This window comes from Pseudaminobacter soli (ex Li et al. 2025) (assembly GCF_029892515.1).
Lineage (GTDB): Bacteria > Pseudomonadota > Alphaproteobacteria > Rhizobiales > Rhizobiaceae > Pseudaminobacter > Pseudaminobacter soli_A.
In genome coordinates this window covers 1,920,884-1,976,846 of the sequence record NZ_JARXVF010000001.1, presented here as the reverse complement: position 1 = coordinate 1,976,846, position 55,963 = coordinate 1,920,884, and the positions used below count along the sequence as shown (strand labels likewise).

The 55,963-nt window shown below is 64.0% G+C and carries 55 protein-coding genes (2 of these 55 cut by a window edge); 34 read left to right on the top strand and 21 right to left on the bottom strand.

The genetic code is table 11. The features are described from left to right. The 8 genes from accD to M2281_RS09385 form a co-directional block, all read right to left on the bottom strand. Positions 1 to 773: the 5' portion of an acetyl-CoA carboxylase, carboxyltransferase subunit beta gene (gene accD / locus M2281_RS09420; protein ID WP_280820794.1), read on the bottom strand. 145 nt of this gene lie to the left of the window's left edge; 773 of the gene's 918 nt are visible here — the first part of the coding sequence; it begins with the start codon at positions 771 to 773; its stop codon lies beyond the left edge, outside the window. A gap of 39 nt (positions 774 to 812) precedes the next feature. After that, positions 813 to 1,640 (bottom strand): tryptophan synthase subunit alpha, encoded by an 828-nt coding sequence (trpA, locus tag M2281_RS09415; RefSeq protein WP_280820793.1) that lies wholly within the window; start codon positions 1,638 to 1,640, stop codon positions 813 to 815. Positions 1,641 to 1,642: 2 nt separating this feature from the next. Next, positions 1,643 to 2,863, bottom strand: a complete 1,221-nt coding sequence (trpB, locus tag M2281_RS09410) for a tryptophan synthase subunit beta (RefSeq protein ID WP_280820792.1) — start codon at positions 2,861 to 2,863, stop codon at positions 1,643 to 1,645. Positions 2,864 to 2,937: 74 nt separating this feature from the next. Beyond that, positions 2,938 to 3,597, bottom strand: coding sequence for a phosphoribosylanthranilate isomerase (locus tag M2281_RS09405; protein ID WP_280820791.1), 660 nt, complete (start codon positions 3,595 to 3,597; stop codon positions 2,938 to 2,940). A 69-nt stretch (positions 3,598 to 3,666) separates the two neighbouring features. Continuing rightward, complete coding sequence (locus M2281_RS09400; protein WP_280820790.1) at positions 3,667 to 4,428, bottom strand: M48 family metallopeptidase; 762 nt, start codon at positions 4,426 to 4,428, stop codon at positions 3,667 to 3,669. Between the two features lie 304 nt (positions 4,429 to 4,732). Next, on the bottom strand, positions 4,733 to 5,173 hold the full coding sequence (locus tag M2281_RS09395; protein WP_280820789.1) for a DUF2852 domain-containing protein: 441 nt from the start codon (positions 5,171 to 5,173) through the stop codon (positions 4,733 to 4,735). Positions 5,174 to 5,285: 112 nt separating this feature from the next. After that, positions 5,286 to 6,443, bottom strand: coding sequence for a benzoate/H(+) symporter BenE family transporter (locus M2281_RS09390; RefSeq protein WP_280820788.1), 1,158 nt, complete (start codon positions 6,441 to 6,443; stop codon positions 5,286 to 5,288). Between the two features lie 3 nt (positions 6,444 to 6,446). Then, positions 6,447 to 7,220, bottom strand: coding sequence for an alpha/beta hydrolase (locus M2281_RS09385; protein WP_280820787.1), 774 nt, complete (start codon positions 7,218 to 7,220; stop codon positions 6,447 to 6,449). Between the two features lie 200 nt (positions 7,221 to 7,420). Here M2281_RS09385 and infC point away from each other — a divergent pair, with 200 nt between their 5' ends. The 8 genes from infC to M2281_RS09345 all read left to right on the top strand — a co-directional run bounded on the left by infC (position 7,421) and on the right by M2281_RS09345 (position 14,952). After that, positions 7,421 to 7,957, top strand: coding sequence for a translation initiation factor IF-3 (infC, locus tag M2281_RS09380; protein WP_280821166.1), 537 nt, complete (start codon positions 7,421 to 7,423; stop codon positions 7,955 to 7,957). 116 nt (positions 7,958 to 8,073) lie between these two features. After that, on the top strand, positions 8,074 to 8,694 hold the full coding sequence (locus M2281_RS09375) for a methyltransferase family protein (RefSeq protein WP_280820786.1): 621 nt from the start codon (positions 8,074 to 8,076) through the stop codon (positions 8,692 to 8,694). A gap of 169 nt (positions 8,695 to 8,863) precedes the next feature. Further along, positions 8,864 to 9,067: a 50S ribosomal protein L35 gene (gene rpmI, locus M2281_RS09370; protein ID WP_091915627.1), complete on the top strand. Its 204-nt coding sequence runs from the start codon at positions 8,864 to 8,866 to the stop codon at positions 9,065 to 9,067. Between the two features lie 31 nt (positions 9,068 to 9,098). Further along, positions 9,099 to 9,500: a 50S ribosomal protein L20 gene (rplT, locus tag M2281_RS09365; RefSeq protein ID WP_280820785.1), complete on the top strand. Its 402-nt coding sequence runs from the start codon at positions 9,099 to 9,101 to the stop codon at positions 9,498 to 9,500. Between the two features lie 153 nt (positions 9,501 to 9,653). Continuing rightward, positions 9,654 to 10,739: a phenylalanine--tRNA ligase subunit alpha gene (pheS, locus tag M2281_RS09360; protein ID WP_280820784.1), complete on the top strand. Its 1,086-nt coding sequence runs from the start codon at positions 9,654 to 9,656 to the stop codon at positions 10,737 to 10,739. Positions 10,740 to 10,761: 22 nt separating this feature from the next. Continuing rightward, the gene (gene pheT / locus M2281_RS09355) at positions 10,762 to 13,167 is read left to right on the top strand and encodes a phenylalanine--tRNA ligase subunit beta (RefSeq protein WP_280820783.1); all 2,406 of its coding nucleotides are present in this window, start codon (positions 10,762 to 10,764) and stop codon (positions 13,165 to 13,167) included. A gap of 130 nt (positions 13,168 to 13,297) precedes the next feature. Beyond that, entirely contained in the window at positions 13,298 to 13,900 is a 603-nt protein-coding gene (locus M2281_RS09350) for a nucleotidyltransferase family protein (RefSeq protein WP_280820782.1), read from the top strand. A gap of 65 nt (positions 13,901 to 13,965) precedes the next feature. Beyond that, positions 13,966 to 14,952 (top strand): Gfo/Idh/MocA family protein, encoded by a 987-nt coding sequence (locus tag M2281_RS09345; protein WP_280820781.1) that lies wholly within the window; start codon positions 13,966 to 13,968, stop codon positions 14,950 to 14,952. Between the two features lie 58 nt (positions 14,953 to 15,010). On the opposite strand, the gene M2281_RS09340 is transcribed toward M2281_RS09345, so the two are convergent. Then, on the bottom strand, positions 15,011 to 16,099 hold the full coding sequence (locus tag M2281_RS09340) for a zinc metalloprotease HtpX (RefSeq protein ID WP_280820780.1): 1,089 nt from the start codon (positions 16,097 to 16,099) through the stop codon (positions 15,011 to 15,013). Positions 16,100 to 16,331: 232 nt separating this feature from the next. Between M2281_RS09340 and dnaK the strand changes: the two genes are divergently transcribed. From dnaK to M2281_RS09300, 8 genes are all read left to right on the top strand, one after another. Then, entirely contained in the window at positions 16,332 to 18,251 is a 1,920-nt protein-coding gene (dnaK, locus tag M2281_RS09335) for a molecular chaperone DnaK (protein ID WP_280820779.1), read from the top strand. 198 nt (positions 18,252 to 18,449) lie between these two features. Then, positions 18,450 to 19,586, top strand: coding sequence for a molecular chaperone DnaJ (gene dnaJ, locus M2281_RS09330; protein WP_280820778.1), 1,137 nt, complete (start codon positions 18,450 to 18,452; stop codon positions 19,584 to 19,586). A 115-nt stretch (positions 19,587 to 19,701) separates the two neighbouring features. Next, a complete protein-coding gene (pmtA, locus tag M2281_RS09325) occupies positions 19,702 to 20,310 on the top strand; it encodes a phospholipid N-methyltransferase PmtA (RefSeq protein WP_280820777.1) in 609 nt (202 codons plus the stop codon). Between the two features lie 69 nt (positions 20,311 to 20,379). After that, positions 20,380 to 20,976 carry an NADPH-dependent FMN reductase gene (locus M2281_RS09320; protein ID WP_280820776.1) on the top strand — a complete coding sequence of 199 codons (597 nt, stop codon included), beginning with the start codon at positions 20,380 to 20,382 and terminating at the stop codon, positions 20,974 to 20,976. Positions 20,977 to 20,978: 2 nt separating this feature from the next. Beyond that, complete coding sequence (gene pyrF / locus M2281_RS09315; protein ID WP_280820775.1) at positions 20,979 to 21,674, top strand: orotidine-5'-phosphate decarboxylase; 696 nt, start codon at positions 20,979 to 20,981, stop codon at positions 21,672 to 21,674. 148 nt (positions 21,675 to 21,822) lie between these two features. Continuing rightward, complete coding sequence (locus tag M2281_RS09310) at positions 21,823 to 22,110, top strand: DUF1330 domain-containing protein (protein WP_280820774.1); 288 nt, start codon at positions 21,823 to 21,825, stop codon at positions 22,108 to 22,110. A gap of 222 nt (positions 22,111 to 22,332) precedes the next feature. Next, positions 22,333 to 23,610 carry a polyhydroxyalkanoate depolymerase gene (locus tag M2281_RS09305; protein WP_280820773.1) on the top strand — a complete coding sequence of 426 codons (1,278 nt, stop codon included), beginning with the start codon at positions 22,333 to 22,335 and terminating at the stop codon, positions 23,608 to 23,610. 267 nt (positions 23,611 to 23,877) lie between these two features. Then, positions 23,878 to 24,504 carry a transglutaminase-like cysteine peptidase gene (locus M2281_RS09300; protein ID WP_280820772.1) on the top strand — a complete coding sequence of 209 codons (627 nt, stop codon included), beginning with the start codon at positions 23,878 to 23,880 and terminating at the stop codon, positions 24,502 to 24,504. A gap of 388 nt (positions 24,505 to 24,892) precedes the next feature. On the opposite strand, the gene M2281_RS09295 is transcribed toward M2281_RS09300, so the two are convergent. The 3 genes from M2281_RS09295 to M2281_RS09285 form a co-directional block, all read right to left on the bottom strand. Then, positions 24,893 to 26,419 carry a YifB family Mg chelatase-like AAA ATPase gene (locus M2281_RS09295; RefSeq protein ID WP_280820771.1) on the bottom strand — a complete coding sequence of 509 codons (1,527 nt, stop codon included), beginning with the start codon at positions 26,417 to 26,419 and terminating at the stop codon, positions 24,893 to 24,895. Positions 26,420 to 26,626: 207 nt separating this feature from the next. Next, the gene (gene gshB, locus M2281_RS09290) at positions 26,627 to 27,568 is read right to left on the bottom strand and encodes a glutathione synthase (protein ID WP_280820770.1); all 942 of its coding nucleotides are present in this window, start codon (positions 27,566 to 27,568) and stop codon (positions 26,627 to 26,629) included. 186 nt (positions 27,569 to 27,754) lie between these two features. Further along, positions 27,755 to 28,756, bottom strand: coding sequence for a glycosyltransferase (locus M2281_RS09285; protein ID WP_280820769.1), 1,002 nt, complete (start codon positions 28,754 to 28,756; stop codon positions 27,755 to 27,757). Positions 28,757 to 28,884: 128 nt separating this feature from the next. Here M2281_RS09285 and M2281_RS09280 point away from each other — a divergent pair, with 128 nt between their 5' ends. Then, positions 28,885 to 30,690, top strand: coding sequence for a GtrA family protein (locus M2281_RS09280; RefSeq protein ID WP_280820768.1), 1,806 nt, complete (start codon positions 28,885 to 28,887; stop codon positions 30,688 to 30,690). 126 nt (positions 30,691 to 30,816) lie between these two features. Continuing rightward, positions 30,817 to 32,166, top strand: a complete 1,350-nt coding sequence (locus M2281_RS09275) for a putative bifunctional diguanylate cyclase/phosphodiesterase (protein WP_280820767.1) — start codon at positions 30,817 to 30,819, stop codon at positions 32,164 to 32,166. A gap of 12 nt (positions 32,167 to 32,178) precedes the next feature. On the opposite strand, the gene M2281_RS09270 is transcribed toward M2281_RS09275, so the two are convergent. Further along, a complete protein-coding gene (locus M2281_RS09270) occupies positions 32,179 to 33,264 on the bottom strand; it encodes an ABC transporter ATP-binding protein (RefSeq protein WP_280820766.1) in 1,086 nt (361 codons plus the stop codon). A gap of 39 nt (positions 33,265 to 33,303) precedes the next feature. Continuing rightward, entirely contained in the window at positions 33,304 to 34,089 is a 786-nt protein-coding gene (locus M2281_RS09265) for an IclR family transcriptional regulator (protein WP_280820765.1), read from the bottom strand. 237 nt (positions 34,090 to 34,326) lie between these two features. Between M2281_RS09265 and M2281_RS09260 the strand changes: the two genes are divergently transcribed. The 10 genes from M2281_RS09260 to M2281_RS09215 all read left to right on the top strand — a co-directional run bounded on the left by M2281_RS09260 (position 34,327) and on the right by M2281_RS09215 (position 45,301). Then, a complete protein-coding gene (locus tag M2281_RS09260) occupies positions 34,327 to 35,517 on the top strand; it encodes an ABC transporter substrate-binding protein (RefSeq protein ID WP_280821165.1) in 1,191 nt (396 codons plus the stop codon). Positions 35,518 to 35,705: 188 nt separating this feature from the next. Next, positions 35,706 to 36,527, top strand: coding sequence for a carbohydrate ABC transporter permease (locus tag M2281_RS09255; protein ID WP_342394251.1), 822 nt, complete (start codon positions 35,706 to 35,708; stop codon positions 36,525 to 36,527). Between the two features lie 4 nt (positions 36,528 to 36,531). Next, positions 36,532 to 37,380, top strand: a complete 849-nt coding sequence (locus M2281_RS09250; RefSeq protein WP_280820763.1) for a carbohydrate ABC transporter permease — start codon at positions 36,532 to 36,534, stop codon at positions 37,378 to 37,380. A gap of 4 nt (positions 37,381 to 37,384) precedes the next feature. Continuing rightward, positions 37,385 to 38,761: an alpha-glucosidase/alpha-galactosidase gene (locus M2281_RS09245; protein WP_280820762.1), complete on the top strand. Its 1,377-nt coding sequence runs from the start codon at positions 37,385 to 37,387 to the stop codon at positions 38,759 to 38,761. Between the two features lie 81 nt (positions 38,762 to 38,842). Beyond that, a complete protein-coding gene (locus tag M2281_RS09240; RefSeq protein WP_280820761.1) occupies positions 38,843 to 39,610 on the top strand; it encodes an SDR family NAD(P)-dependent oxidoreductase in 768 nt (255 codons plus the stop codon). Then, positions 39,607 to 40,554, top strand: coding sequence for a 2-dehydro-3-deoxygalactonokinase (locus M2281_RS09235; RefSeq protein WP_280820760.1), 948 nt, complete (start codon positions 39,607 to 39,609; stop codon positions 40,552 to 40,554). Before M2281_RS09240 ends, M2281_RS09235 begins: the two co-directional genes overlap by 4 nt. After that, positions 40,551 to 41,183, top strand: coding sequence for a 2-dehydro-3-deoxy-6-phosphogalactonate aldolase (locus tag M2281_RS09230; protein ID WP_280820759.1), 633 nt, complete (start codon positions 40,551 to 40,553; stop codon positions 41,181 to 41,183). The genes M2281_RS09235 and M2281_RS09230 overlap by 4 nt, the downstream gene beginning before the upstream one ends. Next, positions 41,184 to 42,059, top strand: a complete 876-nt coding sequence (locus tag M2281_RS09225; RefSeq protein WP_280820758.1) for an SMP-30/gluconolactonase/LRE family protein — start codon at positions 41,184 to 41,186, stop codon at positions 42,057 to 42,059. Between the two features lie 11 nt (positions 42,060 to 42,070). Continuing rightward, entirely contained in the window at positions 42,071 to 44,044 is a 1,974-nt protein-coding gene (locus M2281_RS09220; protein ID WP_280820757.1) for a beta-galactosidase, read from the top strand. 168 nt (positions 44,045 to 44,212) lie between these two features. Continuing rightward, positions 44,213 to 45,301, top strand: a complete 1,089-nt coding sequence (locus M2281_RS09215; protein ID WP_280820756.1) for a D-alanine:D-lactate ligase-like protein — start codon at positions 44,213 to 44,215, stop codon at positions 45,299 to 45,301. Here M2281_RS09215 and M2281_RS09210 read toward each other — a convergent pair. Both M2281_RS09210 and M2281_RS09205 read right to left on the bottom strand, forming a co-directional pair. Next, positions 45,268 to 45,624, bottom strand: a complete 357-nt coding sequence (locus M2281_RS09210) for a septal ring lytic transglycosylase RlpA family protein (RefSeq protein ID WP_280821164.1) — start codon at positions 45,622 to 45,624, stop codon at positions 45,268 to 45,270. The two genes, M2281_RS09215 and M2281_RS09210, sit on opposite strands and share 34 nt — an antisense overlap. A gap of 465 nt (positions 45,625 to 46,089) precedes the next feature. After that, positions 46,090 to 47,334, bottom strand: coding sequence for a TCR/Tet family MFS transporter (locus M2281_RS09205; protein ID WP_280820755.1), 1,245 nt, complete (start codon positions 47,332 to 47,334; stop codon positions 46,090 to 46,092). 254 nt (positions 47,335 to 47,588) lie between these two features. On the opposite strand from M2281_RS09205, the gene M2281_RS09200 reads away from it, so the two are divergent. After that, positions 47,589 to 49,034 carry an aldehyde dehydrogenase family protein gene (locus tag M2281_RS09200; RefSeq protein ID WP_280820754.1) on the top strand — a complete coding sequence of 482 codons (1,446 nt, stop codon included), beginning with the start codon at positions 47,589 to 47,591 and terminating at the stop codon, positions 49,032 to 49,034. 58 nt (positions 49,035 to 49,092) lie between these two features. On the opposite strand, the gene M2281_RS09195 is transcribed toward M2281_RS09200, so the two are convergent. Continuing rightward, positions 49,093 to 49,803: an MBL fold metallo-hydrolase gene (locus M2281_RS09195; RefSeq protein WP_280820753.1), complete on the bottom strand. Its 711-nt coding sequence runs from the start codon at positions 49,801 to 49,803 to the stop codon at positions 49,093 to 49,095. A 23-nt stretch (positions 49,804 to 49,826) separates the two neighbouring features. Further along, positions 49,827 to 51,068: an NAD(P)/FAD-dependent oxidoreductase gene (locus M2281_RS09190; protein WP_280820752.1), complete on the bottom strand. Its 1,242-nt coding sequence runs from the start codon at positions 51,066 to 51,068 to the stop codon at positions 49,827 to 49,829. A 524-nt stretch (positions 51,069 to 51,592) separates the two neighbouring features. On the opposite strand from M2281_RS09190, the gene M2281_RS09185 reads away from it, so the two are divergent. Together M2281_RS09185 and bfr are read left to right on the top strand one after the other, a co-directional pair. Beyond that, positions 51,593 to 51,904 (top strand): (2Fe-2S)-binding protein, encoded by a 312-nt coding sequence (locus M2281_RS09185; protein ID WP_280820751.1) that lies wholly within the window; start codon positions 51,593 to 51,595, stop codon positions 51,902 to 51,904. Beyond that, positions 51,870 to 52,355: a bacterioferritin gene (bfr, locus tag M2281_RS09180; RefSeq protein WP_280820750.1), complete on the top strand. Its 486-nt coding sequence runs from the start codon at positions 51,870 to 51,872 to the stop codon at positions 52,353 to 52,355. The genes M2281_RS09185 and bfr overlap by 35 nt, the downstream gene beginning before the upstream one ends. Positions 52,356 to 52,467: 112 nt before the next feature. On the opposite strand, the gene M2281_RS09175 is transcribed toward bfr, so the two are convergent. After that, the gene (locus tag M2281_RS09175) at positions 52,468 to 53,103 is read right to left on the bottom strand and encodes a LysE family translocator (RefSeq protein ID WP_280820749.1); all 636 of its coding nucleotides are present in this window, start codon (positions 53,101 to 53,103) and stop codon (positions 52,468 to 52,470) included. Positions 53,104 to 53,283: 180 nt separating this feature from the next. On the opposite strand from M2281_RS09175, the gene M2281_RS09170 reads away from it, so the two are divergent. The 3 genes from M2281_RS09170 to M2281_RS09160 all read left to right on the top strand — a co-directional run bounded on the left by M2281_RS09170 (position 53,284) and on the right by M2281_RS09160 (position 54,762). Beyond that, complete coding sequence (locus M2281_RS09170; RefSeq protein ID WP_280820748.1) at positions 53,284 to 53,526, top strand: hypothetical protein; 243 nt, start codon at positions 53,284 to 53,286, stop codon at positions 53,524 to 53,526. Positions 53,527 to 53,622: 96 nt separating this feature from the next. After that, positions 53,623 to 54,273: a class I SAM-dependent methyltransferase gene (locus M2281_RS09165; protein ID WP_280821163.1), complete on the top strand. Its 651-nt coding sequence runs from the start codon at positions 53,623 to 53,625 to the stop codon at positions 54,271 to 54,273. 72 nt (positions 54,274 to 54,345) lie between these two features. Then, on the top strand, positions 54,346 to 54,762 hold the full coding sequence (locus M2281_RS09160; protein ID WP_280820747.1) for a GFA family protein: 417 nt from the start codon (positions 54,346 to 54,348) through the stop codon (positions 54,760 to 54,762). Here the strand turns inward: M2281_RS09160 and phnN are convergent. Beyond that, entirely contained in the window at positions 54,759 to 55,385 is a 627-nt protein-coding gene (phnN, locus tag M2281_RS09155; RefSeq protein WP_280820746.1) for a phosphonate metabolism protein/1,5-bisphosphokinase (PRPP-forming) PhnN, read from the bottom strand. The genes M2281_RS09160 and phnN overlap by 4 nt on opposite strands. Further along, positions 55,382 to 55,963, bottom strand: the 3' portion of a protein-coding gene (locus M2281_RS09150) for an alpha-D-ribose 1-methylphosphonate 5-triphosphate diphosphatase (protein ID WP_280820745.1). 558 nt of this gene lie beyond the right edge of the window; only the last 582 of its 1,140 coding nucleotides appear in the window; the start codon falls outside the window, past its right edge; it ends in the stop codon at positions 55,382 to 55,384. The genes phnN and M2281_RS09150 overlap by 4 nt, the downstream gene beginning before the upstream one ends.

Below are 55,963 nucleotides of genomic sequence, written 5' to 3'. Positions count from 1 at the left end.
ATGCCGTGATCCATCAGATATTCGGAGCGCTGGAAGCCATCAGGCAGCTTTTCACGGATGGTCTGCTCGATGACGCGCGGGCCGGCAAAACCGATCAGTGCGCCGGGCTCGGCAATGTGCACGTCGCCCAGCATCGCGTAGGAGGCGGTGACGCCGCCGGTCGTCGGGTTGGTCAGCACCACGATATAGGGCAGGCCGGCTTCCTTCAGCCGGTCGAGGGCCACGGTCGTGCGCGGCAGCTGCATCAGGGACAGGATGCCTTCCTGCATGCGCGCGCCGCCCGAAGCGGCGAACAGGATAAGCGGCCGGCGCTTGTCGACCGCAGTCTCGAAGGCCTTGATGATGGCGTCGCCTGCGGCCATGCCGAGCGAGCCGCCCATGAAGGCGAAGTCCTGAACGGTAACGACCACCGGCAGACCCTCGATCGTGCCGAGCGCATTGAGGATCGCGTCCTCCATGCTGGTCTTGGTCTTGGCGTCCTTCAGCCGGTCGACATAGCGCTTCTCGTCGCGGAACTTCAGCGGGTCGACCATGACCTTCGGGTTCTCGATGGTCTCGTACTCGCCGTCGTCGAAGAAGAATTTCAGCCGCTCGCGCGCCGAGATCTTCATGTGATGACCCGACGAGGGGATGACGTACTGGTTGTCTTCCAGATCCTTGTGGAAGACCATCTCGCCGCTCTCGGGATCCTTGATCCAGAGGTTGTCCGGCATTTCGCGCCGGCCGAGCATCGAGTTGATCTTCGGGCGAACGAAGTTGGTGATCCAGTTCATGGCATCCATTCCTGTGATGTCAAAGACATGGGAATATTATCAGGCAACAGCAAGGCGCGCCGAACGCACGCCGCCTGCCAGGTCTTCGACCAGCGCCGACACGGCCTGCACGGCAGACGCGCCGCCTGCCGCATTGGCGATTGCATTGACGACCGCTGTGCCGACGACAACCCCATCTGCGACCGCGCCGATGACGCGGGCCTGCTCGGCGGTCTTGACGCCGAAGCCGACGCAGACCGGCAGGTCGGTGTGGCCCTTGATGCGGGTGACGGCGGCGGCCACCTTGTCGGTGTCGGCCAGCGCCGCACCGGTGATGCCGGTCATAGAGACGTAGTAGACGAAGCCCGAGGTGTTCTGCAGAACCTTGGGCAGGCGGTGGTCGTCGGTGGTCGGCGTCGCAAGGCGGATGAAGTTGATGCCCGCCTTCAGCGCCGGCACGCAGAGTTCCTGATCCATTTCCGGCGGCAGATCGACCACGATCAGCCCGTCGATGCCGGCTTCGAGCGCGTCGGCGAGGAAGCGGTCGACGCCGTAGATGTAGATCGGGTTGTAGTAGCCCATCAGAACGATCGGCGTGTCGTTGTCGCCCGAAGCGCGGAAGTCGCGCGCCATCTGCAGCGTCTTCTTCAGCGTCTGGCCGCCCCTCAGCGCGCGCAGGCCAGCCGCCTGGATCGCCGGGCCATCGGCCATCGGGTCGGAGAAGGGCATGCCGAGCTCGATCACGTCGGCGCCCGCCTTGGGCAGCGACTTCATGATGGCCAGCGAGGTGTCGTAGTCCGGGTCGCCAGCCATGAAATAGGTGACGAGAGCCGGACGGCCCTCGGCCTTGAGCTTTTCGAAGCGGCGGTCGATGCGGGTGATGGTCATTCTCAGATCTCCATGCCCAGCATCTTGGCGACCGTGTGCACGTCCTTGTCGCCGCGACCCGAAAGGTTGACGATCATGATCTGATCCTTGCCCATGGTCGGCGCGATCTTCATCGCATGTGCGATGGCATGGGCCGATTCAAGCGCGGGGATGATGCCTTCGACGCGCGTCGTGACCTGGAAGGCGTCCAGCGCCTCGTCGTCGAGGATCGGCACATAGTCGACGCGGCCGCTGTCGCGCAGCCAGCTGTGCTCGGGGCCGACGCCCGGATAGTCGAGGCCGGCCGAGATCGAGTGGCCGTCGAGGATCTGCCCATCGTCGTTCTGGAGCAGGTAGGTGCGGTTGCCGTGCAGCACGCCGGGGCGGCCGGCGCTCATCGAGGCGCAGTGCTCGACGCCCTCGAGGCCGCGTCCGCCGGCTTCGACGCCGATGATCTTCACATTGCGGTCGTCGAGGAAGGGGTGGAACAGGCCGATGGCGTTCGAGCCGCCGCCGACGGCGGCGATGATGACGTCAGGCAGGCGGCCTTCCTGCTCCAGCATCTGCGCGCGTGCTTCGGTGCCGATCACCGACTGGAAGTCGCGCACCAGCTCGGGATAGGGGTGCGGCCCGGCGGCGGTGCCGATCAGGTAATAGGTGTCCTCGACATTGGTCACCCAGTCGCGCAGCGCCTCGTTCATGGCGTCCTTCAGCGTGCCGTGGCCGGATTCGACCGCGCGCACTTCGGCGCCGAGGAGCTTCATGCGGAAGACGTTGGGCTTCTGCCGCTCAACGTCGGTGGCGCCCATATAGACGATGCAGGGATAGCCGAAGCGCGCGGAAACCGTAGCGGAGGCTACGCCGTGCTGGCCGGCGCCGGTTTCGGCGATGATGCGCTTCTTGCCCATGCGCTTGGCGAGCAGGATCTGGCCGAGGCAGTTATTGATCTTGTGGCTGCCGGTGTGGTTCAGGTCCTCGCGCTTGAAATAGATCTTCGCGCCGCCGAGATGCTTCGTCAGGCCTTCGGCGTAGTACAGCTTCGAGGGCCGGCCGGCGTAGAAGGTGGAGAGCGCGGTCAGTTCCGCGCGGAAGGCGGGATCGTTCTTGGCCGCGTTCCAGTGCTGCTCCAGGTCGAGGATCAGCGGCATCAATGTTTCGGCGACGAAACGGCCGCCGAAAATGCCGAACATGCCCTGCTCGTCGGGACCGGTACGGAAGGAATTGGGCTCTGCCGGCTGGTTCACGGCCGCTCTCCTAAGACTGGTTCGAACACATCCGGCCGGAAACGCTTCCGCTTGCCAGACATGTCCTGCGTGGATCAGGCGGCGCGGTTGTCGGTTGCGGCCCGCACGGCCCGGAAGAAATTCTCGATCAGCGCCACGTCCTTGACGCCCGGCGCGCTTTCCACGCCCGACGAGATGTCGATGGCGGGCGGATTGGCAAGCTTGAGGGCGTCGCCGACATTTGCGGCGTTGAGCCCACCCGAAAGCATGTAATCGAGTCCAGCGTCAAGGCCCGCCAGCACGCGCCAGTCGAAGGACACACCATTGCCGCCCGGAAGCTCCGAGCCGGCCGGCGGCTTGGCGTCGAATAGGAAGCGGTCGGCATGCCCGCGATAGGGCGCGATCGCGGCCAGGTCGGCGGCCTCGCGAATGGCAAGAGCCTTTATCACCGGCAGGCCGTAGCGCTGCTTCACCGCCGTCAGGCGTTCGGCCGTTTCCTTGCCGTGCAGCTGCAGCATGTCGGGCGCCATTACGGCGACGATCTCGTCCAGCGTCGCGTCGTCGGCGTCGACGGTCACCGCCACTGCCTTGGCCCGGCCGTCTGCCGCCTGGCGCAGCCTTGCGGCTTCGCCAGGGGTGATGTGGCGCGGGCTCTTGGGAAAGAAGATGAAGCCGATATGGCTTGCGCCGCCCGAAAGCGCCGCCGCGACGGCCGCGTCGGTTTTCAGGCCGCAGATTTTGATGTCGAGTGCCATGTGTGGGGAGTGCCACGAAATGGTGGCGGAGTCGAGGAAAAGCGTCCGTAGCGGGGCGATATCCGCGGCTTACTCGAACACGATTGCCTGAAGGGCCGTGCCGTTGCGCTTCAGCCAGGCCTTGCAGCGCTCGGTGTCGGGGCAAAGCTCCTCGCAGAGCTGCCAGAAGCGGGGGCCGTGGTTCATCTCGCGCAGATGCGCCACCTCGTGTGCGACGAGGTAGTTTATGACCGGCGGCGGCGCCATCATGATGCGCCAGGAAAAGGACAGCGCCCCGTCCGAGGTGCAGGAGCCCCAGCGGCTCGACGTATCGCGAAAACGGATCGTCTTGGCACGTCGGCCGGCGGCCGTGCAGTGCTTTTCCACCAGCGCCTCGATGTCGCGCTTGGCCTCGCGCTTGAGGAAATCGGCCACGCGTCGCGGCAGATGCGCAAGCTCGCCATGTACGGTCAGCGTCGGGCCGTTGGCGTCGCGGCCGATCTTCGTCGTGCCGCGCTTGTCCGGTTCGTGCACGATCGTGTGCGGCACGCCGCGGATCGGCACCTTGATGCCGGGGCGCACCTGCGGGCGGTCCGGAATCTTTGCCAGTCGCTGTTCCAGCCAGCCTTGATGCCGGGTGAGGAAGCGGTCGACCTCGCCGCGCGCCAGTCCCGGCGGCACGGTGATGCGCAGGCCCCGCCCGCCAGCGTCGATGCGCAGCGTCAGCCGCGTGGCGCGGTCGTTCTCGACAATGCGCAAAGGCAGCGTGCGGCCCGCAACCTTGTGCTCGCGCTGCTGCACAGGCGACGGCGCTGGGCGGGACTGCAATGATCTCAGGAAACCGAACGGCATGGGGCGAGAATAAGTGATTCGGTTGCTATTGCGTCTAGGTTAGAAAGCCGAGAATCTATGAGATTGCGAGGCCTGGGGGGCGAATGATGAGAGATTGCGTTTGCGGGTGTGGTGAGCAAACTGCGGGTGGAGAGTTCCTGCCGGGTCATGATCAGAAATTGCGCGCGGAATTGGAACGACAAATAGGCGGCATTCACAAACTTCGCGAACTGGTAGAGCGAGAGCTTGGCCGAACCATCACTACTCGGAAGTAGAAACGGCGCCGCAGATAGCGGCGCCGTTGGAATGCTATGTCCGGCGTGGTTCAGCCTTCTTCGGGCATCGGGCCGGGCGACGACTTGCCGCGCCGGGTGGGCGCGGTCGAACGGTTGCGATTGGCCATGAAGCGGTCAAACTCTTCCTGGTCCTTGGCGCGCCGCAGTTCGCGCATGTAGTCGTCGAACTCGGTCAGCGTTTCGTCGAGCTTGCGGCGCTCTTCGGCGAGGCGTTCGAGTTCCTTCTCGCGCCAGTCGTCGAAGGCCACATTGCCGGTGCGCGAGCTCGCGCCAAAGCCGGATTTGCGACAGCCGGCGAACATGCCGTCCGTCGCCTTGTTGACATTGCGCTTGAAGCCGTCAAGCCGGTCGCCCCAGATGATATAGGCAAGCATGGCAAGGCCCAGTGGCCAGAACACCATGAAGCCGATCACCATCAACGCGATGGTTGCCGGCGTCCAGGCCGGGCGGATCAGTGCAGTCGTGTTCATGTTTTTCCGTTCCTTCGGTTCGGAGGCAGCCCATTCCGGCTGCTCCACAACGACATGGGAACGGAAAAACGGCGATTCAAGGCGGATTCGGCGGAATCCGGACAAGCGCCAGTCAGGCCGCGCGTTTTTTGAGGACCTTGGCGACGTCGAGCCCAAGCACCATCAGGCCGGCCATCAGTCCCCAGAAAGCGGCGCCGACGCCGAACATGGTCAGACCCGAAGCGGTGACGGCAAAGGCGGTGGTGGCGGCCATGCGCTCGTGCTCGTCCTTCAGCGCAATCGTCAGCGCATTCGCCAGCGGTGCCATCAGCGCCAGCCCCGCCACCAGCACGATCAGGCTCTGCGGCAGCACGGCGAACACCGCAACCAGCGAGGCACCGAACATCGCGAAGATCAGATAGGCGAGCGAATAGAAGGGACCGGTCTTCCAACGTTCGGCCGGATCTGGGTGGGCGTCGGGGCCGGTGCAGATCGCCGCGGAGATCGCCGCCAGATTGGTGGTGAGTGCACCGAATGGCGCCGATAGCAGCGAGAACAGGCCGGTCACCGAAATCAGCGGTCCCGGTTCCGGGTGGTAACCTGCGGCACGCAGCACGGCGAGGCCGGAAAGGTTCTGCGAGGCCATGGTGACGAGATAGAGCGGTATCGCCAGCCCTATGATCGTCGAAGCCGAGAAGGTCGGCGCAATCAGGGTCAGTGTCGAAAGCTCGGGCGCGGGCAGCCCGCCGACGCGTCCGGTGAGGAAGGCGAGCGCACCGCCGCCGACCAGCACGGCCAGCACCGACAGCGCCGGGTTGAACAGGCGGATGACGAAGAAGGCTGCGACCAGCGGCAGGATCAACACCGGATCGACGGGAATGGTCTTGGCCGCGTTGATGGCGAAGGTCACCACGATGCCGGCCAGCATGCCCGACGCGACAGAAGCGGGAATACGCGAGATCAGCCGGGTCAGCGGCTTGAACAGGCCGGTGATGATCAGAAGGAGTGCCGCCACGATGAAGGCGCCGACCGCATCGCTCATGGAAAAGCCGGAGCTTGCCGCCACAAGTGCGGCGCCGGGCGTCGACCAGGCGGTGATGACCGGCATTTTCGTGCGCCAGCTCAGCCAGGCGGTTTCGAGCGCCATGGCGAGGCAGATCGCGGTTACCCAGCTTGCGGTCTCGGCTCGGGTGGCGCCCACGGCGTCCGCGGCGGCGATGATGACCGCCAGCGTGCCGCCAAAGCCGACAATGGCCGCGACGAAGGCCGATACTGGAACCGAAAGCCGCATTGCCTACCCCCTTTGCGTGCTGATCGCCTCGACCGCGCGTATCAACATGTCGAGATCCTGTGGCCGCGACAAGCGGTGGTCGCCGTCGGGAATGAGCGAAAGCGTCACGTCGTCGGCGGGCAGCAGGCTCACCAGCCTCAGCGCATGGGCGTGCGGCACGTCCGGGTCGGCCAGTCCCTGCAGTACATGCACCGGGCAATGCGTGTCGATGGGGCCGCCCATCACGCGGTTCAGCCGGCCGTCCTCGATCAGGGCGCGGGTGTAGACATAGGCTTCCGACGAATATTCGGAAGGAACGTCGAAGAAGCCTTTCTTGGCGAGGTCGCGCTTGTGCGCGGCCGTCAGCTTCGGCTCGACCAGTTCGGAGGTGAAATCCGGTGCCGGCGCCAGGAGCACGATGCCGGCCACGCGTTCGCCTTCGCCGGCCTTGCGCAATTCCTGCACCATGCGCAGCGCGATCCAGGCGCCCATCGACGAGCCGACCAGAACCTGGGGGCCTTCAGTGAAGGTGCGGAACACGGCAAGGCTCTCGCCGAGCCATTTGGAGATCGTGCCTTCGACGAAATCGCCGCCGGACTCGCCGTGGCCGGAATAGTCGTGGCGCAGATAGGCGCGGCCGTTGCTCCCGGCCCAGCTACTCAGCGTCTCAGCCTTGGTGCCCAGCATGTCGGAGCGGAAACCGCCCAGCCAGACCACGCCGGGCTGGGTTCCGGCAAGCCGACGCAGGGCGATGGCCGTGCCGTTGACGTCGAGAAATTCGGGGGGCATGTCGGTCATGTCGTTTTCCTGTCGAGTGCAGCCCTTTTGACACAGCTCGAATCAGCCGCAAAGCCCGTAGCGTTGGCCCAGCAAACCGCGCGCTTTCTCATGGATTCAGGTGATTTATTGAATTTCATGTGCTATTGACTTGCGCCGCGCCTTACCGAAATAGGCGCAATACAGTCATTGAACGTCAACGGTTCGAGGAGATAACGACCATTCGCAGACCTTTCAAAGCAGCGGCGCCCACCAAGGACGGCCCGCGCTCAAATCGCGACATCCGGGTGCCCCGGGTCCAGCTCATCGATGTAGATGGCAGCAATCGCGGCGAAGTTTCGATCAATGAGGCTCTGTTGGCCGCCGAAGAGGCAGGCCTCGATCTCGTTGAGATATCCCCCAACGCCCAGCCGCCGGTCGTCAAGATTCTCGACCTCGGCAAACTGAAATACGCAAACCAGAAGAAGGCCGCCGAAGCACGCCGGCACCAGAAGACCATCGAGATCAAGGAGATCAAGATGCGTCCGAACATCGACACCCACGATTACGAGGTGAAGATGAAGGCTGTGCGCCGCTTCTTCGAGGAAGGCGACAAGGTCAAGCTGACGCTCCGTTTCCGCGGTCGCGAAATGGCGCATATGGAGCTTGGCATGCAGCTTCTGCACAAGGTTCGCGACGAAGTGGCGACGATCGCCAAGGTCGAGGCCGAGCCGAAGCTCGAAGGCCGCCAGATGATGATGGTGCTTGCGCCGCGCTGATGCGGCGTGAGTTGTGACTACGCCGTCGCTCCCGGGCGGCGCTCAAGACTGACTCCCGCAAAGGGCGGCGGCCTTCAAATTTTGAGAGCCGCCCCTTTTTTGTTCTCAAGGCAATCATGTCATCATCGTCCGATCTAAGCCGTTTCCAGCACCGTAGACGTCTGGCGCTGGCCGCACTCATCACCGTGGCCTTCGTGGCTCTCCTGTTCGTGCAGTCGGCGCTGCCGGCCGGCAGCAAGTCGCATGAGTATGTCGAAGTCGTCGGCTTCGTGCTCATCCTGGTTGCAATTCTCGGACGCACCTGGTGCACGCTCTATATCGGCGGACGCAAGAGCGCTGAGATCGTCGACAAAGGCCCTTATTCGGTGACGCGCAACCCGCTCTACGTCTTCAGCGCGATCGGCGCTGGCGGAGTGGGCGCCTTGATGGGCAGCGTGACCGTGGCGGTCATCTTTGCCGTTCTGACCTACCTGTCCTTCCTCTATGTCATCCTGGTCGAGGAAGACTATCTCAAGAGGACGTTCGGCGAGGTCTATCTTCGCTACCTGGACAGGGTGCCGCGGTTCTTCCCGAACTTCAGCCTCTTCAAGGATGCCGAGATGCTGTCGGTACGGCCGAAGACGCTTTACCGCACCTTCACCGATGGGCTCATCTTCCTGGTGGCATACCCCTTCTTCGAGTTCGTCGAATATCTGCAGGACAGCGGCGTCCTGCCGGTCCTGTTCCACCTGTACTAAGCGGTTAGCGGCCCGCGATTCAGCGGTTGCGCTTTGACTGCGCCGCCGCTATAAGGCCGCGTCCAGAACCGTCCGGCAGGGCATGCCGTGGCGGTTCCTGTTGCTTTTCGGGCTTTGGTCGGCCCGAAGCGAAAAAAGCGCAATTCAGCGCAGCAGAAAGGAAAGCAAAATGCCCAAGATGAAGACCAAATCGGCCGCCAAGAAGCGGTTCAAGATCACCGCGACCGGAAAGGTCCTGTCGGCTGCTGCCGGCAAGCGCCACGGCATGATCAAGCGCTCCAACAAGTTCATTCGCGATGCCCGCGGCACCATGGTTCTCGCCGAACCCGATGCCAAGAAGGTCATCAAGAATTTTCTGCCGAACGGCCTCTGAGCCCGGCTACGCGTTTTAAGGAGATCATGACATGGCACGTGTAAAGAGAGGCGTTACCTCCCACGCCAAGCACAAGAAGGTCCTGAAAGCCGCCAAGGGTTTCTACGGCCGTCGCAAGAACACCATCCGCATCGCCAAGCAGGCGGTCGAGAAGTCGCTGCAGTATGCCTATCGCGACCGCAAGGTTCGCAAGCGCAACTTCCGCGCCCTCTGGGTCCAGCGCATCAACGCCGCTGTGCGTGAGCATGGCCTGACCTATGGCCGCTTCATCGACGGTCTCAACAAGGCCGGCATCGAGATCGATCGCAAGGTGCTGTCCGACATGGCCATCCACGAGCCGCAGGCTTTCGCCGCGCTCGTTGCCAAGGCCAAGGTCGCGCTTGAGTACCTGAAGAACACGACCCCGAACGCTTTTGAAAGCGCAGTCGCTTAAAGACCAGCGCTTCCCAAGCTTCGACATCAACTGACTGGGAAACCCGCGCTGGCAGGGCTAGCGCGGGTTTTTCGCATGAAAAAGGCCGGAAACGGCAGCCGGGCGACCGGCGATATCTCGGATCACGGGCCGCAATCGGCCAAAGGGATGACGATGACAGAAATTGATCAACTCGAACGATCGATCACCGAGGCCATTGCAGCGGCCTCCGACGAGCAGGCGATCGAGGCCGTGCGCGTGGCCGCACTGGGCAAGAAGGGCACGATCTCCGAACGGCTGAAGACGCTCGGCGCCATGAGCCCGGAAGAGCGCCAGTCGATGGGCCCGGTCATCAATGGCCTGAAGAACCGCGTCACCGACGCGCTGGTCGCCCGCAAGGCCGAGCTGAAGGATGCGGCGATTGCCGTGCGCCTCGCCGCCGAGAAGGTCGACGTCACGCTGCCGGTTCGTGGGTTGCCGGCCGAACGCGGCCGCATCCATCCCATCAGCCAGGTCATCGACGAGATCGCGGCGATCTTCGGCGACCTCGGCTTTTCGATCGCCGAGGGTCCGGACGTCGAGACCGACTATTACAATTTCACCGCGCTGAACTTCCCCGAAGGCCATCCGGCGCGCGAGATGCACGACACCTTCTTCTTCAATCCGGATGAGAAGGGCGAGCGCAAGGTGCTGCGCACGCACACCTCGCCGGTGCAGATCCGCACCATGGAGACGCAGAAGCCGCCGATCCGTATCGTCATTCCGGGCAAGACTTACCGCCAGGACAGCGACGCCACCCACTCGCCGATGTTCCATCAGGTCGAGGGCCTGGTCATCGACAAGACGGCCAATGTCGCCAACATGAAGTGGGTGCTGGAAGAGTTCTGCAAGGCCTTCTTCGAAGTGCCGTCGGTCAAGATGCGCTTCCGCCCGAGCTTCTTCCCCTTCACGGAGCCGAGCTTGGAAGTCGACATCCAGTGCGACCGCTCGCGTCCGGGCGAAGTGCGCTTCGGCGAAGGCAGCGACTGGATGGAGATCCTCGGCTGCGGCATGGTGCACCCCAACGTGCTGCGCGCCGGCGGGCTCGACCCCGACGAGTACCAGGGCTTTGCCTGGGGCATGGGCATCGACCGCATCGCCATGCTGAAATACGGCATGCCGGACCTGCGGGCCTTCTTCGACGCCGATGTCCGCTGGCTGGCCCATTACGGATTCCGTCCGCTCGACATACCGACCTTGTTCGGCGGGCTGAGCAACTGATCGAGCGGCGAGGGATAGAAAAATGAAATTCACACTCTCCTGGCTGAAAGACCATCTCGAGACCGACGCGTCGCTCGAGGAAATCGTCGAGCGCCTGACCTCGATCGGCCTCGAAGTCGAAGCCGTCGACGACAAGGCCGCGCTGAAGCCGTTCGTCATCGCCAAGGTGCTGACGGCCGCGCGTCACCCCGACGCCGACAAGCTGCAGGTGCTCTCGGTCGACACCGGTGCGGGCGCGCCCATCCAGGTCGTCTGCGGCGCTCCCAATGCGCGCGCCGGACTGATCGGCGCCTTTGCCGCCCCTGGCACCTATGTTCCCGGCATCGATGTCACGCTGTCGATCGGCAAGATCCGCGGCGTCGAAAGCCACGGCATGATGTGCTCCGAGCGCGAGCTTGAGCTTTCGGACGAGCACAACGGCATCATCGAGCTGCCTGAGGATGCGCCGGTCGGCACGTCCTATGCGTCTTACGCCAAGCTCGACGACCCGGTCATCGAGATCAACCTGACGCCGAACCGCCCGGACGCCACGGGCGTCTACGGCATCGCGCGCGATCTCGCCGCTTCCGGCCTCGGCAAGCTCAAGACGGCGCCGGTCGAGCCGGTTGCCGGCAAGGGCGAAACGCCGGTCAAGCTCACCATCGAGGCGCCGGAGCTCTGCCCCGGTTTCGCGCTTCGCCTCGTGCGCGGCGTCAAGAACGGCCCGTCGCCGAAGTGGATGCAGCAACGGCTCATCGCCATTGGCCTGCGCCCCATCAACACGCTGGTCGACATCACCAACTACATGACCTTCGATCGCGGCCGGCCGCTACATGTGTTCGACGCCAAGAAGGTCGCCGGCAACCTCACCGTGCGCCGCGCCAAGGACGGCGAGAAGGTGCTGGCGCTCGACGGGCGCGAATATGAGCTGACGTCCGAGATGTGCGTGATTGCCGATGCCGAAGGCGTCGAGTCGATCGCCGGCATCATGGGCGGCGCGCATTCGGGTTGCGACGAGAACACCACAGACGTGCTGATCGAGTCCGCTCTGTGGGAGCCGCTGAATGTCGCCCGCACCGGCCGCCATCTCGGCATCATCACCGATGCGCGTTACCGCTTCGAGCGCGGCGTCGACCCTGAATTCATGGTTCCGGGGCTGGAGCTAGCGACGCGCATGGTGCTCGACCTCTGCGGCGGCGAGCCGGCCGAGACCGAGGTTGTCGGCTATGCCGGCCACAAGCCGAAGGTCGTGTCCTTCCCGGTTTCGGAGGTGAAGCGCCTCACCGGCATCGAGGTTCCCAAGGACGAAAGCCTTTCGATACTCTCGCGCCTCGGCTTCAAGCCGCTGGGCAACAGCGATGTCGTTGATGTCGAGGTGCCGTCCTGGCGCCCGGATGTCGACGGCAAGGCCGATCTGGTGGAAGAGGTCATGCGCATCCATGGCGTCGACGAGATCGCGCCGCAGCCGCTCGGCAGCCACGATGCAGTCAACGGCAAGATCCTCACCACGCTGCAGATCCGCAGCCGCTCGGCGCGGCGCGCACTTGCCGTCCGCGGCATGATGGAGGCGGTCACCTGGTCGTTTATCTCGGCCAAGCAGGCCGAGCTGTTCGGCGGCGGCAAGCCCGAGCTGAAGCTCGCCAACCCGATTGCGGCCGACATGTCCGACATGCGCCCCTCGCTGCTGCCGGGCCTGCTGACGGCCGCCCAGCGCAATGCCGATCGCGGTTTTGGCGACGTCGCGCTGTTCGAGGTCTCCGGCACCTATGAAACCGACACGCCCGAAGCGCAGCGTCGCGTTGCCGCCGGCGTGCGCCGCGGCACGGCCAAGCTGGACGGCGCAGGCCGCAGCTGGGCCGGCAATGCCGGTGCGGTCGGCGTGTTCGATGCCAAGGCCGACGCGCTCGCAGCCCTTGAGGCCGCCGGCGCGCCGGTGGACAAGCTGCAGGTCGAGACGGGTGCGCCCTCGTGGTACCACCCGGGTCGCTCGGGCGTGATCAAGCTCGGGCCCAAGACCGTGCTCGGCACCTTCGGCGAATTCCACCCCAGGACGCTTGAGGCGCTCGACGTCTCCGGCCCGGTCGCCGGCTTCGAAGTCTTCATCGACGCCATCCCGGAGCCGAAGGCCAAGCCCACCCGCACCAAGCCGAAGCTCGAGCTTTCGGCCTTCCAGGCGGTGAAGCGCGATTTCGCCTTCGTGGTCGACAAGGCGGTCGAGGCCGGCACGCTGACGCGCGCCGCCGCCGGCGCCGACAAGAAGCTGATCACCGGCGTTTCGGTCTTCGACGTGTTCGAGGGCGCATCGCTCGGCGAGGGCAAGAAGTCGATCGCCATCGAGGTCTCGATCCAGCCGGTCGAGCGCACGCTGACCGACGAGGATTTCGAGGCGCTTGCGGCCAAGATTGTCGAAAACGTCAAGAAGCAGACCGGCGGCGTGCTGCGCGGCTGATAGCTTCTCAAAGGACCAAGGAAAGGGCGCCATCCGGCGCCCTTTTTGCTTGGGCTGTCATCTGGCTGTCAGTTGACCGGGGCCTTGTCGCGGTGTCGACTTTGATCGATTCGTGCCGAGCGGAGTCCTCATGACCCATCTGCGCCTTTCGGGCCTGCCCTTCGAGCAGCAGCGCGAGCATCTGGTCTCGATCCTGCTAGCCGATCCGCTGGTCGGCGAGGCTCTGCGGCGCGCCGACAGGCTGGATTTGCCTGACTGGTGGATCGTCTCGGGCGCGCTCTACAACACCGTCTGGAACCATCTGACGGGCAAACCCTCGGGTTATGGCATCAAGGATGTCGACCTGTTCTATTTCGACGCCAGCGACCTGTCTTGGGAAGCCGAGGACGTAGCCATCCGCAAGGGGGCAGAGGTTTTTGCCGGTCTGAGCCACCCCGTCGAGATCCGCAACCAGGCGCGGGTCCACCTGTGGTTCGAACAGCATTTCGGCCAGCGTCGGGAGCCGCTTACCTCCAGTGCCGAATCCCTTGGCCATTTCGCCGCCAGGACGCACGCCGTCGGTGTCAGGCTCGATGCGACAGGAGAGATGGAAGTCTGCGCGCCCTTCGGGCTGGACGACATCTTTTCACTGCGCATGGTGCCCAACCGCATTCTCGACAACCGCGCGACCTATGAGACCAAATCCTCACGCGCCCAGGCGATGTGGCCGGAGCTGGCGGTCGAGGCCTGGTGAGGCTTTCCTTCCGGCGCGACTGCCTTTAGCCTCCAGCCGTCCACGAGAGCGGGGGAGTCAAAAGAATGTTTCGGTGGGGAGTTTTGTCGACGGCCAAGATCGCGCGCGAGCAGGTGCTGCCGGCGATCGCCGATGCCGACAATGGCGTGGTCGCGGCCATCGCCAGCCGCGATGCCGGCAAGGCTCGTGCGTTGGCCGATCGTTTCGGTGCGCCGCATGCCTTTGGCTCCTATGAGGAGCTTCTGGCTTCGGATGTGGTCGATGGCGTCTATATCCCGCTGCCCACCTCGCAGCATGTCGAATGGGCGGCCAAGGCGGCTCAGGCGGGAAAACATGTGCTGGTCGAGAAGCCGCTGGCGCTGAAAGCCGAGGACATCGCCCCGCTGATCGAGATTCGCGACCGGAAAAAGGTGCTGATCAGCGAAGCCTTCATGGTGTTTTATCATCCGCAGTGGCGAAAGGTGCGCGAGCTGACCGCCGATGGCGCCATCGGCCGGCTGCGCCACGTGCAGGGCGCCTTCAGCTATTTCAACGTCGATCCGGGCAATATGCGCAACCAGCCTGACCTCGGCGGCGGCGCGCTACTCGACATCGGCGTCTACCCGACGGTGACGACCCGGCTGGTGACGGGCAAGGAGCCGCTGCGCATCCAGGCAAGGATCGAGTGGGACAGGGGGTTCGGTACGGATATCTATTCCAGCGTCAAAGCCGATTTCGGCGATTTCGAGCTGAGCTTCTATTGCTCCACCCAGATGGCACTGCGCCAATCCATGGTGTTCCACGGCGAGACGGGCTTGATCGAGGTGCATGCCCCCTTCAATGCCGGCGACTATGACCACCACAGGGTCGAGCTGCACAACCAGAAACGCAATGAGGCGACAGTGTTCCGTTTCCCCGGAACGCGCCAGTACCGGCTGCAAGTCGAGGCTTTTGCCCGTGCCGCGCAAGGCAGTGGCGAGCCAGTCTTCACGCTGGAGAACTCGGTCCTCAACCAGCAGATGATCGATGCCATTTTCCGCGCCGGCGAGCACGACGGCTGGGAACAGGTCTAGAGCATGATCCCGAAAAGTTGCAGACTTTTCGGACAAGATCATGCTCCAAAAAAGGCCTTCACCAGTAGACGCCGCCGCGTGTCAGCCGGATGCGCGGGCGCCCCTTTGGCGGGTTGAGCGCCACGTCGCTGGCCGGCCTGTCGAGATCACTGTCGGGCTCCATGGCGAAAAGCGTAGGAAAGCCCATTCCGCCGAAATGTGGTCCGGACGACGGTCGGATATGCGGAACGATCGAATGGCTCTTCCGGCGCGGCGACATGGCATAGGCGTCGAGGGGCGCTTCGCCGGCATGCGCCGACTTCAACGCCATCAGCCGGGCGATGCGGTCTTCTGTGCGGGGATGGGTGCGCAGGATCGACGGATCGGGAATGCGCCCGCCGGGCAGCAGGATGCTTTCCCAGCGCCGGCCCTGCGCCTGTTCGAGCTTGGTCAGCGCCGAGGCAAGGCCGTCCGGGTCGCCGGTCAGGCTCGCAGCGCCGAGGTCCGCGTCGAATTCGCGAGTGCGCGACAGCGCCATCTGCAGCAGCCCGCCGATCGTGGGGGCCATGAGCAGCACGATCACGCCCAGCCACGGCACGTGGTGACCGGTGCCGCCGACGAAACCGCCGATGTTGAAGAACAGCGAGAACAGGCCGACCGTCGACATGATGGAGGTGAAGCGGGCCACCATGTCGGCAAAGGCCATCACCTTCACGTCCTCGTTGGCGATGTGGCTCATTTCGTGGGCTAGCACGCCGGCCAGCTCGCGCGTCGACAGGTTACGCGCCAGCGCATCGGTGATGGCGATGGCCGAATCCTCGCGCCGGCCGACGGCGAAGGCGTTCATCATCTGGGAGGGGATGATGTGCAGCTTCGGTATGCTTGGCAGGCCGGCGCGTCGGGACAGTTCGGAAACGATTCGCAGGCCCGCCGGGAAGGTTTCGGGCGATACGGGCCGGGCCTTGTACATGCTCAGCACCATCTGCGGGGTGATCCGGCGGATCGCCGCCATCGAGATCGCGCCGAAGATCAGCGCGCAGATCATTCCGGTGGGGCCGCCAAAGGCCCAGGCAGTCACCGCAAGCAGGAACAGGCCGGCGGCGCCGAGCATCCAGGTATGGATCGTGTTCGCCATGCGATTGCGGCGCTGCGCAAAGAGATCGATCATCCGGTTGCGGCTCATATATCCAATATGGTGTGGCCGGATCGATTTGACCAATATGCGACTTGGAGGGGTCCTTCTGGGCGCTTGCGCAGTGTGAGACCTCTTCTTATATACGCCCGATGATCGTCCCGATTGCCGCAACCGAGGCGGCGTCGGGTGTATTTTCTTGTGAACCAAGGGGCTGCCGCAGGAACGCCTGATGGGTCCTGGCAGCTTGCTAAGTGGAGAGAACGAAATGGCTAAAGTAATCGGTATCGACCTCGGAACGACCAATTCCTGCGTCGCCGTCATGGATGGCAAGGACGCCAAGGTCATCGAAAATGCGGAAGGCGCGCGTACGACCCCTTCCATTGTCGCCTTCACCGATGGTGACGAGCGACTCGTCGGCCAGCCGGCCAAGCGCCAGGCGGTGACGAATCCTGAAAACACAGTTTTTGCGGTCAAGCGCCTGATCGGCCGTCGCTATGACGACCCGGTCACCGAAAAGGACAAGAAGCTTGTGCCGTACCACATCGTGCGCGGCGACAATGGCGACGCCTGGGTCGAAGCCGGCGGCAAGAAGTGGTCGCCCTCGCAGATCTCCGCGATGATCCTGCAGAAGATGAAGGAAACGGCGGAAGCCTATCTCGGCGAGAAGGTCGAGAAGGCCGTCATCACCGTTCCGGCCTATTTCAACGACGCCCAGCGCCAGGCCACCAAGGACGCCGGCCGCATCGCCGGCCTCGAGGTGCTGCGCATCATCAATGAGCCGACCGCGGCTGCGCTGGCCTATGGCCTCGACAAGAAGGAAGGCAAGACGATTGCCGTCTACGACCTTGGCGGCGGCACCTTCGATATTTCCGTGCTGGAGATCGGCGACGGCGTCTTCGAAGTGAAGTCGACCAACGGCGACACCTTCCTGGGCGGTGAAGACTTCGACATGCGTCTGGTCGAATACCTGGCCGACGAATTCAAGAAGGAGCAGGGCATCGACCTGCGCGGGGACAAGCTCGCCCTCCAGCGCCTCAAGGAAGCTGCGGAAAAGGCCAAGATCGAGCTGTCGTCGGCTTCGCAGACCGAAATCAACTTGCCCTTCATCACGGCCGACGCCACCGGCCCCAAGCACCTGACCATGAAGCTCACGCGCGCCAAGTTCGAGAGCCTCGTGGACGACCTGGTCCAGCGCACCGTCGAGCCCTGCAAGGCGGCGCTTAAGGATGCCGGCCTCAAGGCTGCCGAGATCGACGAAGTCGTGCTCGTCGGCGGTATGACCCGCATGCCCAAGGTGCAGGAAGTCGTGAAGCAGTTCTTCGGCAAGGAGCCGCACAAGGGCGTCAACCCCGATGAGGTCGTCGCCATCGGCGCGGCCATCCAGGCCGGCGTTCTGCAGGGCGACGTCAAGGACGTGCTGCTGCTCGACGTGACCCCGCTGTCGCTGGGCATCGAGACGCTGGGCGGCGTGTTCACCCGCCTGATCGAGCGCAACACCACGATCCCGACCAAGAAGAGCCAGACCTTCTCGACGGCCGAGGACAGCCAGAGTGCGGTCACCATCCGGGTCTTCCAGGGCGAGCGCGAAATGGCGGCCGACAACAAGATGCTCGGCCAGTTCGACCTGGTCGGCATCCCGCCGGCACCGCGCGGCGTGCCGCAGATCGAGGTCACCTTCGACATCGACGCCAACGGCATCGTCAACGTCTCGGCCAAGGACAAGGGTACCGGCAAGGAGCACCAGATCCGCATCCAGGCTTCGGGCGGCCTCAGCGACGCCGACATCGAGAAGATGGTCAAGGACGCCGAGTCCAATGCCGAGGCCGACAAGAAGCGCCGCAAGCTGGTCGAGGCACGCAACCAGGCCGAGTCGTTGGTGCATTCGTCGGAGAAGTCGCTCAAGGACTATGGCGACAAGGTCTCCGAGGCCGATCGCACCGCCATTTCCGACGCGATCGCTGCGCTGAAGACGGCTGCCGAGGGCGATGACCTGGCCGACATCGAGGCCAAGACCCAGACGCTCGCCGAAGTTTCGATGAAGCTTGGCCAGGCCATGTACGAAGCTTCGCAGAAGGAAGGCGCCGAGGCTGGCGCTGCCGGCGGCGAAGGTGCCAAGGAAGGCGATGTCGTCGACGCCGATTTCGAGGAAATCAGCGAAGACGACGACAAGAAGAAGTCGGCCTGACGGGCTCGACCCAAGTCTCATCAAAAGGCCCGGCGCGGTTTGCCGGGCCTTTTTGCAACTGAGCGTAAAAATCCACCCCCTCGAAGCACTGTAACTCTGGTATCTGGGCGCGGGGATTACTAAATCGGATGCTGTGCCGCCGAAGATGACGGACGAAACGATGCATCAAGACATTGAAAATCCGGGTCGCGGGATACAATGAAAGCCGACTTTTACGAAACGCTTGGCGTCCAGCGGGGCGCAGACGAAAAGGAACTGAAGAGCGCCTTTCGCAAGCTCGCTATGCAGTTCCACCCCGATCGCAATCCGGGCGACGATGCCTGCGAGCACAAGTTCAAGGAAATCAACGAAGCCTATGAGTGCCTGAAGGACCCTCAGAAGCGCGCGGCCTATGATCGCTTCGGCCACGCAGCCTTCGAGAATGGCGGCATGGGCGGCGGCAACGGTTTCGCCAACGGGTTCGGGGGCGGCGGATTCTCAGACATTTTCGAGGACATCTTCGGCGAGATGATGGGCGGCGGGCGCCGTCGCTCCTCGGGCGGCCGCGAGCGCGGCGCCGATCTTCGCTACAATATGGAGATCTCGCTGGAGGAAGCTTTTAGCGGCAAGACGGCGCAAATCCGCGTGCCAACCTCCATCTCCTGCACCGAATGTTCCGGCTCGGGCGCCAAGCCCGGCACCCAGCCGGTTACCTGCTCCATGTGCTCCGGCTCCGGCCGCGTCCGCGCCAGCCAGGGCTTCTTCTCTGTCGAGCGCACCTGCCCGCAGTGTCAGGGCCGCGGCACGACGATCAAGGACCCCTGCGGCAAGTGCGCCGGCCAGGGCCGCGTCACCGAAGAGCGCGCGCTGTCGGTCAATATTCCGGCAGGTATCGAGGATGGCACGCGCATTCGCCTGTCTGGCGAGGGTGAGGCGGGCTATCGCGGCGGTCCGGCAGGCGACCTCTACATCTTCCTTTCGGTCAAGCCGCATGAGTTCTTCCAGCGCGACGGCGCCGACCTTTACTGCAAGGTGCCAATCTCGATGACCACCGCCGCGCTTGGCGGCTCCTTCGAGGTGGCGACGCTGGATGGCACCCAGACGCGCGTAAAAGTGACGGAAGGCACGCAGAATGGCCGCCAGTTCCGCCTGAAGGGCAAGGGCATGCCGGTGCTGCGCCAGTCGACGATCGGCGACCTCTATATCCAGACGGTTGTGGAAACGCCGCAGAACCTGACCAAGCGCCAGCGCGAGCTCCTCGAGGAGTTCGAGCAGCTCTCGTCGCAGGAGAACAGCCCGCAGTCGAGCGGCTTCTTTGCCCGCATGAAGGACTTCTTCGAATCCTTTGGCGAATGATAGGCCCGCAACGCATTGTTGGTTTTGCGCTGCGGGGCCCTATTTTACCTTGCGAATGCCGACCGGCTAACGCTAGGTAAGGCTGCTCGGGGGCGAGACGCAGGAGACGATGCCGATGGCTACTGGATCTGGATTGCGTAAGTCGCTCGCCATGAGGTTCGACGACGAGTTGCGCTTCTTCAAGGGATGGATCGACAAGCCAAAGGCCGTCGGCTCCATCGTCCCGACAAGCTCCATCACCGCAAGGCGCATGGCATCGGTCGCCAATCCGGCCTCCGGCCTCCCGGTTCTCGAACTGGGACCGGGCACCGGTGTCGTCACCCGCGCCATCCTGGCGCGTGGCATTGCCCCGCAGAACCTTTTCGCCGTCGAATATTCCGCCGAGTTCGCCGAGCATGTGCGCCGCGTCTATCCGGGTGTGAACGTCATCCAGGGCGATGCCTTTGACCTCGAACGGACGCTCGGCGAATACGCCAGCCTCACCTTCGACTGCGCCATTTCCGCCGTGCCGCTGCTCAACTTTCCGACCAGCAAGCGGGTGGACTATATCAACGGCGTACTGGACCGACTGCCGGTCGGCCGGCCGGTCATCCAGATCACCTATGGGCCGCTTTCGCCGGTTCCGGCGCGGCGCGGAGAATATACGGTCGAGCATTTCGACTTCGTCATCCGCAACATCCCGCCGGCCCAGCTCTGGATCTACCGACGCGCCGGCAACGCCTGAGCGAGAACCAAACCCGATCGACCGGTTGATTCGGACGCCAGTTCGCCTATACCCCAAGGCGAACAGGAGATGCCGATGACCGTCCGAATCCTCGTTTTTGCCGGATCGCTCCGCACAGGTGCCTATAGCATCAGGACCGCCGACACCGCCCAGCGGGAACTTGCGCTGCAGGGCGCCGAAGTCACCCGCATATCGCTGGCCGACTATCCGCTTCCGATTATGGATCAGGATCTGGAAAAAGAAGAAGGCATTCCCGAGAATGCCTTCAGGCTCGGGCATCAGATCGCGGCGCATGACGGCTTCCTCATCGCCAGCCCGGAATACAATTCCTCGATCCCGCCGCTGCTCAAGAACGCCATCGACTGGGTCAGCCGCATCCACAAGGAGGGCGGCAAGCCCTTCCACCCCTATTCCGGCAAGGTGGCGGCGCTGTGCTCCTCCTCCGACGGCAATCTCGGCGGCGTGCGAGGCCTCTATCACCTGCGCTCGGTGCTGATGAACTGCCAGGTCGAGATCATCACGCCGCAATGCTCGGTGCCTCACGTTAGCGAGGCCTTCGATGAGAACGGCCAGTTCAAAGAGGAACGACTGCGTCATGCCATGGAAAAGGTCGCAAGCACGCTGATCGAGCGCGCCCGGATGCTGTCGACGCGAGTGGAGATCTGACCATGGCAACTATGATGCGCGACCGCCTGATCGTTGGCCTCGACGTGCCGACGGTGAAGGAAGCCGAGGCCGTGGTGCGCGAGCTCGACGGGGTCACCTCCTTCTACAAGATAGGCTATCAGCTCGCCTTCGCCGGCGGGCTCGATTTCGCCCGCGAACTGGCAAGCGGGGGCACAAAGGTGTTCCTCGACATGAAGCTGCTCGACATCGACAACACCGTCGCCAAGGGCGTCGAGAACATCGTCAAGATGGGCGTGTCGATGCTGACCCTGCATGCCTATCCCAAGGCGATGCGCGCAGCCGTCGAAGCCGCCCGGGGAAGTGACCTCTGCCTGCTCGGCGTCACCGTCCTGACCTCGATGGACGCGCAGGACATGATCGATGCCGGCTATGAATACGACCCGCACACGCTGGTGCTGCGCCGTTCCGAACAGGCGCTTGCCGCCGGCATGGGCGGCATCGTCTGCTCGGCTGCGGAAGCAAGTGCTGTGCGCAAGGTCGTCGGGCCGGAGCTTGCGGTGGTGACGCCCGGCATTCGCCCCGCCGGCGCCGAGCATGGCGACCAGAAGCGCGTAGTGACGCCGGCCGATGCCCTGCGCAACGGCTCCAGCCATCTCGTGGTCGCGCGCCCCATCGTCGGCGCGGTTGACAGACGGGCGGCGGCGCAGGCTATCTTGCAGGAAATGGGCACGGCATAGATTTGTCGTGCGTGCTTCGAGGCTCGCCTCATGGGCGAGCGCCTCAGGTTGAGGACCGTTGGCGCCCGGGGTCCTCATCCTGAGGTGCGACCCTGAGCTTGCGAAGGGGAGCCTCGAAGGACGCACAACACCAATGGAGGAGGAATTCATGGCGAAGGGATATTGGATCGCGCGTGTCGATATTCGCGATCCCGAGGGCTACAAGGACTATGTCGCTGCCGCGAAACTGGCCTTCGATCGCTTCGGTGCCAATTTCCTCGCCCGCGGCGGTGCCTATGAGGCCGTGGAAGGCCCAGGCCGCGCGCGCAACGTGATCATCGAGTTCCCTTCGCTCGAAGTTGCCCACAACTGCTACAACTCGCCCGAGTACCAGGCCGCCAGCGCCATCCGCCAGAAATACGCCGACGGCGAGATCGTTCTGGTGGAAGGCATGTGACGCCATCCCGGTGGAACGATCGCCGCAAAAATTGTTGCAATGCACAAGGAATTGCCGCGCCGATGCCGTCTGACGACAACGGATTGTCAATCTTTGGACCAAAGTATGAGTATATGTTGCGTGGCATGACATATTGCGCCGCAGCAAAATCACGCTACGCTGCGGTCACTTGAAGCGGACTCCCGACCGGCTCAATAGCGTTAGAGCCGGAGAAGGCATTCGATGTTCTACCAGTTTTACGAGATGAACCACGCCGCGCTCCAGCCCGCCCGGGCCTATGCGGATGCGGTGAGGATGTTCTATTCCAATCCACTCAATCCGGCCGCGAAAACCCCCTGGGGCAGGTCCATAGCCGCCACTGCCGAACTGTTCGAGCGCACCACGCGCCGTTATGGCAAGCCAGCCTTCGGCCTGCCGCAGACGACGGTCGACGGCGATGTCGTAGCGGTCACCGAGAAGGTCGCCTGGTCGCGCCCCTTCTGCAACCTGCTGCATTTCGAGCGCGACCTGCCCGCCGCCCGCCGGCCCGACCCCAAGCTGCTGATCGTTGCGCCGATGTCGGGCCATTATGCGACCCTGCTGCGCGGCACGGTTGAGGCGATGTTGCCTCACGCCGACGTCTACATCACCGATTGGGCCGACGCCCGCATGGTGCCGGTTTCGGACGGAAAGTTCGACCTCGACGACTATATCGACTACGTCATCGAGATGCTGCATGCGCTGGGGCCGGACACGCATGTCATGGGCGTTTGCCAGCCCTCGGTGCCCGTGCTTGCCGCGGCCGCCATCATGGAAGCGCGCGGCGATCGTTTCGCGCCGGCAAGCATGACCCTGATGGGCGGGCCCATCGACACGCGGCGCAACCCCACGGCCGTCAACCTCCTGGCCGAGGAAAAGGGCACCGAATGGTTCCGCGACAATGTCGTCATGCAGGTGCCGTGGCCCGCGCCCGGCTATTCGCGCGACGTCTATCCGGGGTTTTTGCAGCTTTCGGGCTTCATGAGCATGAATCTCGACCGGCACATCATCGCCCACAAGGACTTCTTCATGCATCTGGTGAAGAACGATGGCGACGGCGCCGAGAAGCACCGCGACTTCTATGACGAATATCTGGCGGTGATGGATTTGACCGCCGAGTTCTATCTGCAGACGGTCGAGACGGTGTTCGTCAAGCATGCGTTGCCCAAGGGCAAGATGACCCATCGCGGCGTGCCGGTCGATCCGGCCGCCATCCGCAATGTGGCGCTGCTGACCGTCGAGGGCGAGAACGACGACATCTCCGGTCTCGGCCAGACCGAGGCCGCGCACGACCTTTGCGTCAACATTCCAGCTGCCATGCGCCAGCACTACATGCAGCCGCAGGTCGGGCATTATGGCGTGTTTAACGGCTCGCGCTTCCGTGCCGAAATCGCGCCGCGCATCGTCGAATTCATTAACCGGCATGGAAAAGAGAACCGGGTCAGGCCAAAACCCCGGCTCGTCCGCTCGGCAAAAACCTAAAGCCGCCAAGCTTCCTCCGGGCACGCCGATGCGCGTGCCCGGACAGGCATATCAGAAGCGATAACTAACTGTAAAATCGACGCTTTTCAGGTCGTGGCCGTTTCGGTCACGCTTCTGGCGGCTCTGCCGATCTGTTGCAGAATCGTCGCTACGCACCGCCCTCTGGTAACCATAACCGCAATCGGTGCCCCCCTCGGAATTGACATTACCTACCCACGGCCGTTAACCTTTCGTTAATAATAATTCATTGGGCACGCGGGATAGGGGATGAATTCCTCACCAAAAGCATGGCGCACGCGCAGGCGTGCGGCCTCGATAATTGCGCTATTGATCGGTGCGCTACCGGCATCAGGGCACGCCCTTGGCGGCGCGGCGATGGTCACTGGTGGCCTGACTTCGCAGCCGATCGGCCATTACGACTTCTGCAAGAGATTTCGGGACGAATGCGCGATCCGGCCGATCGACAAAGGCCCCGAGCATATGACCAAAGCGCTTTGGAAGATGGTCATGGATGTCAATCTCCATGTGAACACCGCCGTCAAGCCGATGAGCGATCTCGAGAACTACGGCCAGGAAGAGTACTGGGCCTATCCGGACAATGGCTACGGCGATTGCGAGGACTATGCGCTCGAAAAGCGCCGCGAGCTGATGCATGACGGCATTTCGCTGGCCAACCTGCTGATCACCGTGGTGCGCAAGCCCGACGGGGAAGGCCATGCCGTTCTCACCGTGCGCACCGACCAGGGCGATTTCATTCTCGACAACCTGAACGACTCCGTGCGGCAGTGGTACGAGACGGGTTATACCTTCCTCAAGCGGCAGGCGACCGACCACACCGGCCACTGGGTCACCATACGCGAAGGCCAGGCTCCGCTCGTCAGCTCTGTTAAGTAGCGGAGCGGAAGGGCAGACTGGTTTTGGCACCGTCGGCCCTCGTGAACCGCGATTGAGCGCAGCCATGCGCCTGCGTGGACAACAGTTCGTCGGGAAGTCTTAGGGTCGAGGACATAGAGACAACACGTAGCGTGACCTCGGCGCTGCGCGCCAAACTATGAAACTGACTCACCCAGGCAGGACGCGTGCCGTCTCACGTTGCTGGCCGCGCGTTTTTCTGCCGCTCATCTCTCCTAGTTCTACGGCGACACGGTCCAACGTGGCCGATCGGCCATTCGGCGGAACCGGTGTGAATTGAATCTATCCGGAACGCCCTTAACGCGCTCGCAGCACTTGCTCGACGCAAAAGCCGACGGGCAACTTCCCCGGCGTCCTTGTCCGCCTACCTTCACGCCGCCTGCGCCAGCCGGTCGCCCACGATCCGATAGGAGATCGCCTCGGCGAGATGGATGCGCCCCACGCTGTCGCTGCCGTCGAGATCGGCAAGCGTGCGCGCGACCTTCAGCACGCGGTGATAGGCGCGGGCCGAAAAGCCGAGCTTTTCGCTGGCGTCGCGCAGCAGCGCCAGCCCCGCGGCATCGGGTGCGGCGATCTTTTCGATCAGCGATGTCGTGCAGTGGGCATTGGTCGCCATCGATCCGACGCGCGCATAGCGCTCCTGCTGGATGGCGCGTGCGATTGCCACCCGTGCTGCCACCGTCGCGCTGCTTTCAGCCTTACCGGGCTGGATCAGGTCGCTTGCCGAAACGGCCGGGACCTCGATGCGCAAATCGATGCGGTCGAGCAGCGGCCCGGAAATCCGCGCCTGGTAGTCCGCCTGGCAGCGGGGCCCGCGTGCGCAGCGATAGCCGGGCTCGCCAGCCATGCCGCAGCGGCACGGATTCATCGCCGCAATCAGTTGGATGCGCGCGGGATAGCTGACCCGGTGGTTGGCGCGCGCGATCACGCATTCGCCAGTTTCGATGGGCTGCCGCAGCGAGTCGAGCACCTGCGGCGAGAATTCGGGCAGTTCGTCGAGGAACAGAACGCCATTATGCGCAAGCGAGACCTCACCAGGCCTCACCCGCAGCCCGCCACCCACCATGGCGGCCATGGAGGCCGAGTGGTGCGGCGCGCGAAATGGCCGTCGATCGGTCAGTCGCCCGCCGGCGAGTTCGCCTGCGATCGACGCGACCATGGAAACTTCGAGCAGCTCCTTCGGCGCCAGCGGTGGCAGTATTGAGGGCAGGCGCTGCGCCAGCATGGATTTTCCGGATCCCGGTGGTCCGACCATCAAGAGATTGTGGCCGCCGGCCGCCGCCACTTCCAACGCGCGCCTGGCGCTCTCCTGGCCCTTGATGTCAGCGAGATCGGGCAGGTCGGAGGCGGGCTTGTGGATGCTGGCCTCGGGTCGCGCCAGAACCTGCGTGCCGCGAAAATGGTTGGCGACGGCGATCAGGCTGCGCGGCGCCAGGATGTCGATCTCCGAGCCGGCCCAGGCCGCCTCCGGGCCGGAGGCCGCGGGGCAGATGAGGCCCTTGCCTTCGGAATTGGCGCCAATCGCCGCCGGCAGGGCGCCGGCCACTGCCGCGATCGTCCCGTCGAGCGATAATTCGCCGAGCACGACATAACCGCCGAGCGCGTCGCCCGGGATGGCGCCCAGCGCCGCCATCAGCCCGAGCGCGATCGGCAGATCGTAGTGGCTGCCTTCCTTGGGCAGGTCGGCAGGGGCGAGATTGACGGTGACCTTCTTGGGCGGCATCGACAGGCCTGAGGCGTGCAGCGCGGCCTGCACACGTTCACGGCTCTCGGCCACCGCCTTGTCGGCAAGCCCGACGATGTGCATGCCGACCTTGCCGGGCGCGACCATGACCTGCACGTCGACCGGAACGGCCTCGATGCCCTGAAACGCAACGGTGCGCACGCGCGAAACCATGCCATCCCCCAGCCTGCCCGCCGACCATACCCCAATCGTGGCTTGCAAATGACGTAAGGTCACACAAGCATAGATTTCAGGGTAAAGCAAGAACAAGTAGGGAACGAAATGGTCGTTCGGGTTGCAGCCCGGTTGAGCCAGGTTGCAGGCCTGGAACATCGGCGGCCCCGGCAAGGAACTCCGGGCCGCCTGAAGTAGAGACTAGGTTCAGCGCCGCTTGTCTTCCACCGCGTCCCAGAAGACGGCGGCGATATCGGCGCCGCCGAAGCGCTTCACCTCGCGCACGCCGGTGGGCGAGGTCACGTTGATTTCGGTGAGGTAGTCGCCGATCACGTCGATGCCGACCAGCACAAAACCGCGCTCCTTGAGCGACGGCCCGATGCGGGCGCAGATTTCGCGCTCGCGGGTGGTCAGCTCGGTCTTCTCGGCGCGGCCGCCTACATGCATGTTGGAGCGGGAATCGTGCTCGGCCGGCACGCGGTTGATGGCACCCACCGGCTCGCCGTCGATCAGGATGATGCGCTTGTCGCCCTTGCGCACGTCCTTGAGATAGCGCTGCACGATGAAGGGCTCGCGGAACATCTGGCCGAACATCTCGAGCAGCGCGGCAAGGTTGCGGTCGGCCTCATGCAGGTGGAAGATGCCGGCGCCGCCATTGCCGTAGAGCGGCTTGACGATGATGTCGCCGAATTCGCGCCGGAACGCGGCCACCTCGAGCGGATCCTTGGTGATCAGCGTTTCGGGCATCAGGTCCGGGAATTCAGTGACGAAAATCTTTTCCGGGCTGTTGCGCACCCAGGCCGGGTCGTTGACCACCAGCGTCTTGGGATGGACGCGCTCGAGGATGTGCGTGGTGGTGATGTAGTTCATGTCGAAGGGCGGGTCCTGGCGCAGCAGCACCACGTCCATCTCGGTCAACTCGGTGCGCACCGGTTCGCCGAGCGTAAAGTGGTTGCCCTTCTCGTCGCGCACCTGCAGCTCTTCCAGCCAGGCGAAAACCCTGTTGTCGCGCATGGAAAGCCGGTCGGGCGTGTAGTGAAACAGCCGGTGGCCGCGGCGTTGCGCTTCCAGCGCGAGCGCAAAGGAGGTGTCGCCGGCGATCGAAATCGTCGCGATGTGGTCCATCTGGATGGCGATATTGAGCGGCATGCGGGTCTCCGGCGGCTAGGCGTGAGGGCACTATAGCAGCGCATGTATAGGCTGGAAGCCGCGCTGCCAATCCCGACGCCCGCCTGGCACAGCGAAGAATTCATTTGTCGAAGACCAGCGTCGCAGGTGCCGTGGTATCGGCAGCGAAGCCGATGCCGCCGGTGGAAATGAAGAGAACGAGCTTATTCAGGCTGCCCTGGAAGCCGCCTCCGCTCTGACATCGCTTTCGGCGACGGGCAGCCGTTCCGGCCGGCGGAAATACGCCGAGCCCATGCTGAGATAGAAAATGCGCTTCTGTTCCGCCCGGCCGCGCGACACCGAGTCCAGTATCAGTCCGGCCACCGCCATCAGCATCGACAGCAGCACCAACGCCACGGAAAGCACCCAGGTCGGGAGGCGGGGAACGAGGCCGGTCTCGAAATACTCGATCAGCACCGGCGTCATCAGCACGAGGCCCGAAGCCAGGAAGAGGGCGGAGATCGCGCCGAAGAAGCGCGGAGGCTGCGTCTCCTTCATCAGCATGGCAAACATCCAGAGGATTTTCGCGCCGTCACGATAGGTCGACAGTTTTGAGGTCGAGCCTTCCGGGCGGCGGCCGTAGTCCAGCGCAATCTCGCACACCGGCAGCTTGAGCTGCGAGGCGTGCACCGACATTTCCGTCTCGATCTCGAAGCCGCCGGAAACGGCGGGAAAGCTCTTCACAAAGCGCCGCGTAAAGGCGCGATAGCCGGAAAATATGTCGGTGAAGTCACGGCCGAAGAGCCGTTTGTAGAGGCTGTTGAATATCCGGTTGCCGAAGGCATGGCCGGCGCGGCCGGCGTCTTCGACAATGCCGCGGCGCGTGCCCACGACCATATCGCAGCGCTCGGTCAGGAGCGTGTTGATCAGCTGTGGCGCATCCTCCGGGGCATAGGTGCCGTCGCCGTCGGCCATCAAATAGATGTCGGCGTCTATGTCGGCGAACATGCGGCGCACCACATTGCCCTTGCCCTGCCGCGGCTCGCGCACGACGATCGCGCCGGATGCGCGTGCCTTGAGAGCGGTCAGGTCGCTCGAATTGTTGTCGTAGACATAGATCGTCGCCGCCGGCAGCGTCTCGCGAAAGCGCCGCACAACCTCGCCGATGGTCTTTTCCTCATTGTAGCAGGGCAGAAGAACCGCAACGGTCAGGTCATGGGGCTGTTGCATGAGATTTCTCCGAGTGCAGCGCGCAATTTCCCGGGCGTGCGTCCCTGTCGACCGGCCGTTTTACTATTTATTGAAGCCGTTAAGGCTAGGTTTAAGTATCCGACGCGATTTCATTTGAGGCCGAAGTAATGCTGCCGAGGAAAGACGCTGTTATTTCGACCCGCAACGCCGATGCGCTCCTGGCTCTGTTGGCAATGCTCGTCGTCCTTCTGGTCCACGCCGTGTCCGGCTTCAGGACGCTGCCGGATCTCGGCGGCGACAATGACAATCTTCTGCGCCTGGTCGAGGTGCGCGATCTGCTTGGCGGGCAGGGCTGGTTCGATCTCCACCAATACCGGATGGGGGCGCAGGGCGGCTTCGTCATGCACTGGTCGCGCTTCGTCGATGCACCCATCGTCGCCATCATCCTTGCCGTATCGGCGGTGGGCGGAAGCATGGCTTTGGCCGAGGCGGTCGCAGAGGTCGCCTGGCCGAGCTTGCTTTTCGGCCTCATCCTGTTCTTCATCCTGCGCAGCGCGCGTCTGTTTGGTGGGGAGAGGGCGGTCCTGCCGGCGGCGATCATCGGCGCTGCCGCGCTGCATTTCATCGGCATCTTCACGCCGGGATCGCTCGATCATCACAACGTCCAGCTTCTGCTCACGCTCGCCAGCCTCTACTTGCTCCTGATCTCGCCGGGCAACGCTGCCGCTTCACTGTTTTCCGGCATCTGCGCTGCACTCATGCTGGCGGTTGGCATGGAGACTGCGCCTTTTGTCGCCGTGCTCGGCGTCTGCGTGGCCGGCCTTTTCCTCTTCAACCATGATGGCGAAAGGCTCGTCGCGCGAAATTTCGGCCTGGGGTTTGCCGGCGTTTCGGCGTTTGTCTTCTTCACGACGATCCCGGCATCCGGCTGGCGCGAGGTGCAGTGCGATGCCTTTTCCGTGGTTCATTTCGTGCTGGCCATGCTGGCGGGACTCGGGCTGGCGGGCGTGGCGTCAAGCCGATTTGTCTGGGGCACGTTCGGGCGGAGGCTCGCCGCGCTCGGTCTGCTCGGTGCTTTCTTGGCGCTTGTCGCGGTCGTGGCCTTTCCGCAGTGCCTTGCGGCTCCCTATGCCGAGCTCGATCCGCGCCTGAAGGAAAACTGGCTCGATCACATCGAGGAGGCGCGCTCGCTGTTTTGGCTTCTCACGCAGCAACCCGCCGTTGCCATAGCGCGCTATGTCACGCCGCTTCTCGGCATCCTCTGGCTGCTGAGCCGTCTTCGCGGCGAAGACTGGCGGCGACAGGACTGGCTGGTCGGGGCGGTGCTGATTGTCGCCTTCCTGGTCAGCGTCTGGCAGGTGCGCGGCTCCACCTTCTCGATCACCCTTGCCGTGATCCCGCTGTCCGCCTGGATCGCAAGCTGGCGCTCCCGTGCGGAGGCCAATCCCTCTTTCCGTGCCACGGCGGCCATGGTTGCCGTCTGGCTGGTCTCGGTGAATGTGGTTTGGAGTGGCGTTGCGGGTGCGGCGACCATGGCCCTCACAGGCAAATCCCAACAGGCTGCTGGCTCGCAAGAAACTGCGTTGGATTGCCAGCGCAAGGAGGATTACGCCGTGCTTGCCGTGCAGCCGGACGCCACGGTGCTTGCCGTCTCCAATCTGGGGTCGCCGATCCTGGCCTTTAGTCGCCACCGGGTTTTTGCCGGTCCCTATCATCGCAACATCCAGGGCAACCTGATCGCGCTCGATGCCTTCATGGGCACGTCGGAACAGGCTCGGCAGATCGCGGAGGCAAATGGCGTCGGCCTGGTCGCGCTTTGCCGGGGCAATGACGAAAGCCGGGCGCTTGCGAAATGGGCGCCGGACGGCCTCATGGCCGATCTGATGGGCGGCGCCGTGCCGGCATGGCTTGAGCCGATGCCGGAAAGCGATGGTCAACCGCTCGAGCTCTATCGGGTGAGGCTGGACAAGTGACGCTCCGTTCGCGCCCTTCCCCTGGGGCAGGCATTTAGCCGGTGAAAATTAGTTTCCCGATACCTTTCCTAAACGCTTTTTCTGCAACATTCCCCAAACTACGGGGAAGAGCATAGGAATAGCGTGATGCAGGCGCCATTTGGCATGAGCCGGTCAGTCAACGAAAACAACGATCTTGCCTTTACCGATCCGCTGACCGGGCTCGGTAACCACCGGCGCTTCTTCGACAAGGTCGACCGCCTCATCAGCGACCGCGCCGACGACCCGGCGCCCTTTGCCGTCGGCATTCTCGACCTCGACGGCTTCAAGCCCATCAACGACCTGTTCGGCTATCGCGCCGGCGACGACATCCTGATCCAGGTGGGAATGCGCCTGCGCGCCGCCATGGACGGCCAGGCGACCGTTGCCCGCATCGGCGCCGACGAGTTCGCCTTCCTCTACCCGATGGTATTCTCGGAAGAAGCGGCCACCGAAAAGGCCAAGATGCTGATTGAGATCCTGTCGGCGCCCTATGACGTCGGCGAGCGCACCGCGCGCCTGTCCGCCTCGGTCGGCTGCTCGCTGTTCTATTCGGGCGACGAAACCACTGAAATCCTGCTCAGCAAGGCCGAAACCGCGCTTTACCAGGCAAAGCGCTCCGGCCGCGGCCGCGTCGTGGTCTACACGCGCGAGATGGAGGAGGCGGCCAAGCGCGTCACCCGCATCGAGCAGGCGCTGCGCCGCGCCGTGTCGGCCGGCGAGGTGGAGCCGCATTTCCAGCCCATCGTCGACCTCAAGACCCGCAAGACCATCGGCTTTGAGACGCTGGCGCGCTGGACCGACCCAGATCTCGGCCTTGTCTCGCCGGCGGTGTTCATCCCCATCGCCGAGGAACGCGGCATCATCGGCCCGCTGTCGCAACTGGTGCTGCGCAAGGCCACCGAGGCCGCCCGTAGCTGGCCGCAGGACCTGTTCCTGTCGTTCAACCTGTCGCCGTCGCAGCTCGTCGACCAGAACACCGGCCTGCACATCCTGGCGATCCTCAAGCGCACCGGCTTTGATCCGCGCCGGCTCGAGATCGAGATCACCGAAACCGGCCTGATGACCGACCCGGCCTCGGCCGAGAAGATCGTCAGCGACCTGCGCCGCTGTGGCATCCGCGTCTCGCTCGACGATTTCGGCACCGGCCAGTCGTCGCTGGGGCGCCTGCGCGAATTCCACTTCGACAAGCTCAAGATCGACCGCGCCTTCGTCTCCTCGATCCTCGAGGACCGGCCGTCCGAACATATCATCCGGGCGATCCTTGCCATGTGCGAGGGCCTCGGGATGGACGTGGTGGCCGAGGGCATCGAGGAGGAGGCGCAGGCCAAGCGGCTCATCGAGTTCGGTTGCGCGGGCGGGCAGGGTTATCTGTTCGGCAAGCCGGCCGATGCCGATGCCACGCTCGGCTATCTGCGCGACTCCTTTCGCGGCGCCTCGCGGGTAGGCGCGCTGTAGCGCGCCTGAAACTCAGCGCAGGCGCGCGCCGCTTTCCGCATCGAACAGAAGGGCGCGGGCCGGGTCGAAGCCGGTGTCCAGCAGTGTGTCTTCGCGCAGGCCCCGCACGTTCTTCTGCTCGATGACCAGCGGTGCTTCGCCCGAGGCGCGAGAATAGGCGTAGGACACGCCGCCCAGATCCTCGACCACATCGATCTGCGTGCGGATTCTTATTGCCCCTCCGGGCTCGAAATGTTCGGGGCGGATGCCCAGCAGCAATTCGCGTCCAGCTTCCGGCCGCTTGCCTGAAAGCTTTATCGGCACCCGCGTGTTGTCGAATTCCGGCAGCGCAACGGTGGCAATGCCATCGCTGGCGGCCACGAGCCGCGCCTTCAAAAAGTTCATCTTGGGTGAGCCGATGAAGCCGGCCACGAACAGGTTGTCGGGGTTGTCATAGAGCTCGAGCGGCGTGCCGATCTGCTCGACCCGGCCGGCGCGCAGCACCACGATCTTATCGGCCAGCGTCATCGCCTCGACCTGGTCGTGGGTCACATAGATCATGGTGGCGCCGAGGCTCTTGTGCAGCTTGGCGATCTCCAGCCGCATCTGCACGCGCAGTTCCGCATCGAGGTTCGAAAGCGGCTCGTCAAACAGGAAGACCTTCGGCTCGCGCACGATGGCGCGGCCGATGGCGACGCGCTGGCGCTGGCCGCCGGAAAGCTGCTTGGGCTTGCGCTTCAGAAGCTCCTGCAGGTGCAGGATGCTTGCCGCCTTGGCTACGCGCTCGGCAACGATGTGTCTGTCGGTGCCGGTCATGCGCAGGCCAAAGCCCATGTTTTCCTCCACCGTCATGTGCGGGTAGAGCGCATAGGACTGGAACACCATGGCCACACCCCGGTCGGCGGCGTCCACGCGCGTCACGTCTCGGCCGCCGATGGCGATCTCGCCGGCGCTGGCATCCTCAAGCCCGGCGACGAGCCTCAGCAGGGTCGATTTCCCGCAGCCCGACGGCCCGACGAAGACAACGAATTCGCCGCTCGCCACATCGAGGTCGACGCCATGGATGACGTCGACATTGCCGAAGGACTTTTTCACGCCCTTGATTTCCAAACCGGCCATGGTTTCCTCCCTCCGGTTCTTTGTTCTGTTTCTTCCCTGCTATGCCTTGGGGCCCAGCCGCGCCGCCATGTCCTCCATGATCGCAGCGGCGGTTTCCCTCACCAGCGGCCCCCAGGCGGTCAGCTGCTCCATGCTAATGCGATAGGCCGGCGCGGTGGCCGAAACGCCGGCCACGAAGTCACGGTCGCGCGAATGGATGGGTGCGGCAACGCAGTGGATGCCGACCTCATGCTCCTGCCGGTCGAAGGCGAGGCCTGTTGTCCGGATCTCGGCGATCTCGGTGCGCAGCGCGGCGACGCCCGGCAGCGTGGTTTCGGTGTGGCGCTTGAAGACGATAGAAGAAAGCCGCTTTTCCAGCTCCGCATCGGGCAGAGCCGAGAGCGCCGCTTTGCCAACGCCGGTGCAATAGACCGGCGAGGCATTGCCGATCTGCGAATACATGCGCACCGCCTGCCGGCTCTCGACCTTGTCGAGATAGATCACCTCGACGCCTCTGAGCACGCCCAGATGCACCGTCTCGCCGGTCAACTCGTGCAGGCGTTTCAGATGCGGCTCGGCAATCGCCCGGAACTGGTTGCCCGACCAGGCGCGCGAGGCAAGCTTCAACAGCGTCAGGCCGAGCTCGTAGGAATTGTCGCGCCGGACCGAAAGCAGCCCTTCCTCGATCAGATTGGAAATCTGCCGGTGCAGCGTGCCGCGCGGCTGGTCGACCAGCTTCAACAGATCGGTAAAGCGCAGCGGCTCGGGCGAGGCCGCCACCGCCTCCAGTACGTCGATCGCCTTGCCGAGGGTTCCGGTCCCGGCGTGTTCGTTGGCTGCAGTCATTCTCGGTCCGACAAGCTGATCTCTTGACAAGCGGCAAAGCTAAACAAATAATTCTGAATAGTCAAATTGAGTTCCAAATAATGGAACTTGAGAGGACTGTGCGGGCTTGCCCGTAGGGCTGGCCCGACCCGCGGAGGAGCTTCCGGCAGCCGGAGGTGCGGGGACTGCCAAACCTTGGGAGGAACCATTGCAATGAAAGTCCTGCTGAAATCCGCATTATTTGGCGCGGCCACCGGCATGCTGCTCGCAGCGCCGGTTCTGGCCGGCGAACTGGTCATCAACACCGACACCACCGATCCGGCACCGAAAAAGGCCTTTGAAGATCTGATCAGCGACTTCGAGGCGGCTAATCCGGGCATCAAGGTCAAGTGGAACAATTTCGACCATGAAGGCTACAAGAGCTCGATCCGCAACTTCCTGACCGCCGACGCGCCGGATCTTACCAACTGGTATGCCGGCAACCGCATGGCGCCCTTCGTCAAGGCCGGCCTGTTCGAGGACGTTTCGGACGTCTGGAAGGAAAACGGTCTCGACGACACGCTGAAATCCGCCGCCGCCTCCATGACCATCGACGGCAAGAAATGGGGCGTGCCCTACACCTACTATCAGTGGGGCATCTATTACCGGAAGGACATCTTCGAAAAGCAGGGCATCGCCGTTCCCAAGAACTGGGACGAGCTGAAAGCGGCGTGCGCCAAGCTGAAGGCCGCGGGCATCGCGCCTTTCGCCATCGGTTCCAAGCCGCTGTGGCCGACCGGCGGCTGGTTCGACTATATGGACCTGCGCGTCAACGGCTACGAGTTCCACATGGACCTCACCGCCGGCAAGGTGCCCTACACCGACCCGAAGGTGAAGGCGGTGTTCGCGAAATGGGCCGAGCTGGTCAAGCCGGGCTATTACATCAAGAACCACGCCGCGCTTGAATGGCAGGATGCCGTGCCGCTCTTCGTGCAGGGCAAGGCTGCCATGTATCTGATGGGCAATTTTGCCGTCGACGTCATGAAGAATGGCGGCCTGAAGCCCGAGCAGATCGGCTTCATGCAGTTCCCCGAAATCACGCCCGGACTGCCGATGGCCGAGGACGCCCCGACCGACACGATCCACATCCCCTCGGGCGCCAAGAACAAGGAAGACGCCAAAAAATTCCTGGCCTTCCTCGCCAAGCCCGAGACGCAGACCAAGATGAACGCCACGCTCGGCCAGCTGCCGGTCAACAACAAGTCGGAAAAGCCGAACGACCCGTTCCTCGAACAGGGCTTTACCATGCTGTCCAACGCCTATGCACTCGCCCAGTTCTATGACCGCGACGCATCGGCCGAAATGGCCAAGGCCGGCATGGAAGGGTTCCAGCAGTTCATGGTCAAGCCGGACAATGTCGACAAGATCCTCGACAAGCTCGAGAAGACCCGGGCACGTCTGGCGAAGTGATCCCGAGTTGAACCGAGACGTCCGGGCGGCCTGACCGCCGCCCGGACGTCCTTCGACCTGTAGATGCTGGAGGAAATGCGGTGGCGAATTCGGCGACGATTGCGCTTCCCGAAGTCAGGACGACGAGCTACTGGCGGCGCAATCAGCGCAAGCTCGCGCCGGTGCTGTTCCTGGCGCCGGGCGTGCTGATGTTTCTCGTCTATGTGATTGCGCCGATCTTCCAGTCGATCTGGATCTCTTTCTACGACTGGGACGGCATCGGCGTAAAAACCTGGATCGGCCTCGGAAACTATGTCGAGCTGATCGACGACGACGCCTTCTACACCTCGCTGCAGAACAACATTCTGTGGCTGGTGCTCTACATGCTGGCCGTGCCGGCGGGCCTGTTCATCGCCATCTTCCTCAACCAGACCGTCACCGGCATCCGCATCTACAAGTCGCTGTTTTTCTTCCCCTTCGTCATCAGCCAGGTGGTGGTGGGGCTGATCTTCTCATGGTTCTACGCGCCGGGTTTTGGGCTGTTCTACCTACTTCTGGAAGAACTCACCGGCACGCCCATCGCCATCCTCGCCGACGAGCGCTACGTCACCTACGGCATCATCGCCGCCGGCCTGTGGCCACAGATCGCCTATTGCATGATCCTCTACCTCACCGGCCTCAACAACGTTTCGCCCGACCAGATCGAGGCCGGCCGGCTCGATGGCGCCAGGGGCTGGCGCATGCTCTGGCATGTCATCCTGCCGCAACTGAAGCCGGCTACATTCATCGCCGTGGTCGTCACGGTCATCGGCGCGCTGCGCTCCTTCGACCTTGTCTCGATCATGACCGACGGCGGGCCCTATGGCTCGAGCCGCGTGCTCTCCTTCTACATGTATGAGCAGGCGCTGTCGGAATATGGTTTTCGCATGGGCTATGGCGCGGCGATTGCGGTGGTGCTCTTCGCCATCATGATGGTGTTCATCTCCGGCTTCATCTGGCACATGGTCCGCGACGAACGGTCGGGAGGCTGAGAAGATGTTTCCCACCCCCGTCGAACGCGCCTCACCGATCGTCCGCTACGGCTACCAGATCGCCTTGCCAGTCGCGCTGGTGTTGTGGCTTTTGCCGCTCATCGGCGTTGCCGTCACCTCGCTGAAGCCGACCGGCGACCTCGCGGCCGGCAATTATTTCGGCCTGCCTTCGCACATTGCCTTTGAAAACTATGCCGACGTCTTCCGCAACTCGCTGATCGGCCAGTACATATTGAATTCATTCAAGGTCACGATCCCGACCGTCATCGGCGCCGTGGCCCTGTCGTGCCTCACCGGCTTTGCGCTTGCGGTCTACAATTTCCGCTCCAACTTCATTGTCTTCTTCATGTTCGTGGCCGGCAATTTCGTGCCGTTCCAGATCCTCATGGTGCCGGTGCGCGAGCTGACGCTGAGGCTTGGCATGTACGACACCACGGCCGGACTGGTGTGCTTCCATGTCGCCTTCCAGACCGGCTTCTGCACGCTTTTCATGCGCAATTTCATCAAGGCGCTGCCGCACGAGCTGATCGAGTCCGCGCGCGTCGAGGGCGTCTCGGAGTTCCGCATCTTCTGGTACATCGTGCTGCCGCTGATGCGCCCGGCGATCGCAGCCCTTTCGGTGCTGATCTTCACCTTCATCTGGAACGACTATTTCTGGGCCACCGTGCTGGTGCAGGGCAGCCACGCGCTGCCCGTCACCGCCGGGCTTTATGCGCTGAATGGGCAGTGGATCGCTGCCTGGAACCTTGTCTCGGCCGGCTCCATCGTTGCCGCACTGCCGCCCGTCCTCATGTTCTTCTTGATGCAACGCCATTTCATCGCCGGCCTCACGCTCGGCGCCACCAAGGGCTGACGACATGACCAGAAACCCGAAAATCGCTTTCATCGGCGCCGGCTCCACGGTGTTCATGAAGAACATCATCGGCGACACGCTGCAGCGGCCCGCGCTGGCCGGCGCAACGGTCGCGCTGATGGATATCGACCAGGGGCGGCTGGCCGAGTCCGAGCTTGTGGCCAAGAAGCTCGCGCGCTCGCTCGGCGTGCCGGCGACAATCGAGACCTATACGGACCAGCGCCGCGCGCTGGAAAAGGCCGATTTCGTCGTCGTCGCCTTCCAGATCGGTGGCTACGAGCCGGCTACCGTCATCGATTTCGAGGTGCCGAAGCGTTTCGGCCTGCGTCACACCATCGCCGACACGCTTGGCGTCGGCGGCATCATGCGGGGCCTGCGTACCGTGCCGCACCTGTGGAAGATCTGCGAGGACATGCTCGAGGTCTGCCCCGCCGCGATCCTGCTGCAATATGTGAACCCGATGGCGATCAACACCTGGGCGATCGCGGAAAAATATCCGGCGATCAAACAGGTGGGCCTCTGCCATTCGGTGCAGGGCACGGCCGAGGAACTGGCGCGCGACCTCGACATTCCGGTCGGCGAAATCCGCTACCGCGCCGCCGGTATCAACCACATGGCCTTCTATCTCAATTTCGAACACCGCCAGCCCGACGGCAGCTTTCGCGATCTCTATCCGGCGCTCAGGCGCGGCTATCTCGAAGGCCGCTTCCCCAAGCCCAGCTCATGGAACCCGCGCTGCCCCAACAAGGTGCGCTACGAAACGCTGATGCGGCTCGGCTATTTCGTCACCGAAAGCTCGGAGCATTTCGCCGAATACACGCCCTATTTCATCAAGGACGGCCGCGACGACCTGATCGAGAAATACGGCATCCCGCTCGACGAATATCCAAAACGCTGCATCGAGCAGGTCGAGCGCTGGCACGCACAGGCCGAGGACTACCGTAAGGCCGAGACGATCACCGTACAGCAAAGCCGCGAATACGCTTCCTCGATCATGAATTCGGTGTGGACCGGCGAGCCGTCCGTCATCTACGGCAATGTGCGCAACAATGGCTGCATCACATCTTTGCCGGCTAATTGCGCGGCCGAGGTGCCCTGCCTGGTCGACGACAACGGCATCCAGCCCACCTTCGTCGGTGAGCTTCCGCCCCAGCTCACCGCACTCATCCGCACCAACATCAATGTGCAGGAGCTGACGGTCGCCGCCCTGATGACCGAGAATCCCGAGCACGTCTATCACGCCGCCATGATGGACCCGCACACCGCCGCCGAGCTCGATCTCGAACAGATCTGGGACCTGACTGACCAGCTCATCGCCGCCCATGGCGACTGGCTTCCCGAATGGCTGCGGCCGAGCGGCAAGATAAGGGCGGCATCATGAGACCAACCCTCTTGGCCTTCCTTGCTGCGTCGTGCATTCCATGGCGCAAGGCATAGCGGACGATTTGGGAGGGGACCTGACATGATGCCATCGGCAAAATTTCCAGACCTCGAGGGCGCCTCACTGCTGATCACCGGCGGCGGCTCTGGCATCGGCGCTGCCATTGTCGAGGGTTTTGTCCAGCAAGGCGCGAAGGTCGCTTTCATCGACATTGCGGAGACCGCCAGCGAGGCGCTGTGCGAGCATGTCGAGAAGAAGACCGGCGCGCGGCCGCTGTTCCTCAAGGCCGACCTACGCGATATTGAGGCTCTGCGCGCGGCGGTGACGCGCGCGGCCGAAGCACATGGGCCGGTGACTGTGCTGGTCAACAACGCCGCGCTCGACAACCGCCATGCGGTCGAGAGCGTCACCGCCGACTATTGGGACAACAACCAGTCGATCAATCTCAGGCCGCACTTCTTCACCGCGCAGGCGGTGGCGCCGGGCATGAGGGAGGCGGGCCGTGGCTCGATCATCAACTTCACCTCCACCTCCTTCATGATCAACCACCCCAACATGCCGTCCTACACCACGGCCAAGGCCGGCATTATCGGCCTCACCAAGGGGCTGGCCGGCGAACTCGGCCCGCATGGCATCCGCGTCAACGCCATCGCGCCTGGCTGGGTCATCACCGAGCGCCAGCGCGACCTCTGGGTCACCGACGAGACGCTCGCCACCCATGTCTCGCGCCAATGCATCAAGGAGGTCATGCAACCGGCGGACATGGTCGGCCCATGCCTGTTCCTGGCGTCCGATGCCTCGCGCATGCTGACGGCGCAGACGCTGATCGTCGACGGAGGTTTTTTGTGACATCGCATATCAGCCCGGCGGTCGCGGCGGTCGACTGGGGCACCTCGCATTTCAGGATCTGGCTGCTCGACGCAGCCGGTGCGGTGCTTGCCGAACGGCGCAGCGCCGAGGGGCTTTTGTCGGTGCCCCCGCAGGGATTTGCCGCCATTCTGGAAAACCATCTGGCCGTCCTCCAGGCGCCTGCCGCATTGCCGGTCGTTATCTGTGGCATGGCCGGCTCGCGCCAGGGTTGGGTCGAGGCGCCCTACGCCTCGGCGCCCGTTGCGCTGGGCGAAGTGCTGGCCGGCGCGGTGAGGGTAGCAAGCAGCGCGCGAGAAATCCGTATCGTGCCGGGCATTGCCCAGCACGACCCGGATGCGCCCGACGTGATGCGCGGCGAGGAAACCCAGCTTGCCGGCATCGCCGCGCTTGCCTCGGGCGGCCATCTCGTCTGCATGCCGGGCACGCATTCCAAATGGGTCGAGATGCGCGACGGCGCTGTCGCGGGCTTTTGCACCTGGCTGACCGGCGAACTCTATTCGCTGCTGTCGAGCCAATCGATCCTGCGCCATTCGGTGACCGGCGCCGGTCATGTGTCCCCCGATGCTGCACCGTTTCGCCAGGCCTGTGCGGACGCGCTGGCGCAGGGCGGCGACATTGGCGCCCAGCTCTTCCGCATCCGTGCCGCCGGCCTGCTCGCCGGGCTTTCGGCGCAGGACAGCGCTGCCATGCTCTCCGGCCTGCTGATCGGCGCGGAGGTGGCTTCGGCCACGCGCCGCTTCGCGGCGGCGGACAAAAAACCGGTCACGCTCGTCGGCTCCGCAGCACTTTCGCCGCTCTATCGCGCGGCGCTGGAACTCGCCGGCCACGAGGTGCGCATCGCCGATGGCGACGCCGCCGTGCGCACAGGCCTCTTTGCCGCCGCACGGCATCTCGGCATGATCGAAAGCAAGGCAACCGCATGACCAGCATTCCCTTTCCAAAACTGCGGCGCGGCCTTGTCGCCATCCTGCGCGGCCTGAAACCCGACGAGGCGGCGGGAATCGGCAGCGCCATCTTCGAGGCCGGCATCGAGGCCATCGAGGTGCCGCTCAATTCGCCCGAGCCTTTCGTCTCTATCGAAACGCTGGTGCGCCTGTTGCCCGATGCGCTGGTGGGCGCCGGCACCGTGCTCACCCCGCAGGATGTCGACCGCCTGCACGACGCCGGCGGCCGCCTGCTGGTCAGCCCCAACATCGATGCCGAAGTGATGCAGCGGGCAAACCATCACGGCATGATCACCATGCCTGGCGTGTTCACGCCCACCGAGGCGCTGCTGGCGCTACGGCTCGGCGCGTCGGCGCTAAAATTCTTTCCGGCCAGCGTGCTCGGGCCTTCCGGCATTGCCGCCATTCGCGCGGTGCTGCCGGCGGATGCGGTCATTGGCGCGGTGGGTGGCGTCTCGGAGACAAATTTTGCCGATTATCGAAAGGTCGGCGTGCGCACCTTCGGCCTCGGCTCCAGCCTGTTCAAGCCGGGCATGACCTCGGCTATGGTGCGCGAGCGCGCTGAGGCTGCGGTCCGCGCCTATGATGCGGTTTTCGAGGAGGAATGAATGGACGTGGGCGTATCGATCCTGTCGGATCACAACTGCCATCTGGGCGAGGGGCCGACCTACGACCCCGCAACCGACACGCTGTTCTGGTTCGACATTGTCGGCAAGAAGCTGCTCGAAAAGAAGATCGGCGGCGGCGAGACGATCGTCCGCGACCTGCCCGAGATGATGAGCGCGCTGGCGGTCGTCAATGACGGCAACCAGCTTCTGGTCGGCGAAAGCGGGCTCAGCCTGCGCGACGTGAAGACGGGCGCCATCACCTCCTATTTGCCGATCGAGGCCGATAATCCCGTCACTCGTTCCAACGATGCGCGCGTGCATCCCTGCGGCGCCTTCTGGATCGGCACCATGGGCAAGAAGGCCGAGCGTGGTGCGGGCTCGATCTACTGGTTCTTCAAGGGCGAGGTCCGGCGGCTGGTCTCCAACATTTCGATCACCAATTCGATCTGCTTCTCGCCGGACGGCACCGTCGCCTATTACACCGACACTATGGAAAACCTGCTCTATCGCATCCCCTGCGATCCCGACACCGGCCTGCCGATCGGAGAAAAGCAGCTGTTCTTCGATCACAGCGGCCAGCCGGGTGGGCTGGACGGCTCGGTCGTGGATGCCGAAGGCGTTCTGTGGAATGCGCGCTGGGGCGCGGCTTGCCTCGATGCCTATTCGCCCGACGGCCGCCGCATCCGCACCATTTCCCTGCCCACCCGCCAGCCGTCCTGCCCGGCCTTCATCGGCGCGGCTGCCGACCGGTTGGCCGTCACCAGCGCCTGGGAACATATGGACGAGGCGGCGCGCAAGGCCGATCCGCAGGCTGGCATGACCCTGCTGCTCGACCTGCCGGTGAAGGGACGCTTCGAGCCGCGCGTGCTGATCTAGGGAAATTCGCCATGACCACCGGCCAGAAACTCGGCGTTTGCTACTACCCCGAACACTGGCCGCCCGAGCGCTGGGCCATCGATGCGCGCATGATGCGCGAGGCGGGCATTACTCATGTCCGCATTGGCGAATTTGCCTGGTCGCGGCTGGAGCCGGAGCCCGGCCGCTACGATTTCGACTGGCTGGCGCGTGCCATCGACACGCTGCATGGCGAGGGGCTGCAGGTGGTGCTCGGCACGCCCACGGCAACCCCGCCCAAATGGCTGGTCGACAGGATGCCAGACATGCTGGCCGTCGATGCCGAGGGCCGCGTGCGCAAGTTCGGCTCGCGCCGGCACTATTGCTTCAGCCACCGGGGTTACAGGCGCGAATGCGCCCGCATCGTCACCGCCCTTGCCCAGCGCTTCGGTGAACACCCGGCCGTAGTCGCCTGGCAGACCGACAACGAATATGGCTGCCACGATACGGTGGAGAGCTATTCGGCGGCAGCACTTGCCGGTTTTCGCGATTGGCTCTCGCAAAAATACCAGTCGCCCGATGCGCTGAACCGCGCCTGGGGCACGGTGTTCTGGTCGATGGAGTATCGCTCCTTCGACGAGGTCGAGCTGCCCAACCTCACCGTCACCGAGGCCGCGCCCGCCCACCGGCTCGATTTCCGGCGCTATTCGTCAGACCAGGTGGTCAGCTTCAACCGGCTGCAGACCGACATCATCCGCAAGCATTCGCCGGGCCGCACGATCCTGCACAATTTCATGGGCTCGTTCTTGGCGTTCGACCATTTTGCCGTCTCGGCCGATCTCGATGCGGCGTCGTGGGATTCCTATCCGCTCGGCTTCCTCGACCGCGACACCACCGACCCCGAGCGCAAGCAGCGCTACATGCGCGTCGGCGACCCCGATCTGCAGGCTTTCCACCACGACCTTTACCGCGCCTGCGGCCGCGGCCGCTGGTGGGTGATGGAGCAGCAGCCCGGCCCGGTGAACTGGGCGCCGCACAATCCTGCGCCAGCGCCGGGCGCGGTGCGGCTCTGGGCGTGGGAAGCTTTTGCGGCGGGCGCGGAAGTGGTCAGCTATTTCCGCTGGCGCCAGGCGCCCTTCGGGCAGGAGCAGATGCACGAGGCGCTGCTTTTGCCCGACACGACGCCCAACGAGGCCTACCATGTGGTCAGCGCCGTCGCGCGTGAGATCAAGGCGACGGGGGCGAAGGTCGCCACGACGAAAGCGCCGGTGGCGATTGTCTTCGACTATGAAAGTGCCTGGGCGTGGGCGATCCAGCCGCAGGGAAAGTCCTTCGACTATCTGAGGCTGGTGCTGCTGTTCTACCGGGCGCTGCGCGGCCTCGGCGTTTCGGTCGACATCGTGCCGCCGCGGGCTGATGCGGTGCGCGGCTACGGGCTTGTGCTGCTGCCGGGGCTGTTTTCGCTGTCTGCCGACCTTGCCGCTGCGCTCGGCGCGGACGGGCAGGTGGTGCTGGCCGGCCCGCGCACCGGCTCGCGCACGCCCGATTTCCGCATTCCCGACACCCTGCCGCCCGGCGCGGGGTTCCAGGCGCATATGCATATAAAGGTGCGGCGTTCCGAGACGCTTGCGCCGCCCTTCGCGATCGGCATCGACGAGCCGGCCAATGTCTGCGCCTTCGAAACCTGGCGCGAGTTTTTGTCCTTGGGCGAGGGCGTGCGGGTCATCGACACCACGCAGGACGGCGAGGCGGCCTTCTGCTGTGATGCCGTGGAGACCTTCCATTATCTCGCCGGTCAGCCCAACGGGGCCTATGCTGCGCGCGTGGTCGAGTATCTCTGCGGCAAGGCCGGCGTGGCTGTTCACCGCCTGCCGCGCGACATCCGCATCCGCGACAACGGCCCGACGCGCTACATCTTCAACTACGGGCCGGAGCCGATCGACATCAGGCAATGGATCGATGGGCACGCGCTGCTTCTCGGCAGCGAGATCCTGGAGCCCTGCGGCGTGGCAGCTTTCGTGCGTTAGGCGAAGTAGAGACTATTGGCATCCTGGAGCCGATGTCGCGCCAGCGCTTGGCCAAGGTCGATCTCCCGCAAAGCACGAAAGGTTTTGGCAAGCATCATGCGGGAGACAATGGAGATGGAGCCAAGTCCGGTCTGCCGGATTAACCAGGCTCCGGAGGAGTGGAATAAAATGCCAGACCAGTCGTCAACGCTGCTTTTCGTCTATGAGCCCGAGCGGGCTTGCTTCGACCGGCTGGTTGCCAATGGCTGTTCGCCCACCCGCGCCGCTGAAGTCGCCTCCTATCTTGCCCAGTCGACCGACATTGCGCCCGAATTCGACGCCATGGCGCAGGCCTGCGCCCGGCGCGGCCTCCGCTTCGAGCCGGTGGCGCTGGACGATGCACCGCAGGCGCTCGCCGGCCGCGATCCCGAGCGGACGCTGGTCTGGACGATCAGCGACGGCATCGCCTATTTCCGCGGCAGCGCGGGGCCTGCCTTGGCGCGGCTCAACGATCTGCCGACGCTGGGCGCCGACGACTCCCTCTTTGCGCTTTGTCAGGACAAGTTCCGCTCCGGCGCGGTTCTGCGCGCGCTTGGGCTGCCGGTGCCCGAGGCGGGCCTTGCGCGCAATGGCGTGTGGCTGGTCGAGCCGCCGGCTTCACCGTCCGGATACTTCGTCAAGCCGAACCGGCTCGGCGCCAAGATCGGCATTTATTCGGATTCGCGCTGCCATTCGCTGGATCATGCGCTCGATCTCAGCCGCCGCGTCTTTGCCGCCTATCGCGACGACGTCGTGGTGCAGCCCTATGTGGCCGGGCGCAATGTGCGGGTGAGTTTTCTGGGGCTGGAGCCGGAAACGGGCGTCGAGGCGCTCGGCATCTTCTTCGTCGATTCAGGCGGCGACTTCCAGACGATGGAGGACAGCCTGGCGCTCTATGGCGACACCGGCGCCGAGGCGAAGGCGACAGGCGCCTATGCCGAGCCGGAACTGGTGCCGGTGGCCGCCGGCCAGCCGCGCGCCGCCGAACGCATCAGCGCCATCGCAGGCCGGCTCATGCAGGCGCTTGCCCTGCGCGACGTCTTTTCGATGGATTTCCGGGTGGAGGCGAACGACACCGTCCACCTCATCGAGTTCGAGGTCTGCCCCGGCCTGCCGTGCTTTGATTTCCGAGCTTATTGCAAGGCGCAATGGGGACTTGGGCTGGCCGAGGCGATCGCCGAAACGGCGTCGAACAGATTGAATTCTCAGCTCTCGCGGGCCAGGCAGATGGCGGTCTGACCCGAACTGACGAAGCCGAGCTTCGCGGCTGCGCCCTTTGAAAGGTCGAGCACGCGGCCTTTTACGAAGGGTCCGCGATCATTGATGCGCACGATGACGCTGCGGCCGTTGCTCTGATTGGTGACGCGCACCTTGCTGCCGAGTGGCAGGGTGCGGTGGGCTGCGGTCATGGCCGAGGGGTTCATGCGCTCGCCTGACGCCGTCTTGGAGGTGAGGGCGTACCAGGAGGCGCGGCCGCACTGGGCCGAGGCGGTTACGGTAGAGGCGGCAATCATCAGGCCGGCCGTCACCGCGACCGCGGAGATCGCAGTCTGAAAATTCATCATCTTTCGGTTAGGCTCCGTTAATCGGTGCCGAAGCGGGTACGGGCGAAATGGGGCGGCAAATGCGGCAGACTACTGGCGGTTCCATGGCCGCGAGACAACTTTGGAGTCACTTGGAAACAGTTTGTCAGGCGGCTGCGCGGATTCGTGTCACCGCAGAACCTACGGGATTAACCTTACATTAACCTACTAGCTTATTCGGATATGCTTGTCCGGTGACGCCGTACCCGGCTAAGCCGTCGGTCGTAGATTGACCCGTCCACGATCCGGGTTGCCCCCCGAAAGGCGGAGGGAAAGACCCCGGCCGTACCGCGTCCAGCTGTGCCGCGCGGCAGATCTGGCGCGTCAAAGGACCCCGTAACATTTTGAGTCGACGCGTAATCGATCTCGATTTTGAGGTGTTGCGCTGGGTGCGCATGAGGTTGGCGGCGTCACGCGCCGCCGGGTGACGCCCCAAAAAGGGCGTCAGGACAACGCTTCTTCCTCGCGCCGGCTTGCCTGCCGCGCCACCACCCAGCCGATCAGCGCCGCACACAGGAGCACGAAGGAGGCAATCAGGAAGGCGGCACCCGGATAGGGCAGCCACGACCCTTCTCGCAGGGTGAAGGCATAGACCGCGCCGAAGAACAGCGGCGAGACCACGCCGGCCACGCTGGCCACGCTCATATTGGCGCCCTGCAGCTGGCCCTGCTCGGATTCCGAGACGCGCTGGGTCATCAGCGATTGCAGGGTCGGCATGGCCAGGCCCCAGAGCGCGTTGGGGAACATTGCGAGCGTGAACAACAGGCCCGTCGACGCGAGCCCCATCCAGGCGATGCCGATGGCGCCGCCGAACAGGCCGAGCACCATGGTGGCGCGGTCGCCGAAACGTTTTGCCATCGGTCCGACCAACAGGCCCTGCACCGTCATGTCGAGCACGCCGACCATCGCCAGCAGCACGCCCACTTCCCAGGCATGCCAGTTGAAGCGGTAGGCGGCATAGAGCACGAACACGGCCGAGAACACGTGATGGGCGAAGTGCAGCAGGAAGGTCACGATTGCCAGGCCCGTGAGTTCGGCGTGCGAGCGCAACAGCATCATCGCGCCGAACGGGTTGGCGCGCTTCCAGGAGAAGGTCATGCGCTTTTCCGGCACAAGCGACTCCGGCAGCACGAACAGCCCGTAAAGGAAGGCAATGCCGCTCATCGCCGCCGCGAACCAGAACGGCGCGCGCGGCGAGATCTCTCCCAGCACGCCGCCCAGAAGCGGTCCGGCCACGAAGCCGGCGCTGAAGGCAGCACCTATCAGCCCGTAGCCGCGCGCGCGGTCCTCGGGCGGGGTGATGTCGGCCATATAGGCAAAGACCGTGGTGAAGCTCGACGAGGTGATGCCGGCGACGATGCGCCCCAGCGCCAGCCACCAAAGGTTCGGCGCCAGCGCCATCAGCACATAGTCGGCCGCCAGGCCCACCGTCGAAAGCAGGATCACCGGGCGGCGGCCATAGCGGTCGGACAGCGAGCCGATCACCGGCGAGGCGACGAACTGCATGCCGGCCCACAGCGCCACGAACACGCCGTTGATCCAGCCCGCCTCGGCATTCGAGCCGGCGAATTCCTCGATCAGCGACGGCAGCACCGGAATGATGATGCCCATTGCCACGATGTCGAGAATGGCGGTCACGAGGATGAAGGCGATGGCCGCCTTGCGGCGGGAACCGGAGAGAATGGACATGGCGGTCGCTCGTTTTCGAGGGGAGCGGACTTATACAGGCAGTTTTGGGCAACGCAATCCCAAGATGAAAACTATCCTGACAACCACCCGGCAGGATTGCTTGCCGCTGGTCCAGTCATTTTCCCGTCGCGCCCGGTTTGAACGGCCACGTCTTCATTGCTACTTATGAAGCACCAATCTTGTCGTAATCATCGCGGAAAGACGGGCGGCAAAGCGCTACGTCTGCCAAGACTGCCGTTGCAAAGGAGAGCTTCATGCTGCGCAAGACCGATTTCTTCATCGACGGACGCTGGACCGCGCCGATCACGCCCAAGGAGCTGGAGGTCATCAATCCGGCAGACGAGCAGCCTTTCGCCGTCATCTCGCTGGGCTCGGCCGCCGATGTCGACAAGGCCGTCGCCGCCGCCCGCAAGGCGTTCGAAAGCTGGAGCCGCACCAGCCGCGAGGAGCGCCTGGAATATCTCGAAAAGCTGCTCGCCGCCTACAAGCGCCGCCTGCCCGAGATGTCCGAGGCGATCTCCAGCGAAATGGGCGCGCCCATCAAGCTTGCCACCGAATCCCAGGCTTCCGTCGGCGCCTATCACATCAAGAACTTCATCCGCGAGCTGAAGAACTTCGAATTCGAGCATCAGCTCAGCGAGGTCGCCCCCAACGACCGTATCGTGCATGAGCCGATTGGCGTCTGCGGCCTCATCACGCCGTGGAACTGGCCGATGAACCAGGTGACGCTGAAGGTGGTGCCGGCCATCGCCGCCGGTTGCACCGTGGTGCTGAAGCCGTCCGAAATCGCGCCGATGTCGTCGATGCTCTTTGCCGAGATCATGGAAGAGGCCGGCTTCCCGGCCGGCGTGTTCAACCTCGTCAATGGCGATGGCCCGACCGTGGGCGAAGCCATGTCGCGCCATCCCGGCATCGATATGATGTCCTTCACCGGCTCGACCCGCGCCGGCGTTGCCGTCACCAAGGCGGCGTCCGAAACGGTCAAGCGCGTGACGCTGGAGCTCGGCGGCAAGTCGCCCAACATCGTCTTTGCCGACACCGACGTCTCGGCCGCGGTCAAGCGCGGCGTGGCGCACTGCTTCGAAAACACCGGCCAGTCCTGCAATGCGCCCACGCGCATGCTGGTCGAGCGCTCGATCTATGACCAGGCGGTCGAAGTGGCCCGTGAGGCTGCCGAAGAGACCCGCGTCGGCAATCCGGCTGACGATGGCGACCACATCGGCCCCGTCATTTCGGCCATGCAGTTCGACAAGATCCAGGGCCTGATCGATGTCGGCATCAAGGAAGGCGCGCGCCTCGTCGCCGGCGGCACCGGCCGTCCGGAAGGCTTCAATCGCGGCTACTTCGTGCGTCCGACCATCTTCGCCGATGTGTCGAACGACATGCGCATCGCTCAGGAAGAAGTGTTCGGCCCGGTTCTGGCGATGATCCCCTTCGATACCGAGGAAGAGGCTATCGCGATCGCCAACGACACGCCCTACGGCCTGTCGGGCTACATCCAGACCGACAGCCAGGAACGCGCCCACCGTGTGGCGCGCCGCCTGCGCTCGGGCATGGTGCAGCTCAACGGCGCCTCGCGCGGCCCCGGCAGCCCCTTCGGCGGCTACAAGCAGTCGGGCCTCGGCCGCGAGGGCGGCAAGTGGGGCCTCGAAGATTTTCTCGAGGTCAAGTCCATCGCCGGCTGGAACACCGGCGCGTAAGCCTTCTGGCGATACGACGGAAAATGCCCCGCTCGCCGGGGCATTTTTTTGGGGGGCGCTACTTGGCTAGATACTCGTCGATGATTTCGCGCATCCGCTTGGCATCGAAGCTCGGGCCATGCCCGCCATGGCCGATGCTGATCGGCAGCGTCTTCAGCCGCTCCATGGTCTGCCGGTAGACGGCCTTGTCCGAACCCGGAATGTCGTCCAGCAGCTCCTCGTCATAGATAGCGTCGCCGCCGAAGAAGACGCCACTCTTTTCGTCGAACAGGCCGATGCCGTCTGGCGAGTGGCCGGGCAGTTCCAGCACAGTAAAACTACGGTCGCCAAGGTCGATGACGTCGCCTTCGTCCAGGATGCGCGTCAGCGGCGCGGGCGTAAGCCGGTAGTCTGCCGGGACCCAATCGGGATGAGGTAGCCGGCTTACCGGCTCAGCGATTTCGCGATACTCGTCGGCAAAGGTCAGCGCGTCGGGCATGGTGGCAAAAGCTTCGGCCGACTGGCGAGGGCCAAGCCGTTGCTCGAATTCGGCGAGCCCGCCGACATGGTCGAGATGGATATGCGTTGCCAGCGCCAGCACCGGCTTGCCCGGTGTCAGGTCGAGCACGGGCCGGAGCGGCCGCAGGCCCATGCCGGTATCGACGACGAGGTCGACGTCGGCTCCGCGCACCAGCCAGATATTGGCGCTGAAATAGGGGTCGACATAGGGCTCGGTCACCAGCGTAATCTGCCGGTCGATAGGCTGCCTTACGAACCAGTCATCCGACATCGGCGCCCCCTATCTCCCGGTTCCTATGCGGCTGCGACCTTCTGTGCGTCGGCAAGGGCGGCCTTCAGCGCATCGGTGCCGGCCTCGACAATTTCTGGCCGCGGCGAGAAGCCGGCGCCCAGCATCTTGCGGCCGAGCATGTGGTCGGCAGGGCGGTTAACGGACTCGATGGCGATCAGACGGCTGCCCGAATAGTGGTAGACGGAGAACTTGTTGTCGGCCACGTCGCCGACCACGACATTGCTGTCGCTGGTGCCGGCCAGGCCCACCATCTGCAGCTTCATGTCGCCGATATCCGACCAGAACCACGGCACGCTGTCATAGTGCCCCTCATGGCCTGTGATGATGCGGGCGGTGAGCTTGGCATGGTCGGTAGCGTTCTGCACCGATTCCAGCCGCACGTCGCTGTTGGAGAACACGTGGCGATAGCTGGCGACGTCGCCTATGGCAAAAATCTCGGGCTGCGAGCTGCGCAGCTGGCCGTCCACCCAGATGCCGTTGGCGAGTTTCAGGCCCGCGGCCTGCGCCAGCTCGACATTGGGCACCACGCCGATGCCGATGATCGCCATCTGTGCCGGCAGCCGCTCGCCGCGCGAGGTGAGGGCGCCGCTGAGACGGCCATTCTCGCCTTCGAGCCGCTCAATCGTGGTCTGGGTCAGGATGCGGATGCCCATGGCCTCGAGCCGCTGGCGCACATGGGCCGAAATGGAAGGCGCCACCGCGCGGCCAAGCAGCCGGTCTTGCGCCTCCACCACCGTCACGCGGCGGCCGCCGAGCGTCAGCGTGGCGGCGATTTCGAGGCCGATGAAGCCACCGCCGAGGATCACGACGTCTTCGACCTTGGCGCTGAGATCGCGGATGACACGCGCATCCGCCACCGAGCGCAGCGACAGCACGCCGGCGAGTTCCGAGCCCGCGAGCTTCAGCTCGCGCGGCCGCGATCCGGTCGCCAGGATGGCGGCGTCGAACGGAATATGGCTGCCGTCGCCGAGGTCCAGCCGCTTGCCGGCCAGGTCGATGCACTCGACCGAGCTGCCGAGCCGCAGGTCGATCTTGTTGTTATTGTAGAAGATTTCGGCGCGCAGCATCTGCGGCTGGGCTGCCGGGTCCTTGATGAAGGTCTTCGACAGCGGCGGCTTGTGATAGGGCAGCTCGGCCTCGTCGCCGACGAGCGTGATCGGCCCGTCAAAACCCTCTTCACGCAGGCTGGCCGCCGCCTGGACGCCGCCGTGACCCGCACCGACAATGACAACGCCGTTCTTCATGGGGACCTGAACTTGCTTCTTTTTAGCCAGAATAGAGACCCGCATTGGCGGCAAGCCGTCTGGTTCCGACAGCGCGGGCAGCAATTGGGTCGCACCTGGGCCATGCCGGTGTCAAGCCAGGGTGTGGCGCACAACACCTTGGACACTTTGCTGCCGGCAAAAAACCATAAGCTTGACATCAATAGTTTAGAACAATTCTAAACTATTGATTTATATAGGCTTTTATCCAGATTCCTGTTGACTCTCGGTTTCCTCATGCCCCTTATGGCAACGCGCCTGAGGGTGCAGCCTTTGATGTCTGGGCCTTGAACCCGTTCGATTGGAGGAATCTGGTGTCCAGTATTCCAAGTCCGCGCCCTGCGGCGCATGCGCGAACATACGCGCTCCTTCTGCGGTCCTCATCCCGCCTGCTCGCGCATGAACAGACGCGATGACGACGGCCGCCAAGTCCCCATCCGCGAAGATTGACCACGTAACCCACGCCGAACGGCACCAGAGAGCGCCGTCAGCCACCAGGGCCAGAAATGCTTGTATGTCACTGTAACCTGATAACCGAGAAGGAGATCGAGGAGGCGATCATCGACCTTCTGGAAGCCGATCCCTGGCACCTCATCGTGCCGGCAAAGGTCTATCATTCCCTTCAGAAGCGCGGTCGCTGTTGCGGCTGCTTCCCAAATGTGGTGGAAACTATCATTCGCGTTACCGAGCATTATCACCGAAGCTCGGCCACAGACGAGGCCGATATTGTTTCACACATGGACCGCGTGAGGGAACTGCGCGTCCAATATGGGAGCAGAAGCTATGAAGGGCGAAAAGCAGGTCATCGAGCGGCTTAACGAGGCGCTGTTTCTGGAGCTAGGCGCGGTCAACCAATATTGGCTCCACTATCGACTGCTGGACGACTGGGGCTACAACAAGCTCGCCAAGAAGGAGCGTGAGGAATCCATCGAGGAGATGCATCACGCCGACAAAATCGTCCAGCGCATCATCTTCCTCGAAGGCCACCCCAACCTGCAGACGGTCGCGCCCCTGCGCATCGGCCAGAACGTCAAGGAAGTGCTCGAGGCCGACCTCGCCGGCGAATATGACGCCCGCACCTCCTACAAGAAATCGCGCGAGATCTGCCAGCAGCTCGGCGACTACGTGACCATGAAATTGTTCGAGGAGCTGTTGAAGGACGAGGAAGGCCATATCGACTTCCTCGAAACCCAGCTCGACCTGCTCGCCCAGATCGGCGAGGGGAAATACGGCCAGCTCAACGCAGCTTCGGCGGACGACGCAGACTGATTTTTTTTCCGGGCGGCGCGTGGATTGTCTGACGCGCCGCTTTTTTTCATTCCGGCATCCCAGTACCTACCGGCCCGGTCTATGTCCGGGACCGCCTCCGTGCGGGCGACCTTCAGCTCCGCTGCAAGGCGAGGTGTACGCCGAGCCCCACCAGCACCGCCCCGCCGGCACGCTGCACCAGGCGCTGCGCGCGGCTCGAGCGCCGCAGCCGGCCGACCACGAAGCCGGCCAGAACCACGCACACGACGTCGGCGAACGAGAACATCAGGTTGACGACGGTGCCGAGCAGCACGAACTGCAGCCACACCGGCAAGGCGGCGGAAGCATCGACGAACTGCGGCAGGAACGCCATGAAGAAGATCGCCGTCTTGGGGTTCAGCACCTCGACGGTGATGCTCTCGAAGAAGGCGCGGCGGGCGGATTTCGGCCCGATCACGGCAGGCGCGGCGTTGTCGCCCTGCGCCTTGGCGCGAAACAGCTGGACGCCTAGCCAGACAAGATAGGCCGCGCCGACGAATTTCACCGCCATGTAGAGCAAGGGCACGGCGTGGAAGAGCATCGACAGGCCGGCCGCCGCTGCGATGACATGCGCATAGCCGCCGATATGAATGCCGAGCGTGGCCATCAGCCCGGGCCACCTGCCACGCGCCATGGTCTGGGCGGCGGCGTAGAGCATGGCTGGACCCGGCATGAAGGCGAAGATGGCCGCCGTGACGACGAAGGCGACGAGCAGTTCGGTGGACGGCATTTTTTTTGACTCCCCTGTCGCGGTTCGATGGTCCGGCCGGAACCCTGTGGGCCGAGGCAGGAGACGCTATCGCGGATCGCGGCGGCCTGTCCAGAGACGCCGACGCTCTGGTTGTACGTTGCCTTTGGTGCAGCCGCGGGGTATGGGCGACGCAGTAAACCGCGGAGCATGAAGAAGACGATGGCGAGGCTGACGATCGAAAAATTCATCGACGGCAAGCGCGAGACGGCTTTCACCGTGCCCGCCTTCGTCCTCGGTCTTGCCAGGACCATCATGCCCAAATCCGCTCTGGCCTCGCTGGAAAGCAAGGGCCTCGACCTGCCCGGTCTGCTCGAGGCAAAGCGCGCCGGAAAACCCTGCACAAAATCCTTTCACGTGTCCGAGAAGGGCGTGAGCAAGAAGATCGTCGTTTCGCTTGCGTAGCCACCCCAAGGCACTGGTCCGCGCATTGCGAACCGTCGGCGGCCTTGATAGCGTTGCCGTGGCTCGGATTCGAGCCTTTGCAACAGGGCCGCTTCACTGAACAGCGTCGATATCCAAAAATTCATACGGGCAAACCTGCCGGTCGTGCCGGTGCCCGCCGTTCCCGAAATCCGCCTGCACAGGGCCGGCCCGTCGAGCGGGCTTTGGCGGCTCGCCGAAGCGGACGAGCAAGGGTTCGGTTCACCCTATTGGGCCTATTGCTGGGCTGGCGGCCTTGCGCTGGCGCGGCACATTCTCGTCCGGCCGCAGGTAGTGGCCGGCCGCCGCGTTCTCGACCTTGGCTCCGGCTCCGGCATCGTCGGCATCACCGCGGCCAAGGCCGGCGCGAGTGCGGTGATTGCGGCGGAGGTCGATCGCTACGCCATCGAGGCGCTGAAGCTGAACGCCGCCGCCAATGACGTGGCGCTGGAGGCGATCCATTCCGACCTGACCGCAGGCCCGCCGCCAGCCGTGGACGTGGTGGCCGTCGGCGACCTGTTCTACGACCAGAGCCTGGCCGCGCGCGTCACTGCGTTTCTCGACCGCTGCCTCGACGCCGGCATCGAGGTGCTGATCGGCGATCCGTGGCGGGCCTGGCTGCCGCGCGACCGGCTTCGCGTCGTCGCCGAATATTCGGTGTCGGACATGGGTGTAGCAAAGCCAGGCGATATCAGGCCGAGCGCCGTATTTGCGTTCGAGCGCGGATAGTGGCTGAAAAATCGCCGCTGTCGTCCGCGCCAGAACTTTTGTAGCCTCCCGGCTTCGAAACAGGGCAAAGCCATGACGTCCGAAGTTTCCACGCCTATGCTGACCGGCGGCTGCCTTTGCGGGGCGGTGAAATATGCGGTGGCGGATGCGTTCCGCTATGCGATGAACTGCCATTGCTCGAATTGCAGGCGCACCACCGGGTCGGCCTTCAAGTCATTTGCCGGCATCGAGCGCGACCGGCTTCGCATCACGGAAGGCGATGAGGCTGCCTTGATCTATGGAGACGAGGCCGCACACGACGTGCATTGCGGCACATGCGGCTCGCTTCTCTATTCGGTCGTCCGCGAGGGGACTTACGTCCATGTCGCCATGGGCACGCTGATGGACGAGCCGACCATCCGGCCGTCCATGCACATCTTCGTCGGCTCGAAGGCCAAATGGCACGAGATCACCGACGACCTGCCCCAGTACGACGAATTCCCGGACTAGAATCTTCCCACATCGGCAAAGGCGATGGCCTTGCGAATGATCGCGACAAACCGCTCGCCGGCGATTTCCTTCCCGCCGCTGTTGTCGATGGTCGAGACGCCCGCGCCCGAAAGCTCCACAGCACTTGCGCGCGCCAGCCGGGCCAGCACTTCCTCACGGGATTCGCGACCGCGTGCGGAAAGCCGCTCGGCCAGGATTTCCGGCCGCGCGGTGATCTCCACCACCGCGACGTTCTCGTAGCGCGCCCGCAGCGCGGGGATCGCGCCGCGCGAGGCGTTGGCGATCGCCACGCGCCCATCGGTTATCGTGGCGTCCACGCTTGCCGGGATGCCGTATCGCAGCCCATGCGCTTCCCAGGAGAGCGCGAAGGCGCCGCGCGCCTCGGCCTCGATGAAGGCCGGCTCAGTCAGCGTGTCATGGTCTTCGGTCGCGCCGTCGGAAGGGCGGGTGATGACGCGGCGGACGAACTCGACGCTGTCCTCGCTCGCAAAGCGATCACGCGCATAGGCCATGATCGTGTCCTTGCCGGCGCCGCTCGGGCCGACGACGGCGATGAACACGCCATTGCGAACGGGAAAGGCGCTGCTTGCCTGCTCGCGTTCGATGAGGGCCGAGACCATCATGCCACGCGGCGCCCTTCGCGCCACACGGTGCGCACCACCGGCACATGCTCGTCCACCCGCACCCGCACCATATCGGCGCGGCGGCCGATCTCGATTGTGCCGCGATCGGTGAGGCCAACAGCTTCGGCCGGGGTCTTCGACACCATGGCCACGGCCTGCGGCAGCGAGATGGCGTCCACCACTTCGCCGAGGAAGAAGGCCGATTGGATCAGGCTGAAGGGGATGTAGTCCGAGGACAAAATGTCGAGCAGGCCGTTTTCGGCCAGTTCGCGCGCCGAGACATTGCCCGAATGCGAGCCGCCGCGCATCACATTGGGCGCGCCCATCAGCACGCCGAGGCCGGCCTGCTTGGAAGCGCGCGCCGCCTCGAGCGTGGTCGGGAATTCGGCAACGCGGATGCCCTGCGCGATCGCCTCGTCGACGTGGGCGGTGGTGGCGTCGTCATGGCTGGCCAGCACGATGCTGCGCTCGTGGCAGGCGGCAGCGATCGCTTCCCGGTTCGGGCCGGAATTAACGGCCGACTGCGCCATGCGCTTTTCGCAATAGGCGCGGAACTGCTCCTCCGTCATCTTCATCTT

Bases quoted from the DNA above. Each gene is read 5' to 3' on its own strand.
- trpA (WP_280820793.1), bottom strand. From the start codon at position 1,640: ATGACCATCACCCGCATCGACCGCCGCTTCGAAAAGCTCAAGGCCGAG.
- M2281_RS09405 (WP_280820791.1), bottom strand. From the start codon at position 3,597: ATGGCACTCGACATCAAAATCTGCGGCCTGAAAACCGACGCGGCCGTC.
- M2281_RS09400 (WP_280820790.1), bottom strand. From the start codon at position 4,428: ATGCCGTTCGGTTTCCTGAGATCATTGCAGTCCCGCCCAGCGCCGTCG.
- M2281_RS09395 (WP_280820789.1), bottom strand. From the start codon at position 5,173: ATGAACACGACTGCACTGATCCGCCCGGCCTGGACGCCGGCAACCATC.
- M2281_RS09390 (WP_280820788.1), bottom strand. From the start codon at position 6,443: ATGCGGCTTTCGGTTCCAGTATCGGCCTTCGTCGCGGCCATTGTCGGC.
- M2281_RS09385 (WP_280820787.1), bottom strand. From the start codon at position 7,220: ATGACCGACATGCCCCCCGAATTTCTCGACGTCAACGGCACGGCCATC.
- M2281_RS09375 (WP_280820786.1), top strand. From the start codon at position 8,074: ATGTCATCATCGTCCGATCTAAGCCGTTTCCAGCACCGTAGACGTCTG.
- rpmI (WP_091915627.1), top strand. From the start codon at position 8,864: ATGCCCAAGATGAAGACCAAATCGGCCGCCAAGAAGCGGTTCAAGATC.
- rplT (WP_280820785.1), top strand. From the start codon at position 9,099: ATGGCACGTGTAAAGAGAGGCGTTACCTCCCACGCCAAGCACAAGAAG.
- pheS (WP_280820784.1), top strand. From the start codon at position 9,654: ATGACAGAAATTGATCAACTCGAACGATCGATCACCGAGGCCATTGCA.
- pheT (WP_280820783.1), top strand. From the start codon at position 10,762: ATGAAATTCACACTCTCCTGGCTGAAAGACCATCTCGAGACCGACGCG.
- M2281_RS09350 (WP_280820782.1), top strand. From the start codon at position 13,298: ATGACCCATCTGCGCCTTTCGGGCCTGCCCTTCGAGCAGCAGCGCGAG.
- M2281_RS09345 (WP_280820781.1), top strand. From the start codon at position 13,966: ATGTTTCGGTGGGGAGTTTTGTCGACGGCCAAGATCGCGCGCGAGCAG.
- M2281_RS09340 (WP_280820780.1), bottom strand. From the start codon at position 16,099: ATGATCGATCTCTTTGCGCAGCGCCGCAATCGCATGGCGAACACGATC.
- dnaK (WP_280820779.1), top strand. From the start codon at position 16,332: ATGGCTAAAGTAATCGGTATCGACCTCGGAACGACCAATTCCTGCGTC.
- dnaJ (WP_280820778.1), top strand. From the start codon at position 18,450: ATGAAAGCCGACTTTTACGAAACGCTTGGCGTCCAGCGGGGCGCAGAC.
- pmtA (WP_280820777.1), top strand. From the start codon at position 19,702: ATGGCTACTGGATCTGGATTGCGTAAGTCGCTCGCCATGAGGTTCGAC.
- M2281_RS09320 (WP_280820776.1), top strand. From the start codon at position 20,380: ATGCCGATGACCGTCCGAATCCTCGTTTTTGCCGGATCGCTCCGCACA.
- pyrF (WP_280820775.1), top strand. From the start codon at position 20,979: ATGGCAACTATGATGCGCGACCGCCTGATCGTTGGCCTCGACGTGCCG.
- M2281_RS09310 (WP_280820774.1), top strand. From the start codon at position 21,823: ATGGCGAAGGGATATTGGATCGCGCGTGTCGATATTCGCGATCCCGAG.
- M2281_RS09305 (WP_280820773.1), top strand. From the start codon at position 22,333: ATGTTCTACCAGTTTTACGAGATGAACCACGCCGCGCTCCAGCCCGCC.
- M2281_RS09300 (WP_280820772.1), top strand. From the start codon at position 23,878: ATGAATTCCTCACCAAAAGCATGGCGCACGCGCAGGCGTGCGGCCTCG.
- M2281_RS09295 (WP_280820771.1), bottom strand. From the start codon at position 26,419: ATGGTTTCGCGCGTGCGCACCGTTGCGTTTCAGGGCATCGAGGCCGTT.
- gshB (WP_280820770.1), bottom strand. From the start codon at position 27,568: ATGCCGCTCAATATCGCCATCCAGATGGACCACATCGCGACGATTTCG.
- M2281_RS09285 (WP_280820769.1), bottom strand. From the start codon at position 28,756: ATGCAACAGCCCCATGACCTGACCGTTGCGGTTCTTCTGCCCTGCTAC.
- M2281_RS09280 (WP_280820768.1), top strand. From the start codon at position 28,885: ATGCTGCCGAGGAAAGACGCTGTTATTTCGACCCGCAACGCCGATGCG.
- M2281_RS09275 (WP_280820767.1), top strand. From the start codon at position 30,817: ATGCAGGCGCCATTTGGCATGAGCCGGTCAGTCAACGAAAACAACGAT.
- M2281_RS09270 (WP_280820766.1), bottom strand. From the start codon at position 33,264: ATGGCCGGTTTGGAAATCAAGGGCGTGAAAAAGTCCTTCGGCAATGTC.
- M2281_RS09265 (WP_280820765.1), bottom strand. From the start codon at position 34,089: ATGACTGCAGCCAACGAACACGCCGGGACCGGAACCCTCGGCAAGGCG.
- M2281_RS09260 (WP_280821165.1), top strand. From the start codon at position 34,327: ATGCTGCTCGCAGCGCCGGTTCTGGCCGGCGAACTGGTCATCAACACC.
- M2281_RS09255 (WP_342394251.1), top strand. From the start codon at position 35,706: ATGTTTCTCGTCTATGTGATTGCGCCGATCTTCCAGTCGATCTGGATC.
- M2281_RS09250 (WP_280820763.1), top strand. From the start codon at position 36,532: ATGTTTCCCACCCCCGTCGAACGCGCCTCACCGATCGTCCGCTACGGC.
- M2281_RS09245 (WP_280820762.1), top strand. From the start codon at position 37,385: ATGACCAGAAACCCGAAAATCGCTTTCATCGGCGCCGGCTCCACGGTG.
- M2281_RS09240 (WP_280820761.1), top strand. From the start codon at position 38,843: ATGATGCCATCGGCAAAATTTCCAGACCTCGAGGGCGCCTCACTGCTG.
- M2281_RS09230 (WP_280820759.1), top strand. From the start codon at position 40,551: ATGACCAGCATTCCCTTTCCAAAACTGCGGCGCGGCCTTGTCGCCATC.
- M2281_RS09225 (WP_280820758.1), top strand. From the start codon at position 41,184: ATGGACGTGGGCGTATCGATCCTGTCGGATCACAACTGCCATCTGGGC.
- M2281_RS09220 (WP_280820757.1), top strand. From the start codon at position 42,071: ATGACCACCGGCCAGAAACTCGGCGTTTGCTACTACCCCGAACACTGG.
- M2281_RS09215 (WP_280820756.1), top strand. From the start codon at position 44,213: ATGCCAGACCAGTCGTCAACGCTGCTTTTCGTCTATGAGCCCGAGCGG.
- M2281_RS09210 (WP_280821164.1), bottom strand. From the start codon at position 45,624: ATGAATTTTCAGACTGCGATCTCCGCGGTCGCGGTGACGGCCGGCCTG.
- M2281_RS09205 (WP_280820755.1), bottom strand. From the start codon at position 47,334: ATGTCCATTCTCTCCGGTTCCCGCCGCAAGGCGGCCATCGCCTTCATC.
- M2281_RS09200 (WP_280820754.1), top strand. From the start codon at position 47,589: ATGCTGCGCAAGACCGATTTCTTCATCGACGGACGCTGGACCGCGCCG.
- M2281_RS09195 (WP_280820753.1), bottom strand. From the start codon at position 49,803: ATGTCGGATGACTGGTTCGTAAGGCAGCCTATCGACCGGCAGATTACG.
- M2281_RS09190 (WP_280820752.1), bottom strand. From the start codon at position 51,068: ATGAAGAACGGCGTTGTCATTGTCGGTGCGGGTCACGGCGGCGTCCAG.
- M2281_RS09185 (WP_280820751.1), top strand. From the start codon at position 51,593: ATGCTTGTATGTCACTGTAACCTGATAACCGAGAAGGAGATCGAGGAG.
- bfr (WP_280820750.1), top strand. From the start codon at position 51,870: ATGAAGGGCGAAAAGCAGGTCATCGAGCGGCTTAACGAGGCGCTGTTT.
- M2281_RS09175 (WP_280820749.1), bottom strand. From the start codon at position 53,103: ATGCCGTCCACCGAACTGCTCGTCGCCTTCGTCGTCACGGCGGCCATC.
- M2281_RS09170 (WP_280820748.1), top strand. From the start codon at position 53,284: ATGGCGAGGCTGACGATCGAAAAATTCATCGACGGCAAGCGCGAGACG.
- M2281_RS09160 (WP_280820747.1), top strand. From the start codon at position 54,346: ATGACGTCCGAAGTTTCCACGCCTATGCTGACCGGCGGCTGCCTTTGC.
- phnN (WP_280820746.1), bottom strand. From the start codon at position 55,385: ATGATGGTCTCGGCCCTCATCGAACGCGAGCAGGCAAGCAGCGCCTTT.